The sequence below is a fragment of the Fructilactobacillus sp. X1R3C1 genome, assembly GCF_059901545.1.
In genome coordinates this window covers 1-57,671 of sequence record NZ_JBWXUT010000006.1, presented here as the reverse complement: position 1 = coordinate 57,671, position 57,671 = coordinate 1, and the positions used below count along the sequence as shown (strand labels likewise).

The window sequence follows — 57,671 nt, the reverse complement described above, 5'->3', positions numbered from 1 at the left end:
ATCACATCATCGTACTTTAACACGTTTTTACGTGAATCATAGTTATTACCTTCAACTCGTTTTTGAGCCGATTCAACCTGCTTCGTGATCATGTGACTCCGGATAACCGCATCATCGCCCTCAACCTTCATTGAGTCAAGAATACTTTTAACCTTATCAGACCCAAATCGACGCATCAAATCATCTTCAAGTGAAAGATAGAATTGGGAATAACCAGGATCACCCTGTCTTCCAGAACGTCCACGTAATTGATTATCAATTCTTCGTGACTCGTGTCGTTCGGTCCCGATAACCGCTAATCCACCTAATTTGACCACTCCAGGTCCAAGCTTAATATCAGTTCCACGACCGGCCATGTTGGTTGCAATGGTAACAGCTCCCTTTTGACCGGCGTTAGCAACAATGTCAGCTTCTTTGGCATGATTTTTCGCATTCAAAACTACGTGAGGAATTTTTTCTTCATCAAGTCGCTCTGAAAGATATTCAGAAGTTTCAACCGCAACCGTACCAATCAGGATTGGTTGTCCCCGTTTGTGTAAATCTTTAATTTTGGCAATAACAGCGTCAAATTTTGATTCCAAACTTGGATATAAAACATCTGGCTCATCAATTCTAACAACCGGTTTATTGGTTGGAACCGCAATGACATCCATGTTGTAAATTTCTCGAAACTCATCCTGTTCTGTCTTAGCGGTACCAGTCATTCCAGCTAACTTACTGTACTGTCTAAATAAGTTTTGATAGGTGATGTTAGCCATCGTCTTGCTTTCTTCTTGGATGGTAACACCCTCTTTAGCCTCAAGTGCTTGGTGAAGCCCATCTGAAAAACGACGACCTTCCATGATTCTTCCGGTAAAGGAATCAACGATTAAAACCTCGTCTTTTGAGACAACATAGTCTTTATCCTTTTCCATCACGTAATTGGCACGTAAAGCCTGATCCAAATGGTGGGTTAAAGCAGTGTTTTCCGTATCGTAAAGGTTATTTAAATTGAAGTACTTTTCAGCTTTTTCAATTCCAACATCCTTCAAAGAGACCGTTTTAGTCTCTAAATCAACTTTAAAATCCGTTTTAGGATTTAGTGTCTTGGCAAATTTATCTGCCTGCATGTAAAGCTTGTTTGACCCACGAGCTTCACCAGAAATGATCAATGGGGTTCTGGCTTCATCGATTAAGATCGAATCAACTTCGTCGACGATGGCAAAATTAAGTGGGCGTTGAACCCGATCTTCTTTATAAACCACCATGTTATCCCTTAAATAATCAAATCCAATCTCACTATTAGTTGAATAAGTGATGTCGCTATCATAGGCAGCTCGTTTTTCTTCCGGATTCTTATCAGCCGAGTTCACCCCGACCGTTAAGCCCAGCCAATTGTATAACTGTCCCATTTGAGTGGCATCACGTTGTGATAGGTATTCATTAACCGTAACGACATGAACACCTTTCCCTGATAAAGCATTCAGGTAGACGGGCATTGTAGCCGTTAACGTTTTCCCTTCACCAGTCTTCATCTCAGCAATATTACCCTCATGAAGGACAATTCCACCCATAATCTGGACTCGAAATGGATTTAGTCCGAGCACTCGTCTGGCACCTTCACGGGCAACCGCAAAAGCCTCAGGTAACATGTCATCTAGGCTTTCACCATTTTGATAACGCTTTTGAAATTCTGGAGTTTTAGCTTGTAATTCTTTATCACTTAATTTTCGATATTGTTCTGAGTATGAGCTGACCTTATCGGCGAGCTTTCCTAATCGTTTCAGTTCGCTTTTGTCGCTTTCAACCCATTTCTTTAAAAGGTTTGTTGCCATTGATTGATTTCTCCTCTAGTGTCTAAACCGTTTTTGTTTCTCGAATTCTCAGCCTATTTTCTTATTCTAACATTTTATCAAATCAATTAAAAATTCATCACAAAAAAACAGAAATATGATATTTCTGTTTTTTCTAACGATCGGTTTTAATTAACCCATAGTCTCCATCATGTCTTCGATAAACAATATCAGTGGTGCCATCGGTGACATCAACATAGACAAAAAAATCATGCCCAATCAAATTCATCTGAATAATGGCATCTTCCGAAGTCATCTTCTGTAAAGGAATCCGCTTTTTCCTAACGATCTTAGATTCGGCTAATCGTTTATCGGGATCATTAAAAACGTGAGATAACTTATGCTCAGTTAATTCTTCATTTACCTTTGAGCCATATTTATCGATCTGTTGCTGGATATCGTGAATCGCGATATCAATGCTTTTGTGAATATCATCAGAGTTGCCCTCACCTCGCAGTAAAAAGTTCGGTAGGATAATAGTGATTTCAGCTTTGATTCGTTCGTTAGAATAGTTCATAAGATCAACATGAGCAGTCCCTTTCACGTTTGCATCAAAACGTTTATCAATTGTTTTGACGTGATGATTAATGTAATCACGGAGATCACTGGTGATTTCAACATCATCACCTCTTAATTTAGTTTCAAGCATTATAATCTCTCCTATGCTTAGTATCATTGTCTTCAAACGAATCTCTTATAACTATTATAAATTCTAATCGATTAAATAACAATCAATACTAACGTGCAAGGGTAATACTTGAGACTTTCTTAACCCCATACGAATATAACAGTTTGGCCGCTAAGTGCAGGGTGGTTCCAGTCGTATACACATCATCAATCAAACAAACCTTTCTCCCACGTAGGTTGTTAGTCGACCACTCCGGCTCAACGTAAAATGGTTGTTTTAAATGCATCCTATCAAATTTATCTTTTTTAGACTGGGGTAAGCCCTTTTTTGACACCGCTCCTAAGACCTTTTGATATTTCACACCAGCTAACCACCCCTCAACCTGATTAAACTTTCGCACCTCAAACGTTTTCTTACTAATCGGGATGGGAACAATCATACCGCCGTCGTTATGGTCAAATATAAAAGACTGAAACTGACTTTGAAATAGTCGCCTTAACCGATAATCACCCTGAAACTTGTACCGAGTCATATAATCACTCACTTCATCATATGGAAACAACGCATGATTAATTAATTTGGGACCAGATTGATCTTCCCAAATTTTACAATCATCACACAACTCTAATTTCACTTGCTGCTTGCCACAATCTGGACACGCCGTTTTTAAATCAATGGGACAAAAAAGTTTTTGACATTCATCACACATAATTGGCGGGACAAAGGAACGAAAACTTAAAATAAAGGAAATGCTCACATCACTTCTAATAATTTGATTACACCATAAACATTTATTCATGACTTTTTAATTTCATCCCTCTGCGATTCATAGCCTTAATCTCATTTTGGGCGCTAGTAATTCGTCTTGAAAAACTTCCCACAAAAAAATCAACGTTACCGGTCGGTCTGGTCTTTTTTCGGCCCACTCTTCCTGCCATCTGAACTAATGACGACGTAGAAAAGACCTTATCGTCGGCCCCCAGTACCATTACATCAATATCCGGAAAAGTCACTCCTCGTTCTAAGATGGTCGTAGTCACTAAAAATAACACTTGCTGGTTACGCATGGCTTGAACCTTTTCCATTCGTTTCTTGTCCGCCGAATAAACACATTCCCATACCTTTGAACTATGGATTTGTTTACTTAAGATCCGATCAACCACCGGTAAATCTTTGATCTTAGGAACAAACAATAAAAATCTTCTTCCAATTGCAACGTTACGCTGACACATTTTAATTAATTGATGGGGTAACCTTCCCTTTGATAATTGCATCCGCCATTTTCTTGACAAGTGAACTTTAATCACAGGCAATAAATGACCATGAAACCGAATCGGTAAATAACTCATATCTCCATTTCCACGCGTGATTTGGGTTCTCAGTCGTTTACTTGGAGTGGCACTTAACATGATTCTTTGTCCCGTAGTCTTTAAGGCATGCTTTACGGCAAACTCCAGGTTAACGTTGTTAACGAATGGAAACGCATCAACTTCATCAATAATCAACAAATCAAAAGCATGAAAGAAACGCATGAGTTGGTGGGTCGTACAGACAGTCAGTTGACAATAATGGTACTTGTCTTTACTTTTACCATGCAATAAAACCATATCAAGGTTAGAAAAAGCCGCTTTAAGACGCGGATAAAGTTCCGAACACACGTCCACTCTGGGAGAAGCAATGGCAATTCGAAATTTACGTTTAATTGCCCATGTTAATACCGGAAAAAGCATCTCGGTCTTACCAGCCCCAGTAACCGCCCACAGTAGATGATCACGGTGATGTTTTACTGATTCAATCATCCTTAACGCACAGTCTTTTTGATTTACAGTTAGCGTCCCATCCCAAGTCAAAACATTACTTGGAACCACAAAACGATTTGTTTCTAGGACACTAACCAGTTTCATCGACGAATCAATTCGTCCCATTTCGATGCAATTGGAGCAGTAAAAAATATGATTGGGAAGTTCACATTTTGATTTTTCACAATTGAATCCACATCGGTTACAATGAATAGTAGTTTGATTAACCGTTACCGCTAATTCAAAATTAAGAAGTGAATTACTTAAAAGCATCGGGTCAATCAAAGTGCTTGGCGTAAGTCTTCCCATTAGTTCTTTTTGATCTTTGATCATTAACTATCCGCCTCCACTTTTAAATACGAAGAACAGGAATAATTTAATGCAAAATTCTTTTTTAACCATTAAACAAGCTGGTAAAAATGAAATTATTATCAAAAAATCAAAGTTTATTGCTTCCGTATCTCGTGTCACGGACGAAGCGAGTGCTCAAGCATTCATCGCCAGTATCAAAAGCCAAAATAAAAAAGCCAACCACAATTGTTTTGCCTATGTTATTGGCCCAAATGATGATGTCCAGCGAGAAAGTGACAACGGCGAACCTAGTGGGACTGCTGGAGTTCCAATCCTAGATGCCATTAAAAACATGGAGCTTCATGACACAGCCATTGTAGTAACAAGGTACTTTGGTGGAATCAAACTAGGTGCTGGTGGTCTCATTCGAGCATATAGTAACTCGGCATCGGATGTTATTGAAAGCGCTGGGATCAGCAAAATGACGCTTAAAACTGCGCTTACTATCTCAGTATCCTATAAGTTAAATGATAAGCTCCAATATTTTCTTAAACAAAATAATTTACCAATTACTAACGTTGAATATGGCACTAGTGTTCGAGTAAGTACCGCCATTTCAAATCATGTGATTGATAATTTCAAAACAAAAATCAACAATTTGCTTGCAGGAGACGTTCAATTCAAGATTGGTAAGGAAGCCTATTTTGAGAGTCCAATTTAGTCTAAAAAGAGTAGTTCAACTTCAATGAACTACTCTTTTTTGTTTGGTTTGGTTTTATGTTTTGCCTTGGTTTTAGTGATTTCGGTTTCGTGATTAGCCTTACTGGTTGTTCCAGTCACAACGCGTTTAATCAAATTAAGCAAGGGTTGCCGGTTCTTTCCGACTAATCCAATGGCTTCCACAAAAAGCTCAATCCCAATCAAAGTGGCAACCGTCAACAACACTGATCCCCAGAAACTGGACAACGGATAGAGTAAAGAGATGAAAGCAAAAATGAGCGCAATTCCATAAATTACTAAAACGGTTTGCCGGTGGGTCAAACCAATCTGCATCAACCGATGATGTAAATGGTGCTTATCAGCGTGAGAGATGGGCTGTTTGTTCAAAATCCGCCGTAAAATTGCATAAGCGGTGTCCGAGATTGGGACTCCCAAAATCACAACGGGAATAATGACCGATATGAAGGTGGCGTTTTTAAGACCTTGTAAGGAAAAGACCGAGATCATAAAGCCAATTAATAGGGATCCGGTATCACCTAGATAGATTCGAGCTGGGAAAAAATTATACGGTAAAAAACCCAAACAGGAAGCGGCAAAGGTGAAAATCATGATTGATACGTAAACGTTACCGACGTTTAAAAAGAATAACCCGATGATTCCCATGGTAGTCAGAGCAATAATGGCAATCCCCGTCGCTAGTCCATCCAGTCCATCGATTAAATTAATTGAGTTCGTAATCCCCAGAATCCATATCCAGGTAATTGGTAGACTTAACCATCCCAGACTAACATCACCAAAGAATGGGAGCGTAATGGAGCTCATCTGAATGCCCGCAAAAATGTACACCCATAGTGCTGCTAGTGAGATCCCAATCACCTTTTGTCGTGGCTTCAATTCAAAAATATCATCAATGACCCCCGTCATAATGATAATAATTTCTCCGCCCAGAATTCCCCACAACTTACTAGATGGAATTTGGTTTCGCAAAAAAACGCAAGTCGTAATGGTATAAGCAATAAAAATTGCCAGACCACCCAACGTTGGCATTGGAATTTTATTTACACGTCTTTTATTCGGTTTATCAATGGCGCCAATTTTGAATGCTAAAATTCTGATAAAAGGGGTTAAAACCGCCGACATTATCATCGTTGCAAACAAATAGACGAATATTTCAAATTTCAATTAAGTATGGCCTTCCACGATTAAGTTTATATTCAATTATACAAACGGAAAATAACAAACACAAGCTTCCCTTTATTTAATTTAGTGATAATTAAATCTAATGATAACAATTAAAATTTTGGTTTGTTTTTTAGTTCATTTCATATATTATATTAAATATAGAAATAGCTAAATCAATCACATACTTTTGAAAGGAGTCAAACATGCAAAATAAAGAAGAAAAATCTCAAAAAGATGCTCCATTGTTAACTCAACTCGGTATCTTTGGGGTCATTTTATTCGTCTCAAGTCTAATCTCAGCACTCTTTCCAGCCAACTTTCCAGTTCCAACCCCAGTAATTGGGTTGGTGATATTATATTTGTTATTGATCTTTAAAGTCATTAAACCAGAACAGGTCGAAAAGGTCGGATCATTTTTTATTGGAATCCTAGGATTCCTTTTTGTCCCTTCTGGAATTCAATTAGCGGCCTCTCTCGACATTATGAAACATTCTGGCGTCAAACTAGTGATTATGATCATTATTTCGACAGTCGTCATGTTGGTGTCGGTGGCTTTAGTTGCTACTTTTTTGATATGGACCCGCAATAAAATTTTTGGCAAAAAACAAGACATCGATAAGGAGTAACCAAATATGCAAACGGAACTATTAAAATTTTTAGGCAATCCAATGTTTGGAATTGCTCTATCATTGGTGGTCTATCTGATTGGATCATTTCTATTTAAAAAATTTAACGGCTTTTTTCTTTTTCAACCATTATTTGTTGGGATGGTGCTCGGAATTTTTGTTCTCTGGTTAATGAGCAAAGCAACGGGGATTAACATTACCTGGATTTACACCAACTTGTATAAGCCAGGTGGTGATATTATTTTTTGGTTCCTCTTCCCTACCACGATTGCTTTCGCAGTCCCACTCTTCAAGCGAAACGACATCGTGAAAAAGTACTGGTTTGAAATTTTGTTATCACTAATAATCGGTTTAACCATTTCGGTAATCATCATGTACTTTGTCTCCAAGTTAATTGGATTAAACAAGTCGGAAATTGCTTCCATGCTTCCGCAGGCTGCCACTACCGCAGTTGCAATGCCAATCGCCCAAGGCATTAACGGTGTGCCAGCAATTACCGCTATGGCATGTATTTTAAACGCTGTTATTATTTACGCACTTGGCGACTGGATCATTAAAATATTCAGATTGAAGAACCCCATCGGAATTGGATTGGGGCTTGGAACGGCAGGACACACCCTTGGATCAGCTAAAGCCCTTGAACTTGGTGAAGTTCAGGGCTCCATGGCTGCGATTGCGGTGGTCATTATTTCGGTGGTCGTTGATATCATCGTCCCACTATTTGCTCATATTGTGCACCTTTAAATCCAAATCAAAAAAGCTAGGCTATGTTTAACATAGCCTAGCTTTTTGTTCTATTATTCACTTAAATGATAGTTATACGTCGATACAATGATGTCCTGACGTGAATTCAAGGCACTTCTTAATCGAACAGCAGTCTGATTATGAAGGACTTGTTGCCAGTAGTGTTTTGGTACAAACTGAGGAACCAGAACCGTCGTAGTATAATTACGATCCTCATCCTGTTTCGCAATAACATCACAGAAACGAAGCACTGGATCGACAACCGAACGATACGAAGTATGAATATCGACAAATCGAATGTCTGGATACTCTTCCTTAAACTTCGTTGAAATTTTCTCTTCTTTTTGCGGATTATCGGCAAACGAAACGTGCATGGCAATGACATTGTCACCAATCGATCTCGCATAGTTAATTGCTTGTCTAGTAACTTGGGTAACATTTCCCACTAACACGATTACCGTTGAACCAGCATAGGTATGATTCTCATAATTCGGATCAGTTGAAATACGAAGTTGCTCAGCAATTCGCTGATAGTGAAGATGAATTTTGTAAAACATCAAAAGGAGCAACGGCATGATAATGAGATATGGCCAAACGTTTGCAAAATGAAGTGCAAACAGGAAGAAGACTAACATCACTGAGATGAACGCTCCAATAAAATTAATGACAGCCTTCACCGGCCACAAGCCATCTTTATTTCTGAACCAGTGAACAATCATTCCAGATTGAGACAACGTAAATGGAACAAACACACCAACAGCATAGAGTGGAATTAAGAGATTAGTTTTACCTTTAAAGAGGACAATTAAAACAATCGCACCTAAAGCTAACGAAATAATTCCATTTGAATAACCTAGTCGGTCACCCTTATCCAGGTAGGCATGTGGCAAATATTTATCTTTAGCCATGTTGTAGGCCAAAATTGGAAAGGCAGAGAAACCAGTGTTAGCAGCAACAGCTAAAATCAAGGCAGTTGCAAGCTGAAGTAAGTAGTACATGATTCCGTGACCAAAGACATTGGTACCAATCTGTGATAAGACGGTATCTTTAGCGTTAGGAATAACTCCCATGTAGTAACTTAGAAAGGTAATCCCAGCAAAGAAGATTCCTAAAATAATGGCCATGATACCTAATGTATTGGCAGCGTTCTTTCGTTTTGGTTGTTTAAAGTTTGGAACCGCATTACTAATGGCTTCAACTCCAGTTAACGATGCTGAACCAGATGAGAATGCCTTAAAGAATAATACCAAGGTCATTCCCTTAACTGAGGTATTCAGTGGAGCATACGCATGATAAGTAATTTTATTAGTTAAAATATTATAAGCACCAACAATGATTAAAATGATAATCATCACAATAAATAGATACACTGGAATAACCAGGAATGAAGCTGAATCATGCATTCCACGAAGATTCAAAATCATGATAAATATTACAATTAAGATTGCAATCGGAACCTGATAATTATATAGCGCAGGGATGGCAGAAGTAATCGCTTCAGTCCCAGAAGTCGTTGAAACGGCAACCGTTAACATATAATCAACTAATAGGGACCCACCAGCAACTAAACCAGCAGTGTCACCCCAATTGGTTCGGGCAACAACGTAGGCACCTCCACCAGATGGATAAGCATAAATAATCTGTCGATAAGATAATGTGATTGCGGCTAACAGAACCAACACTAGTAGTGCGACCCACATTTGATACATTAATGCCGCGGTCGATAAGGTAATCAAAACGGCAGTAATCTGTTCAGTACCATAAGCAACTGATGATAAGGCATCAGATGATAGCAATGCTAAACCTTTGAACTTAGTGAGAGATTGACCAGAGCCTTCCGTTGTCTTAAGCGGACGTCCAATAATTAATCTTTTTAAATACCGCCACATTTAATCCATACTCCTTTAATATGTCATATTTAACCTAGTAAAACCGTAATTTTAAAGTCAAATGCAATTGTACTACATTAAACTAGATAATTCATCATAATTGGAAATAAAAAAGAGTCCATTCGGACTCTTTTTTATTAAAACTTAAATTACATCATTCCACCCATTCCAGGTTGTTGTGGAGCAGCTGGTTGATCATTATCATTTTTTGGTTGTTCGGCAACAACAGCTTCAGTAGTTAATAGAAGAGCTGAAACAGATGCAGCGTTTTGAAGTGCTGAACGGCTTACCTTAGTTGGGTCAACGACACCAGCTTTGATCATGTCTTCGTACTTGCCAGTCAATGCATTGTAACCAATGCCTGGTTTTTCGTCTTTCAAATGATCAACAATAACTGAACCGTCAATCCCAGCATTTTCAGCAATTTGTCTTACTGGTGCTTCTAGGGCTTTAACAACAATGTTAATTCCAGTTGCTTCATCACCTTCAGCAGGGATTTTATCAACGTCATTCAAGATGTTGATAAAGGCTGTACCACCGCCGGGAACAAATCCCTCTTCAACAGCGGCTCTAGTAGCATTCAAAGCATCTTCAATTCGGTACTTACGTTCTTTAAGTTCAGTTTCAGTGGCTGCACCAACTTTGATAACAGCAACTCCACCAGCCAACTTAGCTAAACGTTCCTTCAACTTATCACGGTCAAAGTCAGAATCAGTGGCATCAATTTGTTGTTTGATTTCATCAATTCGTTTGTCGATAGCTTCTTTGCTACCCTTACCTTCAACGATAGTTGTGCTGTCTTTAGTAACGTTAACCTTATTAGCTTGACCTAATTGATCAATGGTAGTGTCTTTTAGATCTAATCCAAGATCAGAAGTAATTACAGTACCACCAGTCAACGTAGCAATGTCTTGGAGTTGTTCTTTACGACGATCACCAAAGCCAGGAGCCTTAACAGCTACAACATTAAAGGTTCCACGCATCTTGTTCAAAACTAAGGTTGGAAGAGCTTCTCCACCAATATCATCAGCAATGATCAAGAGTGAACGACCTTGTTGTACGACTGATTGAAGTAATGGCAAAATGTCTTGGATATTAGTGATTTTCTTGTCAGTAATTAAAATGTAGGGATTATCTAGGTTAGCTTCCATTTTTTCTTGGTCGGTAACCATGTATTGTGACATGTATCCACGATCAAATTCCATACCCTCAACAACGTCTAAACTAGTGTCAACACCACGTGATTCTTCAATCGTAATAACACCATCATTACCAACTTTTTCCATTGCATCGGCAATCAAATTACCAACCTTTTCGTTAGCTGATGAGATTGAAGCAATTTGAGCGATATCTTCCTTGCTAGTTACTTGGTGACTCATCTTGTGAAGACTATCAACGGCTGTTCTAGTAGCTTTTTCAATTCCTTGACGAACTCCAACGGGATTAGCACCGGCAGTAACGTTCTTCATACCCTCTTTAACAATTGCTTGGGCAAGAACAGTAGCGGTAGTAGTACCATCACCGGCAACGTCATTCGTTTTAGAAGCAACTTCAGATACTAACTTAGCACCCATATTTTCAAAGTGATCTGGAAGATCAATTGCTTTAGCAATGGTAACACCATCATTTGTGATTGTTGGATCTCCAGCTTTTTCTTCTAGAACAACGTTACGTCCCTTTGGACCCATAGTTGTTTTTACAGTGTCAGCTAACTTGTCAACACCATTTAACATCGAATTTCTAGCATTTTCAGAAAACTTAATTTCTTTAGCCATTATTATCACCTCATATTAATTAATTTATTTTTATTATTTAACGATTGCAAGTAAATCTTTTTCGTGCATTACAAGGTATGGAGTACCATCATATTCAACCTTTGTCCCTGCATACTTATCAAACATGACCATGTCGTCTTCTTTAACAGAAGGGGCAACTTTTTGTCCGTTATCAAGAACTCGACCCTCGCCTACAGCGACAACTTTACCCATCTGTGGTTTTTCTTTAGCGTTATTTGCTAAAACAATTCCACCGACGTTTTTTTCTTCTGGTTCTTGCACTTCGACAATTACGCGATCTCCTAATGGTTCTAACACGTTAATCCCTCCAATAAATATCTTTATTAAATTTTAGCACTTGCACTTATCAAGTGCTAACTTACATTCTTAATATATTATTTTTTCACAACTAATGCAAGAACTTTGCCCGATAAAAATAAAAAAGCATCCAAAATTGGATGCTTAATCTTTATCATAATGATCAATAAAATAGATCAATGTTTGCAGTTCATTAGTCAAATCAACATTATGAACTCTAATTTCCTTTGGAACCGATAATCGGACTGATGTGAAGTTTAAAATTCCTTTTACACCCGCTTTGGCAACTTGATCAGCAACTTGTTGAGCAACTTTACCAGGAACTGTGAGAATCACAACACTGATTTGTTGATCTTTAAGCTGTTTTACCAATTGATCCATTGGGTAAATTGGAACCCCACCTTGAATGGTATTAACATTTTTAGGATTAACGTCAAAAGCAGCGGAAATTCTAATATTACTATCCATGTGGAAGTTAAAATTCAAAAGGGCATGACCCAAGTTACCAACACCAATCAATGCTACATTGGTTAATTGATCTTGGTTCAAGATCTTCTTGAAAAATTCTAGTAAACTGTCTACGTCATATCCATAACCTCGCTTACCAAGGGCACCAAAATATGAAAAGTCACGACGAATTGTAGCAGAATCCACTTGAATTGCGTCGGCCAATTCATTTGATGATATTCGTTTCTTTCCACCGTCATGTAAAATATTTAAATAACGATAGTAAAGCGGCAATCGTTTCGCGGTTGCACGTGGAATTTTTGTCTCAGCCATTTTCAAATCTCCTATTATTATTGTCGAGATTAATAAGTCACAAAATTAATTCTAACATAAAGAAATTGTTTGTGAAATAATATAAAAATGAAATCAGCTGAAAAGCCCTACAGGGCAGGATAAATTAATTTAATAATTTGTTGTTAACGATTTATTTTTCATTTTGAGCCCACTCAAATTCTAATCCTGGATCAGCATTTAGTGAAGCTTTTCCTTTTTCCTGATGGTGCTGCATTGCCGCTGCAGCAGCTCCTATCATAGCTGCATTATCTCCACACAACTTAAGCGGAGCCTTGACAAATTCCACATTTTCCTTACTGGCAATCGCATCTAGTCGATTTCTAATGCCCTTATTCGCGGCAACTCCGCCAGCTAAAATAAACTCTTTTACAGGATAATTTTCAAGCGCACTTTGTGATTTTTTTGCCAAAACGTCCACTACGGCAGCTTCAAAACTAGCAGCTAAATCGTTCTTATTTAGAGTCTTTCCAATCTGATCGGCATGGTGAACGGTATTGATAAAAGCACTTTTAAGTCCACTAAAACTAAAATCATAATTACCATCTGATTCCATCGCGCGTGGAAAATTAAAAGTATCCCTTCCCTTTTGAGCCATTTTGTCAACAGTTGGACCAGCTGGATAATTAATTCCTAAAACTCTCCCAATTTTGTCAAACGCTTCACCTGCGGCATCGTCTCTAGTCTCACCGATGATTTCAAACCTACCTTCTGCAGGCATAAAAACAAGCTCCGTATGACCACCAGATACCACAAGTGCCATTGCCGGAAACTCAATTGGCTTAATAAAGTTAGTAGCATAAATATGTCCTGCAATGTGATTAATTGGAATGAGGGGTAGATGATGAGCCCAAGCTACCACTTTGGCAGCGGTGACTCCAATCAAAAGTGCCCCAACCAATCCTGGGCCATAGGTCACAGCTACCGCCGTTAAATCATCGTATGTGACGTTTGCACGTTTCAAAGCATCATTTATACAAATGGTAATCTCTTCAATATGATGACGACTAGCCACTTCTGGTACCACACCACCAAATCGCTGATGACTTTTAATCTGAGTTGCAACGACGTTTGATAAAATTTCTTTACCATCCTTGATAACAGCAACACTTGTTTCATCACAACTACTCTCAAACGCCAAGATCACACTATTATCTTGCATTAATCCTCACCCGTCTCTAACTATCTTCCAAAATTATTTGGTGCCACTTTTTGCTTGGATAAATCCAGTTTCATTACCACAGCATCTTCACCATCATTATAGTAATCTGGATCAATTCCAACCTGAACAAACCCAAGATCCCGATTCAAATCTTGAGCTTTAATATTTCCCAATCGAATTTCGATTGAAACACTTTTAAGTCTCATCAGTCGTGCTCTTCTGATAACCATGGTAAGCAAAAAATATCCCAATCCGCGATTTTGGAATTTGGGTAACACCGCAATATTTTCAACGTGACAATTCTTACTATCACGAGAAATCGAACAACCGACAAAAGCAATCAATTCGTCGGCTTTCCTAATTACCAAGTATAAACTGTTTTTGTGCTTTTTTAGATCATTTAGGAAACGTTCTCGATCCCAAGCTGCCTTTTTGTCGTAAACCTCTTCTTCAACATTCACAATGTCAGGGATGTCAGTAATAGAACCCTTGCCAAAATAGTAATCGACTCCATTCACATCAACAATGTGATTTTTAATCTGAAGTCCACGCTGAATCTTGGCTTCTTCCTTTTTTTTAACGTTCTTTTTTAACCATGCCTCAATTTTCTTCAACATAAGACTCGTTTTCCCTCCCCGGGTTTAACTTTTGCCAGTCTGCTTGTGCTTTGGTTAAACGAAGATAATTGGGATTAAAATTGTTAACATCAGCAACTGGTTCTTGCTTTTCCCCATAGATACCAATTTTAGCTGCCTGTGGCAGGTTATCAATTCCAGTCATATATTTGAAATCTTTCCCGAAATGTTGTTTTAAGCGCTCGGAAAAATGAGCAACATCACTTCCAACGAATACGATGGGCTCATCAAACTTGTCCAGTTCGGTCATCCACTTATCAAAATTAACGTGTTGATCTTTAATTACCGACTCGGGACCACGATCGGAAGTACGGTACAGACCAGTAAACAAATTATCGTTTCTACCATCAAATAATGGCACTACCAACTGGTCGTGTTTTTGCACGTTTAAAACAAGCGCCATGAGACTTGAAATGCCAACCAAATCAATATTCAATGTATCGGCCAAAACTTTTCCAACCGTGGTGGCAATTCTAATCCCAGTGTATGAACCAGGACCATTACTTACGACGACCCGATCCAGATCTTGTGGAGTTAAATTGGCATAATTAACCAACTCTTCAACCACCGGCATTAAGTATTCAGCATGTTTTCTATGCGTTGTCATCGTGGTTGTTGCTAGCACCTGTTCGTCTTTTAAAACTGCCACAGTTAATGGTTGATTAGAGGTATCAACTGCTAAAACGTGCATATTATTTGCTTCCTTCTTTATTCAGCTTCTCCCATTTAATTTCGGCAATCGATTTAGTATCATCATTGACCGAAATATCGTGGATCGATCGAATTTGATCACCGGTCTTAATGAGTTTGCTTCGACTTACGACCGGATCACCATATGTAACTTCATCTTCATACTTAATACTTACTTGCTTTGGAACGTGAGTTGCCAAAAAATCATAGGATAAATCATCAACCATCCATCCAATGTATTTGGCATTATTGACATGAGAATTCCAATCAATGTCAGTAAAACGAACATGATACTCAGTCTTCATAAGATTTTGTTCATCATGAATTTGAGGAATCTTTCTTAACCGTTGAATCCTTCTTACTCGATCACAATGATAGGGAGTAATCATATCTTCCTCTAATCGAACCATTTTTCTGGATTTAATGTCCATCATGACCCACAAACTGCCAACATGAACTAATTCATTCCCGTTAACGTCTCTAACCCAGAATTCACGGTACGCAAAGTACTTAGTGTATGAAGTTCCCCTCGTTTGAACCTGAATTTTTTCATGAACTTTAGGAAGACGCGTAATATCCATGTCGGTTTGAACAACAACCCAAGTTACGCCATGTTCAATCACATGTCTGGTACTTACACCGAGTGCTTTTGCTTGGTCCTGTGAAATCATAATGATCACGTCAATTAACATTGAAAGAGTAATGTTACCCAGTAAATTGGTTTCATAGTACTCAACTACATGGTCTTCAGAAAAAATATCTCCAGTCATCTTAATTCCTCTTATCTTATTCTATGTGGTGGTATTGATTATAAACATCCTGACGGACTAACCCATTTTGCTTAGCGACTTGCTTAATCGCGCCATTGGGCTTTTCACCGTTACTAATTAATTGATCAACCTGCTCGTAAACCGATAATTGAGCTTCATTTTGCTTCTCTTCATGAAGTTTAAACCCGTCTGGATTCCCAGAAACTAGAATGACAAACTCTCCTCTAATCTCATTTTGTTTGGACCATTCCACTAAATCGTCAAGACCACCACGAACGTATTCTTCAAACTTTTTAGTGAGCTCTCTTGCAAGCACTGCCTGCCGATTGCCAAAAACCTTTTGCATGTTTAAGAGCGTCTTTTTAAGTCGATGAGGAGCTTCATAAAAAATCAAGGTCGGATATTCTTGTGCTAAAATCTTTAGTTCATCAACCTGCTCTTTGGGTTTCCGTTTTAAAAATCCATAAAACAAAAACGGTTGAGGTTTAAGTCCTGAAGCAATTAAACTAGTAAGGCCAGCGTTTGGTCCCGGAATGCTTATCACGGAAATATCATGTTCAATGCATTGCTTTACTAACTCACGTCCAGGATCACTAATTGAAGGCATCCCTGCATCACTGACTTGTGCAATTGAAATCCCATTGATTAATTTTTCAACTAATTCAGGTGCTCGTTGTTCAGTATTATGCTCATGAAAACTAATTTGTTTGGTCGTAATATCAAAATGATTTAAAAGTTTCTGGGTATTCCTCGTATCTTCAGCAGCAATCAAATCAACATCTTTTAAAATATTGATGGCTCTAATCGTCATATCATCAAGATTACCAATTGGTGTAGGAACCAGATATAAACTGCCCTTGTTATGATCTGCAAAACTTTTTTGAACTGATAAATCCAATGGAATTACCTTTCTCCGTAAATGATATCGGTACAAAACATACAACTACTATTACTATTACGCCGTTTTCCATAAAACTGTGTGCAAACATGAAATCCTTCGTTATACAATTTTTCCAAGTTTTTCTTGGACATCGAAAGTTGCTGCTTCTTTTTGTTTTTCCCATCTTTTCCCGAAATTAACTCTCGAAGATGTTCATTTTCAATCTTCAGTTCTGAATTTTCCTCGATGACTTTATCAATTTCATCCCGAAGATCACCAATTTTTTCACTCATTAATTCCGATTGTGATTCCAAATTATTAAATTCTTCGTTAACATCTGATTCTTTCAATCGACTTTTGCTCCTCCTTCAATGACTGCTAAACATTTCAGGGTAATAACCTCCAAAATATTTTGGAAGCTAACGTTTAGATCTTGTTTTTTGGCACTGTTCAAGACCGTTGTGATGATTTCAATTAATTGATCATCTGATAACTGGTTAGCCATCTGTTTCAAAAGGGAATACTGATCACCAAACCCTAAACTATCAGGCTTTAATTCCCTAAACTTGATATCAAAGACATCCTTAAAAATTTGATAAATCATTTTTAAAGTCATCTGTTGTTCAAACCGACCCGTTATATTAGGCATAAAGCTAATTTGAACGCTCGTAAAAGCGCGATAGTCATCATTAACTAATTCATTAAACCAGTGCTCAACTATCTCTTTAACCTTGTTAAACCAACCGTCTTCAAGCATTTTATCAATTGAAGACAAGTCCTCAGTTAATTCTAAAATAAGATTACTAGACGTTTTCGATAACCCTCTATCAGTTACGTACTTAATCAAGTTATCTTCGTTAATTTTTGGAAATTCTACTAACTGCGTTCTAGATATGATGGTTGGTAATATCTTTCGATAGTCATTGGTAAGTAAAAAGGAATTAACTTGCCCATTTGGCTCTTCAATAAACTTCAAAAGACTATTAGCAGCACTAGTAGTCATCGTATCGGCCCCGTCAATAATGAAAACCTTCTTGTTTCCTTCAACCGCACTTTTAGAAAATTCATGTTTTAAATGTCGAATTGAATCAACTTTGATACTTCTGCCATCGGGTTTGATCATCACCACATCAGGATGTTCGTCTTCTGCGATCCGGACACACTCATTACAGATGCCACATGGCATGCCATTTTGAACGTTATTACAAAACAAACGCATTGCAATCGTCTTTGCAACCGCTAATTTTCCCAAACCATCCGAACCCGAAAAAAGATACGAGTGACTGAGATCTTGAGCCGAAATAACGCCCATAAAGTGTTGTGTTAAAGTAGCTTGTTTTTGGGTAGCCTGTTTAATTATGGTCTGAGCTAAAGTTTCTTCTACCATTATATTAACTAACTAGAAGCGATTTAATGATTCCATTGGCAAAATCATAACCGTTGCTCCTCCAACCTGAACTTCAACCGGATAAGACGTCTCACTAATGCTTCCAGCTAAACTAACCGGTGGCGTCATGTATTGTTTTCTAGTTTCACAGGTTGTTTTAATGATATCCAAAATCTCGTCGACCTTATCATCTTTAGCTCCAATCAAATAAGTGACGTTTTTAGCCTTCAAGAATCCACCCTTAGTGGATAATTGGGTTGCCTGGATCTTATGTTTGATGAATTCAGATTGTAATTTGGCTGCATCCTTATCTTGGATAATTGCAATAATTAACTTCATAACTGATCCTCCTATTTACTTTCATTAAAATATCTAGCTGCTCTCTTATACAACACGGAAATGACCTGATCTACTAATTGTTCAATTGGCTTAGTAGCATCAACCTTAATAACCCGCTTGGGGTTCTGTTTGGCAATTTCATCATAAGCTTCATGAACCCGAACGTAAAAATCGTGTTCTTGAAGATCCAAACGATTAACTTCCCCACTCCGATGTTCAGCAATGCGGTCTAATCCAACGTCGACTGGGACGTCAAAATAAATGGTGGTATCAGGCATTAAACCCTCAGTAGCAAACTGATTCATTGATAAAACGGCGTTTTCACCAAGTTCTCGGCCCGCTCCTTGATACGCAATTGAACTGTCAAGATAGCGGTCGCACAAAACTAACTGACCGGCCTTTAAAGCTGGCAAAATGGTCTTAACTAAATGCTCTCTTCTGGCCGCCGCAAACAAAAGCGCCTCACAACGGTCATCCATATCTGACTCGTTTTTATTCAAAATTATCTGACGAATTTGCTCGGAGACTTGGTTTCCACCTGGTTCACGAGTAGTTAGCAATTGGTCTTTAAGCATTGGTTTAATTTTATCAACCACCTGATTTAAAACGGTGGTTTTTCCAGCACCATCAGTGCCTTCAAATGTAATAAATTGTCCAGTCATATTAGATTCAGTCCCAGCATTTTTGCTATTTTCATTGTACTTTAAGTTATATTTATTGTCTATTTAAAAAGCCAGCTAGGATCTAGCTGGCTTACGTTTAGTTTTCATATACTGACGGTTGAATCCGATCATTTTTAATGTTTCGTTTTCGTGCTTGCCGATACATAAACATGTATTTTTGCTTTGTAAGCATCGTTTGTGCAAATAAGTGACTGTCCGTTTCGGAAACAGCTTGTTCAGTTTGCACAGCCTGATCCCAATCATTTTTTAAAAAATTGATGGTATCAAGCAATTGGTTATCATAATTTTGCTTCATAGAACTATATCTAAATAACGAAAACATCGTTCATCCCTCACATTTCGGTGCGTCCAGAAACTGCCTTTGAAAGGGTCATCTCATCTGCATACTCAATATCACTTCCGACTGACAGTCCATGAGACAATCTGGTAACTTTAATGCCTGCTGGCTTAATTAACTTTGCCAAATACATTGCCGTTGCTTCTCCCTCGGGAGTGGCATTAGTAGCAATGATGACTTCTTTAACTTCTTCGTTTTTTTGCAGTCGTTTGATTAAAGAGCTGATATTGATGTCTTCAGGACCCTTCCCCTCAATGGGGGAAAGCACTCCGTGTAAAACGTGATAAAGACCATTATAATCCTTCATTTTTTCCATCGTCATCACATCTTTAGACTGTTCCACTACCATAATCTTACTTTGATCACGACTTTCATCGGTACAGATCTCACAAGGATCGGTCTCGGTGATATTGCCGCAAATTGAACAAAAACGCAAATCATTCTTAGTTGAAGTTAAGGCATCCGCAAAGTTTTTTACATCGGTTTTATTCATATCAACCGTATAAAATGCCAATCTAGTGGCGGTCTTTCTGCCAATTCCTGGCAAATGCATGTAACTATCGATTAGCTTAGCAATTGGTTCTGGGTATTGCATTTAAATCCCTTCTTCTACATACCTGGAATATTCATTCCCTTGGTATACTTTCCCATCTTATCTTGAGTGGTCTTTTCAATCTGTGAAAGTGCATCGTTAACCGCACTGATCACTAGATCTGAGAGCATGTCTGGATCGTCTGGATCAATGGCTTCTGGTTTGACGTTCATGTCTTTCATCTTGCGATCACCAGTAAAGGTAACGGTCACCATATCCTCTGGTGCTTTTCCAGTGAACTCACTCTTCTCGATTTCTTCTTGTTCATTTTGCATTTGTTGTTGCATCTTACGAGCTTTTTGCATCATCTTTCCCATGTTCATTCCGTTCATAATTATTCTCCTTTTAATTAATCATCTTTAACATCAATTATATCATCACCAAACATCTGCTTGGCAGTATTAACCGAATCATTGTTATCTTTATCTTTGGTCGTTTCAGTTTGTTCTTGCTTTTCGTAAGCTTCGTTCGTATTAGAAGTCGCTTTTTCTGACTTGGGGGTTGACTTAGTCTTTTCATTATGAGACCGGTGATTTTTAAGGTAGTCACTTCTAAGTTGTGGCCATTCATCATTTGGTACAAACACAACCATTGGAACAAATCCTAAAATACGATCAAGGCCCTTTTGAAGTGCATCCATCAAATCACCATCGGTTCCAGCCTTCTGATACAAAAAACCATAATCAAAGGCAACAACAACTCCCTTATCACTCGCAGCAACGGGGTTTGAGACATGCATCACGGCTCGTTGCGTGACCGACAACGACTGAAGTAATTCCTGCCAGATATCCTGATAGGTAGTCAGATCTTTTCTAGTGGCCCTTTCTAGGATATCGTAAACTTTCGTCAAATTAACTCGGACCTGTTTGGTGGAATCATAATGAGGGGAATCAGCGATTGGTTTAGATTTAGTTGATTTAGGTTGCTTATCATCATCAGTTAACTGTTTTAAAGGCGAACCATTTCCCAGTTCCGACTTTAACTCACTAACTTGATTTTGCAGCTCAGACAGTTGCTTTTTTAAAACTTTCGTATCCTTATTATCATCACTTTTTGATTCGTTATCTGGGTCACTTTCTTTTTGATTTGCCAGTTTAACCGTTAAAATATCCAAATAAACATCGGGATGAGACGAATAACGCATCTGACTTTGAACGTCACTCATAATTTCAACGTAATGATATATTAGATTACTATCTACCTTATCAGCAATCGTCTTAAAATTGTCGCCTAAAAGTCCAAGTTCGCTCTTTTGGACCATTTCTGGATCCTGATGATATAACAAAATATTCTGACAATAATCAATTAAGTCCTCAATAAACTGATTAGCGTCTTTGCCGTCATCAAGAATTTCTTGAACCATTTTTAAACCCGTCGAAACGTCTGAATTAAAAACAGCCTCAAAGTACGACTGAATTCGATCCCTGGTGACACTGCCAGTGACTGACAAGGCACTTTCACATGTTACCTTATCATTACTGTAGGAAAGAGCTTGGTCAAGGATACTAAGTGCATCACGCATCCCACCCTCAGCACTTTTAGCGATTACCTTTAATGCCTTGTCATCGTACTCAATGCCCTTTTTTGAAAGGATGTATTCCATTCGTTGCAGGATATCACTAGCCTTGATTCGCTTAAAATCAAAACGTTGTGTTCGTGAAATGATGGTAGCAGGAATCTTTTGGGGTTCAGTGGTAGCCAATATGAAAATGACGTGCTCCGGCGGCTCTTCTAGTGTTTTAAGCAAGGCATTAAAGGCCCCCGTCGACAACATATGCACTTCATCAATGATATAAACTTTATATTTACCTTCCGTTGGGGAATACTTCGCCTTATCGCGAATATTTCTGATCTCTTCGACCCCATTATTAGAAGCAGCATCAATTTCAATGACATCATTAAACGCACCTTTATTAATTGCTAAGCACGTTTCACACTCATTACAGGGTTCTCCATCCTTTAAATTAGGACAGTTAACTGCCTTGGCCAAAATTTTAGCGGCGGAAGTCTTTCCCGTTCCACGCGGACCCGTAAATAAATACGCATGACTAATTTGGTTAGTTATCAATGCGTTTTTTAAAGTCTTAGTAATGACTGGCTGCCCAACAATTTCATCAAATCTTTGTGGACGCCAGGTCCGATATAGTGCTTGATAACTCATGAAATGCTTCCTTTCACTGAAAATTGATACCATTAATTATTATATCTTGAAAATTGACGAAATGCTAATAACTTTAAACAACATTTTGTCCAAAAAAAATCTCCCAGTCAAACGACTAGGAGTTTAATTTCTAAAAACGAGAAGCACAAGGCAAAAGATACTTAGTGCTGCTTCCTTCCGGACCTGACACGGTTCGTAAGTCTGCCCTTGCTTCAGGGCCTTACGGCATTAATTATCATAACCGAAAAATCCACAAATGTCTAGGAATATTCACGTTATTTGCGTTTATCTTTAAAGAATTTCTTCATCATATTACCAGATTGGCTGGCTTTCAATCCACTTGTCACTTTAACCTGATGGTTTTGTCTTGAATCATTTAGGGTGTGGTAAAGACTTTTAACGGCTCCAGCTTTTTCATTTTTTGCTCCATATACTAATCTTTTAATCCTGGTATTAATAATCGCACCAGCACACATTAAACAAGGCTCAACCGTCACGTACATCTCACAATCATTTAAACGCCAACTCTTTAAATTGATACACGCTTCTTCAATCGCAACGATTTCAGCATGCTCGGTTCCAATCTCCGTGTGTTCACGCAGATTATGTCCCTTCCCAACAATTTGACCGTCCTTAACGATTAATGCTCCAATCGGTACTTCACCAATGACGTAAGCATGGTTAGCTTCATTTAAAGCTTGGTCCATAAAATACGCATCATTTTCATTCATTTATGACTTCCTTTCTACTCTTTAAAATGTAATATCCCTTATCACGTTTAACGATTTGTACGTTACCAAAAACCTTATTCATTAATTTTTTAGCCGAGGGTGCTCCCTGCTTCTTTTGTAAAACCACCGTCAACGTTCCATCATTAACCAGGTGGTCATAAGAACCCGTAATCATTTCATCGACAACTTTTTTCCCGGCACGAACGGGCGGGTTAGTTATAATGCCCGCATACTTTTGGGAAATATTATGGTACCCATCAGAAGCAAAGATATCTACGTTATCAATCTGATTGAGATCCGCATTCTGTTTAGCCAGTTTTAACGCTAAATTATTGACGTCTACCATAGTAAAATGCCGTTCTGGATTTGTCTTGGCCAAAAACAGACCAATCGGGCCGTAACCACATCCCATGTCTAAGATTGCTCCCTGAGGCATTTCATTAACATCGACATTATTAATCAAAACCCGCGAACCATAATCCACGGTATTTTTAGAAAACACACCGTTGTCTGTCACAAAACTTAGCGTGGTTTTAAGTAAAGAAAAGTTCCAATGTTTTTCCTCATGTTTAACATCAGGATTTGCGGTATAATAAAAGTCGTTCAAAATTAATCACATCCTAAAAAAATAATATTTAAACCATAAACACTATATATAGCGTCTAATTCTTATCAATTTCACTATATATGGTGTTTTTTTCTGTTGAAAATTTCACTTTTTGAGAGTAAACTCATCAAGTGAAAGATATCAAGGAGATGAAACAAAATGAAAAAAATCACTGTATTTACCAAGAACAATTGTATCCAATGCAAGATGACAAAACGTTTCCTTAGCGAACACAACGTTGACTTCGTTGAAAAAAACACATCCGAAAATCCGGAATACGTCGATTACCTAAAGGGTGAAGGCTTTCAAGCTGTTCCAGTTGTTGAGAGTCAAGCACTTGAAGCATTTAGTGGGTTTCAACCTGACCAATTAAAGAAACTAGTTGGTTAAATTTTTCATATTTATAGTATAGTACAAAGCCAACGTTTCAGATATTTCGTATGACACGATTAAGGGAGAGCAATCCAATATGTCTTTAAAAGATTTGCACGATGTTACGTATTACGAACTAAATAATGAAATTAATATCCCTGTCGATGGCAGAATCCAATTGGAAAAAGATCAGGAAGCTTTAAAAGCCTTTTTCAAAGAAAACGTTAATCCAAATACCGTTAAGTTTGATTCTTTAAAAGATCGTTTTGATTATCTAATTAAGCATAATTACATTGAAGAGGATTTTGTAAATAAATATCCCTTTTCATTCATTGAAAAATTATACAAGTATTTGGAAAAACAAGATTTTCACTTCAAATCATTTATGGCTGCATACAAGTTTTATGCTCAATACGCCATGAAAACTGATGACAATTCCATGTACTTAGAAAGCTACATAGACAGAACCGCAATGAACGCCCTGTTTCTTGCTGATGGCGATCAAAAGCTTGCCATGGATCTTGCTGATGAATTAATTCATCAACGCTTTCAACCAGCCACTCCAACTTTTTTAAATGCTGGAAAGAAACGTCGGGGTGAGTTGATTTCGTGTTTTCTACTTCAAACCACCGATAACATGAATACCATCGGTCGTACCATTAATTCGGCCCTTCAATTATCCAAAATTGGTGGTGGAGTTGGGATCAACCTTTCTAACCTTAGAGCGGCCGGCGACCCCATTAAACACATTCAAGGAGCAGCTAGCGGCGTTCTTCCAGTAATGAAGTTACTAGAGGATAGTTTTACCTATTCTAATCAATTAGGCCAAAGAAACGGTGCTGGGGTTGTTTATTTAAGTGTCTTCCATCCCGACATCATCGAGTTCTTAGGGGTTAAAAAGGAAAATGCCGACGAAAAAATTCGGGTTAACACTCTTTCCCTGGGTGTAGTTGTCCCAGATAAATTCTATGAACTAGCTAAAAACAATGAAGATATGTACTTATTTAGTCCGTACGACGTTGAACGTGAGTATGGTGTTCCCTTTTCTTACGTCGATATTACTAAAGAATACGACAACATGGTCAACAACAAGAATATTCGCAAAAAGAAGATCAGGGCCCGTGAACTAGAAACAGAAATTGGTAAGTTACAACAAGAGTCCGGCTACCCATACATTATCAATATCGACACCGCCAATCGCGACAATCCAGTTGATGGCAAAATCGTCATGAGTAACTTATGTACTGAAATTATGCAAGTCCAAACCCCATCAATTGTTGATGATGAACAAAATTACGAACAGCTTGGAACCGATGTTTCTTGTAATTTAGGGTCAACGAACGTTGTCAATTTGATGGCTTCTCCCGACTTCGGTAAATCAGTCGAAGCCATGGTCAAAGCTCTCACTTTTGTGACCGATCATTCATCAATTAACGTTGTTCCATCAGTCAGACGTGGCAATGAATTAAGTCACTCAATTGGTTTAGGAGCTATGGGTCTTCACTCTTATTTTGCTAAAAATCATATGTATTATGGTTCAAAGGAATCCATTGAATTTACCAGCACCTATTTCATGTTATTAAATTACTGGACCTTAAAGGCCTCAAATCAAATGGCAAAGGATCGCGGGAAGGTCTTTCATAACTTCGACAAGAGTAAGTACGCTGACGGTTCTTATTTTGATCAATACGTAAATAAAAGTTGGACGCCAACTTCCAAAAAAGTCAAGTCATTGTTTGATGGTGTCTTTATTCCAACTGAAAAAGATTGGGAAGATTTAAAGAAGTCAATCATGGAATATGGTTTGTACCACCAAAACCGAATGGCAGTTGCTCCAAACGGTTCCACTGCTTACATCGGTGATGCTACCGCTAGTCTGCATCCGATTGTTCAAAAAATTGAAGCCAGACAAGAGTCCAAAATCGGGACAATTTACTATCCGGCCCCCTACCTTTCTAATGACACCATTCCTTACTACGAGTCAGCTTACGACACGGACATGCGAAAGGTGATTGACGTTTACGCCGCCGCTCAAAAACACGTCGATCAGGGAATGAGTTTGACTCTCTTCATGCGCTCAACCATTCCTGAAGGGCTATACGAATGGAAAGACGGTCGAAGTAATAAAATGTCCACCAGAGATTTAACGATCCTTCGTAATTACGCCTACAAAAAGGGAATTAAATCGCTCTATTATGTTCGGACATTTACCGACGACAACACTGAAGTTGGTGCTAACGAGTGTGAAAGCTGTGTAATTTAATCTTTAGGAGGGAATTTATGGACATTAATAAAGTTTTAACCGGAAAGTTACAGGGAAACTACAAGGCCATTAATTGGAATTCCATTGGCGACGAGATTGATAAAGCCACCTGGGAAAAACTAACCGAACAGTTCTGGCTTGATACCAGAATTCCTTTGTCAAATGATTTAAAGGATTGGCGTTCGCTTGACGATGATCATAAATGGATTGTTGGTCACGTTTTTGGTGGCTTAACTTTACTGGATACCTTACAGTCTCAAGACGGAATGGCCGCCCTTAGAAATGATGCTATTACCCAACATGAAATTGCGGTTTTAAATAACATTCAATTTATGGAATCCGTTCACGCCAAAAGCTATTCATCCATTTTTTCAACTTTAAACACCCCTGATGAAATTGATGAAATCTTTCATTGGAGTGATACAGAAGAATTCCTCCAAAACAAAACGAAAAAGATCTATTCGTTATACCATGACGATGGTCATCCATTAAAAAAGAAAATTTCTAGCGTGTTCCTTGAAACTTTTCTTTTTTACTCTGGATTCTATACTCCCATCTGGTACCTCGGTCATAACGAGCTTCCAAACGTTGCTGAAATCATTAAATTAATTATTCGTGACGAATCGGTACACGGAACATACATTGGCTATAAATTCCAAGTTCAGTTCAACCAATTAGGTGAAAATGAACAAAATGATTTAAAGGATTGGATGTATAACTTCTTGTACGACCTTTATCAAAACGAGGAAAAGTACACCCATTTGCTTTACGACCAAGTGGGATGGTCTGAAGATGTTTTAACTTTCATTAGATATAACGCCAATAAGGCCCTCATGAATCTAGGACAAGATCCAATGTTCCCTGATACTGAAGCAGACGTTAACCCAATCGTTATGAACGGAATCTCCACTGCTACGGTCAATCATGACTTCTTCTCCCAAGTCGGTAACGGTTATCGACTTGGTAACGTTGAAGCAATGAGCGATTCCGACTACGATATTGGTAATAAAAAGAACCCAAAATAATTGTTCAACTAAAAAGAGGTTTCAGAATTAATTCTGAAACCTCTTTTTTATGGCATATTTTCTTCAACATTTTCAATCGTGGGACGTTCACTAACCACCGATAAGAGCTGTAGCATCGTGAATACCAATGAATTATCCTTACGGTATACGAAGTACTTAGACACCCAGTTATCGACGTATTTCTGCTTATAAGACCGCAATCCTTGAAAGCTATAGAACGCATCACCATACTGATAAATTAAGTGAGCAATTTTTTCGTTAATAAAACTAAATTTTGATTCACCCACATTAGCTAGGGGTGCCATTCCTAAGTTAAACCACTTGTAACCCTCATCCTTTGAATACCTGAAGAGATGAATGAAGATTCCATCCATAATTCCAGACGGAGCATCATTTCCCGACCGCATTAAGTCAACCGAAGTCATCACTCGATCACCCGTTGGCATGATGTTAGCAAAAGCTACAATCGCATCATTTTTATCGCGAATGACCGCAATTGGAGCCTGGTTTAAGTAATATGGATCAAAGAAGCCCAGAGAGAAGCCCTTTTCATCACGTCCATTGAGCCACTCATCAGAAATTCGTTTAAATTCACCCATCTGTTCTTTAGAAAATGGTGGATCTAAAACCTCAAAATGATAGCCTTCCCGATCGAACTTGTGCATTAACGCCCGTTCACCTCGATGTCGCTTACCGGTAAGCGAAAAATCCGTTAAATCAACGTGACCTTCCTCTCCAGCTTTAATAAAGTCAAAGCCTTTTTCGTGAAGTAGCATTGTTAGTGATTCTCCAACTTCGTAAAATACCAGGGAGAAATCGGCTTTATCAGCATCACTCATGAACTGGTCAATCGCTGGATCTAATTTATCCTGATTTCCAATTGGTTCACCCATCACAATTAACTTATTCGCCTTCTGTTTATACATGAAAATGACTTCGTCTTCACTATCTTCAGCATAGAAGTAAACCTTTTTATCACGCAAGAAGACTAAGTGACTAACTTCGTTTCCACCAAATTTGCGAATAACATTGCGAATTCTAACTTCATCAAAGGGTTGATTCAACCATGGGATGCGAGCGTACGTTAAGTACTTGTACAACATAAACAGGATAATAAAGGCAATGATAATGCCCACAAATCCGGTTAACCAGACCTGTTCAGATGGTAAAAGATACACATTCATCATTTTGATGGGAGCGTGTCTACTAGACAAGTTATGATTACTCATGTAGATTCCGATGATGGAATACATTAAGAAAGTTCCAATAAAAATGATGCCGTCAAAAATTGCATTTCCCCACGAGTACGTGAGTTTTTGCCGATACATGCCCTTTCTTGATAACCACAAACAAATAATGATAAATCCTAACAGTAACGTTAGTTTTAGTGGAAAGTCCTCTTTCCACAGGGTGTTAGCAATGGCAAACAACAAAATGATAACGGTCGGCCAGAAAGCTTTGTGGACTCTTGATCCTACCCCACGTGCTAATCCAATTAGTAAAATTCCAATAATCACGTTCGACAACTGTCCTAAAAAGAACAGCGTGTATGGCGCTAGTGATAAATAGAGTGGATTAACAAGAGCCAAATTAGGAATAGTCGCATACAAAATCATCATGATTCCCGAAAAGTACATAAAAATCGTAATGATCAGCTGGGCCGACCTATGAACAATCGTTTTCGGAATATCATCCAGAAAATTGTTAATTCGTGCTCCCATTTCGTGGAAAAAGAGAAAGGCCCCCACGAAAAACGGGAGAAAATAGTAGAAAATTCGGTACAATAGCACCCACACGGCAGCAATTGTCGGTGACACCCCAAGTAAACTCAGGCTACCAATCATCATCGTATCAAATGACCCAAGACCACCTGGCAACATTGAGACAACCCCAATTACGTTGGCAATAATAAAAATGGGAAAAACGTCCCAAAGATTAACATTAATCTTCATGAAGTATCCAATAATTAAAAACAACATGGCACAGCTCCCCCATTCGAGGCAGGAACCGAGGATCAGTTGAAACTCCCGTTTTAAGGTCAAATCACTAAAAAAATCAGAATTACTGAATCTAGTAAATAGGAAAATCACTGGAAAATAAACTCCCCCACCTACTAACCAAATCCAATCCTTTGCGTACTGAGACCCAATTCCGAATCCAAAAATCAAAACTAACGAAACCAAACAATAGGTGGAAAGTCCTGCCAGTAAGAACAAGGCAATCTTAGAAATAGCATATAATACCTGCTTCTTACTAGCATTTTTACTATAAAACATCGCTCTCAAACTGGCCCCAAGAAAGCCACCAAACCCAGCAATATTGGTAAATGTGTTAACAATCCACCCGCTCTTGACGATGTAGGACGGTTTAAACTTGCCAGGAAGAAACTCCGTAATGGTAAAATCATATATTAACATTGGTAACACAGCCACAAATCCTAAGATCGTTAAAATAATTAACGTCGTTGGTGACTGTGATGCAAGGCTCGCTCGCATTTCCTTTCCATTAATCTCAGAAAGCACGTGGGTCGCCTCGTAAACAACAAACACAAGGACCAGGGTGACAAAAATCCCCTTAATCCAAGCAGAATATTTGTTATAGAAATCCATAACTTTATTAAATGCTTTTTTCAATTGTTAACCCCCAAAAAATCGGCTAACTTCATTCTCTCAATTTTTATGACATAAAACAACTTTATTTAAACAATATTAAGGCAAAAAAAAGAACGTGCAAAAGCACGTTCTTTTTAGTCATCGCCTACTTAAGAGTTACAGTAGCACCAACGGCTTCAAGCTTGTCCTTGATGTCGTTAGCATCTGATTCTGAAGCGCCTTCTTTAATAGCTTTAGGAGCGCCATCAACTAAGTCCTTAGCGTCTTTCAAACCAAGACCAGTGATATCTCTAACTGCCTTGATAACCTTAATCTTTTCTTGACCTGCTTCAGTAAGTTCAACGTCGTATGAATCCTTAGCAGCACCTTCACCACCAGCAGCACCGGCAGCTGCAACTGGAGCAGCAGCAGAAACATCAAATTCATCTTCGATTGACTTAACCAAGTCGTTTAAATCAGTGATTGAAGCTTCTTTTAATTGAGCAATAATATTATCTTTATCAAAAGCCATTTTAATTTCCTCCTATTAGGACATTTAATCTATTTTTATTAAGCTGCATCACTATCGTCACCATTGTCATCTTTATCAACAACGGCATTAACAGCATAAGCAACCTTACGGATAGGATCTTTCAAGATGTTAGCAAGCGTTGAAAGCAATTCTTCACGGCTTGGTAGAACAGCAAATTCATTGATTTCATCAAGTGAAGCGATCTTCCCTTCGATAATTCCACCCTTGATTTCAAGTTCAGGATTATCATCAGCGAAGTTCTTCAAAATCTTGGCTGGAGCAACTGGGTCTTCATCAGAAAATGCAATAGCAGTAGGTCCAACAAAAGTATCTTTCAAATCCTTAACGTCTGCTTTATCAGCAGCACGCTCTAAAATTTTATTTTTAATAACACTCATTGAGACATCATTATCACGCAATTGTTTACGTAAATCAGTATCTTGAGCAACACTTAAACCTCGGTAATCAACAACAATTGCTGATACAGCTTTTTGAAATTGGTCAGCAACTTCATCAACCTTTTTGGCTTTAGTATCAATAACTTCTTTTTTTGGCATATTATTTCACCTCCCAATGTATTTTGGGACTTAATAAAAAATCCCTATGTTCGCCAAAACATAGAGAAAGAGTGTATTACTCCTCGGCAGGCATCATTAAGGTCAAAAACCACCTGAGTCTTAGGCGAATCATATTCAACTAATAATCTATCATAATGATAAAAATTAGTCAATTAGGGATTATTTAATTAGTTAGTAACTAAAATGATTCAGGATCAACTGAAACACCAGGTCCCATTGTTGATGAAACTGAAATGTTACTAATGTAAGTTCCACGAACAGATGCTGGACGATTCTTAACAATCACATCGTTGATGGTGTTAAGGTTTTCGGCCAACTTGTCTGCGTCAAATGAATCTTTACCGATTGAAACTGCGACATTTCCATCACGATCAGTTCTGTAAGTAACCTTACCGGCCTTAGCATCAGAAACTGCTTTTGAAACATCCATGGTAACAGTTCCAGTCTTAGGGTTTGGCATTAATCCCTTAGGTCCAAGAACACGACCTAAACGACCAACTTGAGCCATCATGTCAGGAGTAGCAATTGCGACATCAAAGTCGAGCCATCCGTCTTGAATTTTTTGAGCTAAGTCGTCATCACCGACAAAATCGGCACCTGCGTTCTTAGCATCTTGAGCCTTTTCACCCTTTGCAAATACTACAACTGTTTGATCTTTACCAGTACCATTAGGTAAAACCACGGCACCACGTAATTGTTGATCAGCTTGTTTAGTATCAACGTTTAATTTATAAACAACTCTGATAGTGTCATCAAAGTTTACTGAATCTAATTTTTGAACTAATTCTACAGCATCTTGAGCAGCGTATTTTTTACTCTTGTCAATTTGCTTTGAAGCATCTTCGTACTTCTTACCTCTCTTACGAGCCATTGTGTCTTCCTCCTTGCAATTGTGGTTATAACGGAATTTCCTCCCACTAGCACATTATCTTTCGACATTGTGCTGTCCGGGCATAGTGAAATTAACCTTCAACAGTGAATCCCATACTACGTGCCGTACCTTCAACCATGCGCATAGCTGCTTCTACATCAGCTGCGTTTAGATCTTGCATTTTAGTTTCGGCAATTTGCTTAACTTGGTCTTTGGTAACTTTTGCGACCTTGTTAGTGTTAGGTTCACCGGAACCGTGTTCAACACCAGCGGCTTTCTTTAATAGGACAGCAGCTGGAGGGGTCTTGGTTACAAAGTCAAATGAACGATCTTCGTAAACAGTAATCACAACTGGAATCAGCATTCCTGCTTGATCAGCAGTACGTGCATTAAATTCCTTAGTGAATCCCATAATATTAATTCCAGCTTGACCTAAAGCAGGTCCAACTGGAGGAGCGGGTGTTGCTTTACCCGCAGGTATTTGTAGTTTAACTACATTAGCTACTTTTTTAGCCACGAGACATACCTCCTTAAGTCCGTGTGTGGTAAATGAAGATCAAAATTTCTTCTCCCACGTTAATTTATGCAATACGCATACTAGTTAAATATACCACGTTTATTGAAACGTGACAATGAATATTTTACTCAGAATCGGCTTCTAGGGGCTTAACTTGGTTAAATTCCAGTTCAGTACTAGTCTCTCTACCAAACATGTCAATATTAACCTTGAGTTTACCCTTAGTGTTGTCAATCTCAGTGATCTTACCAGAAAGTCCCTTAAAGGCCCCTTCAACGATGGTGACCGTATCACCAACGCGGCTATCCAATGGCTTAACTCGCTTCTTTACCCCAATTGTTGACATAACGTTTTCAACCTCTTCGGGCAACAATGGGTTGGGCTTTGAACCTTGACCGTGAGAACCAATAAATCCGGTCACTCCAGGGGTATTTCGAACGACATACCAGGCTCTATCGGTCATTACCATTTGAACCAATACGTATCCTGGAAAAGTCTTGTTCATAACCACTTTTTCTTTACCGTTTTTAACTTCGTGTTCTTCAGTTTCTGGAACAACGATGTCAAAAATATAGTCTTCCATTCCCATGGATTCTTTTCTAGATTCAAGATTCATTTTAACTTTGTTTTCATAGCCAGAGTATGTATGTAATACATACCATTGCTTTTCTGCAGTCTCTACCACAATGATTATCTCCTTTAACTTAAAGCAAAATAAAAAAACCTCGCGTAAACGAAGTTCTTATCATCAAACTAACTATAACAGAAATTATCACACTAATCTAGTTTAGGCTAGTAACTTCAAAATGGTTTGAATTGCCCAATCAATTACACCAAGAAAGATTGCAAAAAAGATGGTAGTCCAGATAACGATTGAAGTATCTGTTCTCGTTTGCTTAGCGTTCGGCCAAACAACCACCTTCATCTCTGCAATAACGCTCTTAAAAAAGTTCCATAATCGTTTCATGTAAAATTCCCCTCTTAACGAGTTTCTCGGTGCAACGTATATTTTCCACAATGCTTACAAAATTTCTTTACTTCCAATCGTTTGACGCGATTCGGATTGCTGGAAATGGTGTAGTTTCTTGAACCACATACAGAACAAGCTAATGCTACCTTTTTCTGTGCCATAAGCTGCACCTCCTTAATAACTAACTAATCGTATCATCAATTTCAACGTTAGTCAATTTTATTAAATCTATAGTACTTCTGCCGACAACGTGCGATCGCATTTTTCAATTTCATCACATTCACATCAGAAACCTGAGCCATCTTTTCAAACGAATAATTCTCAAGTGAACGAATAATCACCATTCTCTCAACTACCGAACTCCTTTTCATCAAGCCTTGTAAGTTCTCATACATTGAAAGAACTCGTTCTGGACTGGCAGCATGAATATCGGCAATGGTATCAGAATAAAATTGAAAATACGCACTAAGAGAAGCTTTTTTAGAATCGGGCACGCGCTTTTGAGCTCGCTTTTTTCTTAAAATATCATATAAGCGGTTTTTTAAGTTAACTTTATAGTAACTGCCAAAGGTAACCTTACGACTGGCATCATACCTAATAATTGTTCGACTAAGCACAATGGCCGCTTCCTGTTTCCAATCTGAGAGTTCCATACCTGATAAGTAGAAATCGTTCCACAACTTTAGATAAATTGGCGCATATTTTTTAAACAATTTGATGAAACCGACGTCGTTCTTTTTTGCATCCTCAACCATTTCTAATTCTTTAGCCCGTTTCTCTTCTTTATTCATCAATTGGCCCTCCTCTTAATCAATTAATTAACACTTAGTATCGTATCGAAACGAGTTGAGCTCAAACAAGCGAACAAACGTTCGATATGTGATATTATCTGCTAACCAATTTTTAATATCGAATTTACGATATTAAACGGCCCAATAAAAAAGAACAATGTGCTGGCATTGTTCTTTAGTTCAGTCATTTCATTATAAAGGATGGCGCGAGTTAAAACCTTGATACATAACTAATCCGGCAGCAACCGACGCATTCAAGCTCTGAATATCCCCCACCATTGGAATGGTAAGTGTTTCATCAACCTGTTTTTTAAGTAAAGGCGAAATCCCCTTGCCTTCACTGCCAACGATAAGAGCACTCGGACTTTTAGCATCCCAGCGCCGATAATCAGTTCCTTTCATATCAGTACCAAAGACCCACAACCCACGTTCTTTTAATTCTTTAACGGTGTTGACCAAGTTAGTTACTCTGGCGACCGGAACACGTTCAATTGCCCCCGCAGAGGTTTTCGCTACCGTTGATGTTAATCCAACAGCACGACGCTTGGGAATGATCACCCCATGAACGCCGGCAGCATCTGCGGTTCTAATAATTGACCCCAAATTATGAGGATCGGCAATGTTATCCAGAACAATGAAGTATGGTGGTTCACCCTTTGATTCAGCATTTTTAAATAAATCATCAATCGATGCATAATTAAAGGATGCAATTGATAACATGACTCCCTGATGATTCTGGTGGTCTGACATCAAGTCTAACTTTTGCTTTGGCACCTTAGAAATTACTAAATGACGACCCTTGGCCAAACGAATAACCGCCTTAATGGTGCCATCTTCTTGACTGACTCCATTTTGTAAAAACACCTTGTTAATTTCTTGATTTTCATTGCGCAGTGCTGAGACTGCCGGGTGTCTCCCAATAATAAAATCTTCATTATCTCTCATACTCAACCCTCCCAGAATCAACTTGATCAATGCACCACTGCGCCAGTTCATCGAGTCTTTTATCTTGGCCACTAAGGGAAAGGAAACCAAAGAGGGCTTCAAAGCCAGTGGAAATCCGATAGGTAACAACACTCGTATTCTTGGCGTGAGTATAGCTCTTGGCGTTACGTCCCCGTTTAAAAAAGTACTCTTCTTCATCACTTAAGATTGCATCCTGACTCATCAAAGCGATCAATCCGGCCTGAGCCTTGGCTGACACATATTTAGTAGCAAAATGCTGCAATTGATTTGGCCTAGCGATGCCCTCGTCAATCAAATGCCGTCTCACGTATACCTCATAAACCGCATCACCTAAATAAGCTAGTACAATACCATTTAACTGTCGATATTGAATATTATCGTCCGCTTCACTCATTAAACTAATTTTCCCTTCTGAATCGGGTCCCCTGTGGTGTGTCTTCTAAAATAATACCCTTATTTTTTAATTCATCCCGAATTTCATCACTTCTAGCAAACTGCTTGTTAGCTCGCGCATCGTTTCTTTGCTTAATTAATTTCTTAACTTTGTCGTCATTTAACTCACTACTTTGTAGTTTAATCCCAAAGATAGCGGACAACTGTTCTAACCGTTTCATAAGTAACTTGATCGAATCCTTAAAGACCACTGGTCGTTCCGCATAAACGTTTCCAAGCTTAGCCAACTCGTAGACCTTGGCAATTCCATTTTGAACGTTAAAGTCATCATCCATGGCATCCTGAAAATCAGCCTGAATTTGACGAATCTCTTGGTCTAATTTCGGATCGTTATAAGGATCAGCGTCTTTTAACCGATAGTTCAAATTATCGTAAGCCGTCTGTATTTTTTGCAGATTGGTGGCAGCTTCATCAACTCCCTGCTGGCTAAAACGAATTGGCCGGCGATATTGGGTCGTTGAGATCAAAAACCGCAGTGCTTGAGGATTATCCTTTTTAAGTAACTCATGGACCGTAACAAAGTTCCCTTTTGATTTGCTCATCTTCTCGTCTTCATCACCGACGGTCACAAAACCATTGTGAAGCCAGTAATTAACAAACTTTTGACCCGTTTTGGCCTCGCTCTGTGCCCGTTCATTTTCATGATGAGGGAACTCTAAATCAATCCCACCACCGTGAATGTCAAAGGTGTTACCAAGGTACTTAGTTGACATTACCGAGCACTCAATGTGCCAACCGGGACGGCCTTTTCCCCACGGAGAATCCCAGGAAATTTCGTCTGGTTTAGCTTTTTTCCAAAGTGCAAAATCAATTGGGTCTTCTTTTTGGGCTAATTCTTCACTTGAAACGTGCTCACTTGCACCACTCTCAAGGTCATCGATGTTTTCGTGTCCTAGTAAACCATAAGATTTAAACTTACGAGCCCGATAGTAAACCGTCCCGTCAACGTTATAAGCATATCCCTTTTTAATTAAGTCAGAAACAAAGGTAATAATGTCCTTAATATTATCCGTGGCACGCGGATTCACGGTTGCAGGTTGCACGTTTAACGCTTTCGTATCTTCCATAAAAGCCTCAATGTATTTATTGGCTAATTTGGAAACCGTGGTTCCCTCTTTTTTGGCTTCGTTAATCATTTTATCATCAACATCGGTAAAATTAGACACATAATTCACCTTATAACCACAATATTCAAGATAACGACGAATGGTATCAAATGCCACTACACTTCGCGCATTGCCAATGTGAATATAGTTATAAACAGTTGGACCACAGACATACATGTTAACCACACCGGGTGTGATTGGTTCAAACTTTTCTTTTTCATTTGTAAGTGAATTATAAACTTTTAACATGTCCAACCTCCTAATAATTGTTCAATATTAACATCATAATTAACCCTTCAGTTCATTATGAACTAGACCAATTGAAATGAAAATATTTTACTTTTTTAATGCTGTTTTGAGAGCTTCGGTAATGGTTGAAACTCCTATGACCTGAATATTTTTAGGTGGAGTCCATCCCTTTAGATTATATTTAGGAACCAATACGCGCTTAAAGCCTAGTTTCTGGGCCTCAATAACGCGTTGCTCAATTCGATTGACCCTTCTAATCTCACCAGTCAAACCAAGTTCACCAATGTAACACTCTTTTGGATCGGTTCCAATATTCTCATAACTTGACGCAATGCTAATTGCCATTGCCAAATCAATGGCTGGTTCATTAAGTTTGACCCCACCAGCAGCTTTTAAATAAGCATCCTGGTTTTGTAACATCAATCCAGCCCGTTTCTCAAGAACCGCCATAATCAGTGAAACACGATTTCGATCCAGTCCAGACGCAGTTCTTTGCGCATTCCCAAAAACCGAGGGAACAATTAAGGCTTGAAGTTCAACCAGAATCGGACGAGTTCCTTCCATTGCTACCACAATTGCTGATCCGGTAGCGTTCTTCAAACGCTCCTCTAAAAAAATCTCAGATGGATTCTTGACTTCTTTTAGCCCATCTTCATCCATTTGAAAAATTCCGAGCTCATTCGTAGATCCAAATCGGTTTTTAACGGCGCGTAGTAACCGATAAGAATGATGCTTGTCTCCCTCAAAATAAAGAACGGTGTCAACCATATGCTCTAAAGTCTTCGGGCCGGCAAGCGTACCACCCTTAGTAACGTGTCCCACCAAGAAAATGGTGATACCGTTGGTTTTTGCGATGTTCATTAAATCCGAGGTAACACCTCGAACCTGCGTAACGGAACCAATCGCAGACGGGATCTCATCTTCTTGCATGGTTTGAACGGAGTCAATGATAACGGTGTCCGGCTTCACTTCTTCAATTGCCTTCCTGATTGAAGTCATATCCGTTTCTGGATAAAGGTATAAGTTCCCTTTTTCAGAAACATTGAGGCGATCCGCTCTCATCTTAATTTGATCGGCACTCTCTTCTCCTGAGACATACAGTACCTTTTGTCCTGAGGCTGCTAATTGACCGGAGACTTGGAGAAGTAACGTTGACTTACCAATCCCCGGATCACCACCGATTAGGACCAGTGAACCTGGAACTACGCCTCCGCCAAGGACCCGATTCAATTCATTTGAATCAACCTGAATCCTCGGAGCACTTTCAGCGCTAACTTGTCTAATTAGCTGGGGTTGCGACTTAGTCCCGCTCAGTGAAACCCGACTCACGTTCGCCTTTTTGGTATCATTTTTTTGGACCGTTTGTTCAACCATCGTGTTCCATTCACCACAGTTAGGACAACGACCTAGATATCGTGGTGATATATATCCACAGTTGGAACAAACATATTGCGTTTTTGCTTTAGCCATTAAATCATTTCCTAACTATTTGCCAGAAGAACCAAATCCCCCATTTCGAGTCAGCTTTGGTCCCTCATCTTGATCCGCAAGTAAATAAGGCATAAAGATTCCTTGTCCAATTCGATCACCTTTTTTAATCTTACGGTCGACGATTCCAAAGTTTAGAATCTGGACAAAAATTTCACCCTCATTACTTTCATTATTGTAATAATCAGCGTCAATAACACCGATCCCATTCGGAATTACTAAGTTTCGTTTCAAAGGATTACTTGAGCGATTCGCGATTATCAACACTTCATTTGGCTGCATGTAAGCCTTAATTCCCGTTGGAACCAAAAAGGGCTTTAAAGCATTCTCTGAATCCATGATGTCTTGTTGATCTAACTTTCTTCTAGCCTTAATGATACCAAATGACCGAATTAAACCAGTTTTCCAGATTGACGGAATAACCATGTCAACGGCACTGGCAAAGTCATATCCGGCAGCCTTTTCAGTTGCTCGTTTTGGCAAAGTCAAGCCGTCATTCTGATATTTTGAAACAATCTCAAAGCCTCTTTGCATCTTCTAATACCTCTTTATTCTCAAAAATTCCTACTATTATTTTACCAGTATTTCTTAAATTTTGACATTGCTTGACAAAATCATAAAGACCATTGAAAATTAATAATAGTGGTCAAGTTACTAAAAGTAACGACTTAATTTGAAGGGGAACAATCAAATGAATTCAGCAGATCAGCGAGAATTAAAGAAACACGTTGGAAAAGAAGCTGTTAAGCACGTTAAGGATGGGATGGTCTTAGGTCTTGGGTCTGGTACCACCATCAAGTACATGGTAGACGCACTGGGAGAGCGCATCAAAAATGAACATCTAAATATTATGGGTGTGCCAACCTCCAGTAAAACTAAGCGTCACGCGGAAAGCTTAGGCATCACTACTAAGGATGTTGACGAAGTCGATCACATTGATTTAACCATTGATGGGGCCGATCAAATTGACAAAAATTTTCAGGGAATTAAAGGCGGTGGAGCCGCTCACCTGATGGAAAAAATCGTTGCCATTAATTCTGATCGCAACATGTGGATTGTTGACGAAAGTAAGATGGTTAAAAAACTCAATTTTCCACTTCCGCTTGAAGTAATCCCTTATGGCAGTGGCCAACTCTATCGTCGGCTTAATCGGATGGGACTTCATCCGAAATTTCGTCAAAGCACGAATGGAGGAAAATTAACAACCGATTCTGGTGACTACATTATTGACTTAGGCTTACCTGAAATCACGACTCCCGTTCAACTGGGCAAAAAACTTGATAGTATGACAGGAATTGTGGAACATGGGCTGTTCTTGAACATCGTAAATACCATTATCGTAGAACATCCCGACGGACCGGAAACAATTGAAGCTCGCTAATGATTTAACCGACCCAAAAATAACTACGCAAATATCATCAAAATCTAAATAACAAAAGGACGAAAACTTTGATTGAGTTTTCGTCCTTTTGTTATTTAAGGTAGGTCTTATCTAAAATATCTAAATCTGGGTCAAAGGTATAAATGATCGGCTTCCCGTTTTTAACTTCCACGCCATCAATTCCTTTATCACTGATATTTTCTAAATATTTAATTAAAGCTCGCAGTGTGCTTCCGTGAGCAACTATCAATTGATTTTTACCATCCAACAATTTGGGGGCAATCGAATCCTGCCAGTACGGAATCATCCGGTCATAAGCCATTTTAAGGCTCTCTGCTGGTGGCTCAATTACACCTAAGCGCCGATATTTTCGAATCGGGAACACCTGATCTAATTTAGGGGGAACAGCGTAAAAACTCCTGCGCCACTTCATAAACTGTTCGTCTCCGACCCGCTTTCTAACTTCCTCTTTATTTTGACCCCTAAGAGCACCATAGTGTCGCTCATTTAAGCGCCACGTCTTATGTTCAGGAATAAAATCCTGGTTGATCACGTCCAAAACAATGTCAGCGGTGACAATCGCCCGTTTTAAGACTGATGTATGAACATCACCAAACTGAATCCCGGTCTGACCTAAGCGTTTGCCGGCCTTAATTGCCTCTTCTACGCCCTTCTTAGTCAGTGGAACATCACTCCATCCAGTAAAGGTATTAGTGTGATTTGCGACACTTTCACCATGTCTCATAATTACTAACTTACTCATACAACCGCCTCAATAAACTAAATTTATTTACCTTCTTCAATCGTCTGATCGTCTAACATGGTTGAATCGGTCTCTTTATAACGCTCACCTACAAACGTAACCACCGAACCAATCAGGATAATCACAATTCCTACAATGGTAGGCAGATTAATCTTTTCACCCACAAAAATCATTGCTAAGACTGGAGCTAAACCAGGTTTAATAAAGAATACCAGGGACGCAATTGAGACCCCTGATTCTTGCATTGCTAAAAAATAAAACGCAAAACCGCCGCCGGTTACACAGACTCCGATAAAGAATAAAATCCAGAAATTTTGTAAATTAACGTCCTTTAAGATCGGAATGGATGCAAATTGACTCAACCATCCTACCGATTTCATCCCACTTGAAACAAACGGGATATTGGTAATCAATGATAAAACAAATAACTCCAAAGAACCAGCAATAAAAGTGAAACAAGTGATGGTCACTCCATCTAATTCTCTTTTGACCGAGCAATACTGCGACAAAATACTGTAAAAGCCAAAAGTAACAGCCGATAAGAGTGACAAAATAATTCCAACTGGATTAGTTAAGTTAAATGGATTAACAATCACAATTAAGCCAATGACCGAAATGATTAATGAGATTAAGTTGGCCCGTCCAATTCGCTCATGCAAAATGAAATATGCAAAGATTACGGCAAAGACCGGATTACAACTAAACAGGACGGCCACAATAGCTGGCTTATCGTACACAATCGCTAACTGGTACAGGGTCATACTAATTACCACGCACGCAAAACCGGTAAACGCAAACGTCTTCCAATCCTTTAAGTTGATTTTGCGTCGTCGTTTATGTAATTCATACCACGCAAAGGGTAACAAGACAATCCCACCAATGAAGAAACGAAGTAAATTCAACTGAATTGGATTAAACTCACTCCCAGCCACCTTTAGGGCAATCTCCATTGAACTAAACATTAACGTCGAAATTAACACATAAATCACTGATTTTTTCACTTTAAGCTACTACTCCCATTCTTTACTTGTCTATTTTTCAATTGACTCGTCTTAACGGATTTGTTGCACAATCACCATTAAAATGGGCAAAACAATTAAACTGATGATCGTGGTTTCAGCGACCATCAGTGAAGCATAATCTGCATCCGCACCATACTTCCTGGCTACCACCGGTGCGTTAGTCATAACCGGCATGGCAGCCTGCATAATGAAGACTTGTTTCATCAAAACTGGCATCCCGGTTGGAATAACCAACAGTGCCATTAAAATTGGTGAAATCACGAATCGACCCAGTAAAATTCCCCAGTTAGAGGAACTAAAGTCAAATTTGTTAAAGTTGATATTTGCCATCGAAATCCCAATGAACATCATTGAAAGTGGGATGGTTAACCCACCAATATATTGGAAATCACTCATTAAAAAATCAGGAATTTTAATTCGCAGTAAAACCAAAATCACCCCAAAGATAAATCCCAGCAGTGGTGGTGACAAAATTTTACTCACGGTCTTTTTCCAGTCAAACTTGGAATTAGCGTCCCCATCACGTTGGATTAAGTAAACACCAATGGTCCAAAAAAAGGTCGTATTAGCCATGTAGTAAACTAACACGTACGGTAAACTTTTGGCCCCAAACAGAGCCATATTAACCGGCAATCCGACAAAAACAGTGTTTGAATTTAAAAACATTGATTCAAACACCCCCCGATGATACTTTTTAATTCGAATTACCCGCGCAATTGCCACCGAAATCCCAAACATGATTAACATACTAACGACCGGAAATCTTAAGTCTGGCAACGTTGAAAGTAACGTGTCAGTCGTAAAATCGCGACCAATCGTATAGATCATGTAACACGGCAAGGCTACGTCAATAACCAGTTTAACAATTAAGTTAGTTGAATCATCATTAAACCAGTGCCGTTTAGCCAAAACAAAACCGAGCACGATCATGATCAGTACAATTAATATCCCTGATATACTCTTAAAAAAAATACCCATTTGATCATCCTATTCTTGTAAGTTTTACTTAAGTTATTGTACCACACGATTTTACACCACTAGAAATTGCCCCAATAAGAATAATACGGTTATATTAAAATCTACTAAAAAGTTGAGAAATAACTAGCGTTAGCTGCCATAACTGCTATATAATTTGGGGCAGTATTAATAAATAAGCGGGGAATAATAATGTCAAAATACGATAATAATAATGACGACAATCGCGAATATAGCCGGCGAGCTGGTAATCCACATTTTTCCGAACCAAAGTCAGAGCCAGCCGTTGACTATGATAACGAGCCGCACCATCCAGTTGCCTGGACTTTTATGGTTATCATCTTATTGATTGTCATCATTGCCCTTGCTTTTGGTTTCCGTGCTTACACCCAGGCTCGTCATTCCTTTGGAGGAACGTTTCAAGACGATGGGATTGGAAAATCAAGAAACGTCTCAAATCTTCTAAAGAAACGAAAGCCGTTTTCAATCTTACTAATGGGAACCGACACGGGCGCCCTTGGTAGACACGACGTTGGCCGCACCGACACCATTATCGTTGCTACCGTTAACCCGCAAAAGCAGACCACTTACTTAACCAGTATCCCCCGCGATACCAAGGTCGTGGTCGACGGTGACTCACAGCCATACGAAAAAATCAACGCTGCTTACACCATCGGTGGTCCAAAGACTGCCATTTCAACTGTCCAGCATCTCTTAAACGTTCCCATCGACTACTTTGCGATCGTTAACATGGGTGGTTTAAAACAGATGGTTGATTCCGTTGGGGGTGTCGAAGTGAAGCCACCATTGACGTTTAAGTATGGGAATGCCAATGTAGTTAAGGGCAAAATGACCCATCTAGATGGTGATCAAGCCCTTGATTATTCTCGAATGAGGGATGATGACCCGAAAGGTGACTACGGTCGCCAACAGCGACAACGGCAAGTCTTAGAAAAATTAGTGATGAAAGGAATGGGAATTTCTTCCATTCCCAGGTACCAACAAATTCTTGAATCATTAAATGGAAACCTCAAAACCGATTTATCCTTTGATGACATGATTGCCATTAGATCTAAGTATGGTCCAGCCACTCATCACATCAAGTCTGAGACCCTTCAGGGGAATGAAGCAATGATTAACGGAGTCAGTTATCAAGTCGCCCAACCAGACGAATTGATGAACGTCTCAAACCATATTCGAACCACCTTGAATTTACCGCAAGCTAAGGGTTTAACTCCGAAACAACAAGAAACCAATTCCCCTAGTAATGGTGATCCATCCAACAACAATACTGCTACCAATGATTCATCAGGGAGTACCACCGATCCAAACTCAACGGCACCAACATATTAAAATAGACTTGTAAGAATAGGGATAATAACCTATCTTGCAAGTCTATTTTTATTTATGGGATCTTTTATCTAATTTCATTTAAATCAAGGCCAAGAGCCCTTGCTACTCGAGTCCCATACTCTGGGTCAGCCTTATAAAATTGTCTGGTTTCTAGGATTTGGATCTCATGATTATCAACGGAACCAAGCGTTTCTTTGATCGTATTAATCAGGCGATCACGTTCCTCTGGTTTCATTACATGATACAACTTTCCGGCGGCACTATAGTAGTCAGTGTCATAGGGTTTAAAGGCTCCGGTTTCACCTTCCACTTTATCGGGACTGATTGAAGCACTCAAATCTTCAACTGGACCACCTTTACCGTTTGGTTCATAGTTGACCGATCCGTCTTGTCCTTGTGCCATTTGACCATCACGTTCGTAATTTTCAACCTTGTCTAATGGACGGTTGACCTTTAATTGTTCATAATTAGCGCCTAAACGATATCTTTCAGCGTCCTTATACGCAAACAACCGTCCTTGAAGTAACTTATCAGGACTTGCTTCAATCCCAGGAACCAGGTTAGCGGGTGAGAAAGCTAATTCTTCCACATCGTCAAAATAGTTAGTTGGATTTTGGTTTAAGGTAAATTCCCCAACTTCTTGTAGTGGGTAATCCTTATGAGAAACCACCTTAGTTACATCAAAAATATCTGGTTTGTAATCAATTCCTGCTTGATAAGGGATAATCTGAACATAAACTTTCCATGTTGGATAGTTCTTTTGTTCAATTGCATCGTATAAATCATGAATTAAATAATCGGTATCTTCAGTTGCTGCTTTTGAAGCTTGTTCATTAGTCATGTTCTTAACCCCTTGTTGGCTAATGAAGTGATACTTAACCCAAAATGGAGTCCCTTCTTTATTAACCCACTTATACGTGTGACTTCCATAACCATTCATTGTTCGATAACTAGCCGGATTACCACGATCACCCATCAGGTAGGTGACCTGGTGAACTGATTCTGGTGAACGAGACCAGAAATCCCACTGCATCTCTTGTGAACGTAAATGAGTCTTAGGATCACGCTTCTGGGAATGAATAAAGTCAGGAAACTTAAGCGGATCGTTAACAAAGAACACCGGAGTATTATTACCAACAATGTCGTAATTGCCTTCTTGCGTGTAGAATTTCAACGCAAATCCACGAACATCACGAACGGTGTCAGGATAACCAGCTTCACCCGCAACCTGCGAGATTCTAATGGTCATTGGGGTTTCTTTGCCCACACCATTGAATAAATCAGCTTTAGTGTACTTACTCATGTCATGTGTAAGTTTAAAAACGCCCTTGGCACCAGCACCTTTAGCATGAACGACTCGCTCTGGAATCCTCTCACGATTAAAATGAGCTAACTTTTCTAGTAATTGATAATCCTGCATCAAAACAGGACCACGAACACCAGCTGTTTGAGAATGTTCGTTATTAGCCCACGGTTGACCAGCTTCGGTTGTTAATTTATCTGACATAATTATCACACCATCCTTGTTAATTAATCGTTCACTTCTTAGATTAATCGTGCACAACTTAATGTCAACAAAAGAGACTTAGAATTAAAAAGAACACCATATCTTAAAATGATATGGTGTTCTTGAATTAAATGATGCGGCCAAGAAGACTCGAACTTCCACCGGGATAAATCCCGACAAGATCCTTAATCTTGCGCGTCTGCCAATTCCGCCATGGCCGCATTGCTACAATAAACATCATAGCAAATTTAACGAGATAGCGCAATGAATTTTTTAATTATTCTTCACCACGAATCGTGGCACCATCCCTATCAAGGTCAACTAACTTACATACTCCATCCAATTGATCGTTACTTTCAATCTTCTGTTGTAACTTGGTGAGTTGGTCATAATCTCCTAGCGTGACAATCGATGAACCCACTCCACTAATGTAAGTTCCGTAGATTCCTAGTTCATGAGCAGTCTGTTTAATTACTTTGAAGTCTTTAAAATCATTCCCCTGTCCAGTGCGAACCAAACTATCAGCTTCAATCATTCGAGCCGCTTTATTCCAATCATTTTGCATTAATGCAGCGACAAAAACGTTCGAAGCGCTACTAGTCTGTACCTCTTGACCAAACGTAATTTCCTTTGGGAAACGTTCCATTCCCCTCTGTTGGGTAATTTTCTCATTTCGAATGAAAACCAAGGCTTGCATTTCATCGGGCATATGAGCTTTGACAACGTCAGTCTTTCCATCCTCATAGTGAGAAATTGTTATATCTCCCAGAATGGCTGAGGCAATGTTGTCAGGATGTCCTTCCATTCGACTACCAATGTTAATTTGGTCATTAACTGATAAGTTCATATTTTCAAGCTTGTTAGCAATTTTAATTCCCGCAGCAATCGCCGTGGTACTAGACCCAAGCCCCTTTTCCAGTGGAACATCTGACATTACCGTTAGTTGATGGGGCATGATTTTAGGGTTAACCTTTAAAATCGTTTGAACCACCAAATTTTTGTCATCGTGAGGAACTGAATCGCCAAACGCATGATTGACCCGCCACTTCTCAGTTTCTTCTTCAACGATCACCGTGTAATACATATGAAGAGCGAGCCCAACCGAATTATAGCCATTACCAACATTACCAGAAGTTGCTGGAACTCTCACAATAATTTTTTCCATGATATTTCACTCCTTCTTAACTAGTTTTAGCTTACCACGACACTTACTACATACAAAACGTGAGATATTAACCCGTCGCTTTCGCCGATATAATTGGCCACACTTAGTACACTCATAAAGGTAATAATAAGCTGATTGTGCTTTTAAAATTGGAGCATAACGACTACCACCCACAGCTCTTAATAACTGCTTAAATTCTTTTGAACGATGATTAGCGGAATACCCTGCTAAATGAAGATGATAATGAACAAGTTCGTGTTTAATGATTCCCACAAGTTCTTCTCTAGAGATCCCCTTCGCCATCGTTTGATTAATATCAATATCATGATCTTTAAGGTGGTACCGACCACCCGTGGTTTTCAATCGACCATTAAAATATGCGCAGTGCTTAAATGGTTTCCCAAATGACTCCAATGAAATTTGTTCGACCAGTTTCTGTAATTCATCGTCATGCAAATAAGTTCGCTCCTATTCTGGACCAACCATGGAAAGTTTAATTCGTTTTCGATTTAAATCAACACTTAACACCCACACGTCGACAATGTCACCAACAGAAACAAGCTTTGCTGGATCCGATATAAATCGATCACTCATTTTGGAAATATGAACGAGACCATCCTGTTTTACCCCAATGTCAACAAACGCACCAAAATCAGTGACATTGCGAACGGTTCCTTGTAATTTCATTCCTGATTTCAAATTTTCAATCTTCATAATATCCGATTTAAGTAACGGCTTCGGCATCGTATCACGTTGGTCACGTCCGGGATTTTTCAAACTAGCTAAAATATCTTTGACCAACTGCTGATCAATTGATAGTGATTGTGATAAATCAACTTCATTTGCTTTTTCAAGCTTTTTTCGACCTTCATCAGAACTAAAATTATCAATTGTAAGTCCCATTGCTGACAAGATTTGTTTAGCTTGCCGATAACTTTCTGGGTGAATATCAGTATTGTCCAATGGATTCTTGCCATTAATGATACGTAAAAATCCAACTGATTGTTCAAAAGCCTTTGGTCCTAATCGTTTAACTTTTTTTAATTGATTACGGTTAGAAAAAGCACCGTTTTCATCTCGATATTCAACAATATTTTGTGAAGTGGATTTAGTTAATCCCGAGATGTGTTCAAGTAGATTTGGACTAGCGGTGTTCAAGTTGACCCCGACTTGGTTAACGGCGGTCTCAATCACCCGATCCAACTGTGCATCAAGGTTACTTTCAGAGACATCATGCTGGTACTGACCAACCCCAACCGCTTTGGGGTCAATCTTAATCAACTCAGAAAGTGGATCCTGTAGTCGTCTTCCAATACTAATGGCTGAACGTTCCTCAACATGAAGGTTAGGAAACTCTTTTCGCGCATTGTTACTAGCAGAATATACTGATGCTCCAGCTTCACTAACAATTACGTAGTGAACCGGATAATCAATGGATTTAATTGCATCAGCTACAAATTGTTCCGATTCGCGTGACGCGGTTCCGTTACCAATCGCAATCATTTGAACGTGATACTTCTTAATCAGGTCAATCAATTGTTCTTTAGCTCGCGCTTGCTGTGCTTCTGTCGCTGGTTTAGTGGCTTTAATAATTTCCTTTGCCAAGAATTTACCGTTTGCATCAATGACCGCTAGTTTGCATCCCGTTCGGTACGCTGGGTCAAAACCAAGAACCACCTCACCCTTGATTGGCGCCTGCATTAACAGGTGATACAGATTTCTTCCAAACACTTCAATGGCATGATTTTCTGCGGCTTCAGTCATAGTGGAACGAATTTCACGTTCGATGGCAGGACCGATGAAGCGCTTATAAGCATCTTTTGAAGCGTCTTTAACAAAGTCAACTGCGGGACCATTATGATTACTAACCACATGAAAATCAATGTAATGCATAATGGCATTAACATCAACATCTAGTTTCACGGTCAATACCTTTGCTTTTTCACCACGATTGATTGCTAAAACCCGATAACTCGGAACCGTTTTGGCTCGCTCACTAAAATCGTAGTAATCACCATAAACGCCACCTTCGTCATTGACCTTTCCTTTAGGTTTAACCTTTGCCGCCAGCATAGCGTTTTTTAAGGTATAGTTTCGAATCCATTCCCGAAACTTAGCGTTGTTTCCAATGGCATCCGTAATGATTTCACGGGCTCCATCTAAAGCGTCATTAACGGAACTAACGTCGTGATCATCATCTATAAAGGACTTTGCCAGTTGTTTTAATGGCTCATTTTGAAACTTTAAAATTGCAGTTGCAAGTGGCTCTAATCCCTGTTCCCTTGCAACCATCGCCTTTGTTTTTCGTTTTTGCTTATATGGCAAATACAAGTCTTCCACAATCTGAATACTGTCAGCATTTAAGATGTCTTGTTTTAACTGCTTGGTTAATTGGCCTTCTTCGTCAATCTTTTTTACCACTTCTTCCTTTCGGTGGCTCAGCTTTGCTAGACGCTGGTAAGTATCCTCAAGTTCCCGAATGGAAACCTCATCCAAATTACCGGTTCTCTCTTTGCGGTATCGTGCAATAAACGGAACGGTATTACCATCCTCAAGCATTTCTAAGGTTTGTTGAATTTGTCGTTTCGAAATGTGTGGTAACGCTTTTGCAGTTTGATCAATTAAAGTTTTTTCCATTTTTTCACCATAATCTTTCAAATAAAAACTCCATTAAATAATTAACGGAGTTATTGTAATCAAATTTATTTCCAAAACGTATCATAAACATTAATGGGAAGGTGTCGCTTATGTTGAGTTTTCAAATACCAATTTTCAATCACATTAGCTGCACTAGAACTAATGTCCTGGCCTTCTAAAAAGTCATCAATATTTTTATAACTAACCCCAAGTGCTTTTTCATCTGGAAGAGCTGGACGATCATCTTCAAGATCCGCCGTTGGGGTTTTCTCGTAAAGGTTTTTAGGTGCGTCAAGGTACTTAAGAAGCGCACGACCTTGTCGTTTATCCAGTCGCCAAATTGGAACAATATCAGAGGCACCGTCACCAAATTTAGTGTAAAAACCAGTCACCGCCTCGGCGGCATGATCAGTGCCAAGTACAATCCCTTGATTGGCACCAGCAATGGTGAACTGTGCGATCATCCGCGTCCGAGCTTTAACGTTGCCCTTATTAAAATCAGAGACAGCATCACCGTTAGCTTCAACTGCTTTTACCATCGCATCGACTGAATCCTTGATATTGACGCGTTCAACCCGATCAGCATCCATAAAATCAATGGCTTCCATAGCATCCGATTCATCAGCTTGTTCACCATAAGGAAGGCGAACCGCAATAAACTGATATTCAGTATCACCCGTTTCTTCCCTTAATTCATTCATTGCCATCGATGCCAATTTTCCCGTCAAAGTGGAATCTTGACCACCAGAAATTCCCAGTACTACTGATTTAATGAACGAATTCTTTTTAACGTAATCCTTAATAAAATCAACACTACGTCTAATTTCTGTTTCAGGATCGATCTTTGGCTGAACCCTTAAAGCATTAATAATCTGTTTTTGCAGTCGTTTTTGTTTCTCATCCATTACTATCACCTACTCTAATTTTTGCTCAACCCCATTATGAATTTCATTAATCAAACTCATCTTGTGGTCCCATAATTTCTTAGAAAGATCAACTGGGTAATCTTGTGGATTTAACTGACGCTTGTACTCTGGCCAGAGTGCCTTCAAAGAGTCAGTCGCATGCTGCTTAGTAACCTCTAACGTCGGCATTTGATATACCTGCTTTCCATCTTTAAAGATATCTTGTAAGAGCGGTTGAGCATTAAAGTTGGTAATAGTCTTGTTAATGTACGTGAAATGCGGATGGAACATGTACACGGAAGACTGTTCACGTGGATCTTCACCATCAAGTGTGATGTAATCTCCCTCAGACTTACCGTCGTCTTTTTCAGTAATCCGCCAAACTTGCTTCTTACCTGGAGTGGAAACCTTCTCAGCATTATTGGAAAGTTTAATGGTATCGACCATGTGCCCCTGTTCATCTTCAACTGAGACCAACTTGTAAACCGCACCAAGTGCGGGTTGGTCAAAAGCCGTAATTAGCTTGGTCCCAACTCCCCAAGAGTCGATTTTGGCATTTTGCATCTTCAAACTACTAATGGTGTATTCATCAAGGTCGTTGGAAGCCACAATTTGAACATCCTTAAAGCCAGCTTCATCCAGCATTTCTCTAACTCTTTTTGATAAGTACGCCATATCACCGGAATCAATTCTGACACCTTGAAAGTTAATCTTGTCGCCCATTTCTTTTGCAACTCGAATTGCATTTGGGACCCCACTTTTAATGGTATCAAAGGTATCTAACAGAAAAGTACAGTTCTTATGGGTTTGGGCATACGCCATAAATGCATCATAGTCATTTCCAAATGATTCAATCAAAGAGTGCGCCATCGTTCCGCTGACAGGAATGCCAAATTCCTTACCAGCTAACACATTGGAAGTCGCGTTAAACCCACCAATGTATGCCGCTCTGGTTCCCCACAGTGCTGCATCAACTTCTTGGGCTCGACGACTACCAAACTCCATTAAAGGATTATTTCCAGCTACCATTCGAATTCGAGCCGCTTTAGTAGCGATTAAAGTCTGATAGTTCACCATGTTCAAAATAGCGGTCTCAACTAATTGACATTCCGCAATCGTTCCTTCAACTTGAACAATGGGCTCGTTGTTATAAACTAAATCACCCTCAACAGCAGAACGAATTGTTCCAGTAAACTTGAAGTTACGAAGATAATCTAAAAATTCATCGGAATAATCGCTAATTGACTTTAAATACTTAATGTCCTCATCAGTGAAGTGAAGGTTGTTGATATATTCAATAATGTGTTTTAATCCTGCAAAGACGGCATATCCATTTCCAAAGGGCATGTCTCTAAAAAAAACTTCAAATACAGCATGACGATTTTGCATATGTTTTTCAAAATAAGTTGCCATCATATTGATTTCATAATAGTCAGTGTGTAAAGTTAAATTATCAGGACTTTGTAATGTTGACATCTTTAATCTCCTCTAGCCCTTTCAGGCTAAACTATTGTTGTTACTCGTTGCACATTATATCACATAATAACCAAAAAGAAGGCTAACAAATGACGCACAAATTTCCGACCACCGACATCGCTTCCATCCCCTTTGTTAACACGACTTTCACCGAATTTATGCAGGTGATTGAATCCCAAATAGACGACCACCAAAACACGTTTGTGGTAACCGCCAATCCAGAAATCGTCGTTTATGCTGATCGTCATCCTCACTACCAAAAAGTTTTAAAAGACGCCACTTACGTCGTGCCAGATGGGATTGGCATTATCAAGGGTGCCAAAATGCTAAATGACCCAATGCCAGAACGAATCACCGGTTATGACATTTTTAAAGCACTGTTAACTTGGGGAAACCAAAATAACAAGTCAGCTTATTTTCTGGGAGCCAAACCCGATGTCGTATTTGATTTACGAAAAGTCTTAACCGTTAACTATCCACATTTAAAAATTGTGGGGATGCAGGACGGTTATTTTAAAAACGATACTCCCATCATTAACAACATTGAAAACAACGACATTGACATGATTTTTGTTGCGACCGGTTTCCCTATGCAAGAAGAATTTATCGCAAAATATCGCAATAAAAATAACGGGCTGTGGATTGGGGTTGGAGGCAGCTTTGACGTTTTAGCTGGACACGTCAAGAGAGCTCCTAAGTTCTGGATTAATCATCACATCGAATGGCTCTATCGCCTTTTTAAAGAACCCACCCGTTTTAAACGAATGCTAGCCATTCCTGAATTTTTAAATTTAGTTAGAAAACAAAAAAAGGATGAGAAGTGATCTCATCCAACTTTACGAGCCCTCGTTAGTAGGGCTCTTTTTTATTTATTTAGGTAAAACTCAAATCGCTCAGCAGCGTACTGAGCCTGAACAAACTCAAATGGTTGCTGATTTTGAAGATAAGATATCTGTTTTAGCTTAAGAATGGGTGCCTTAACCTCAATATCCAGTAAATCAGCAATCCGATCAGTCGCTAAAATCGCCGAAATAAATTGCTTCGCGCTTCTTGGACGAAGTCCCTTCTTGTCCTCTAAAGAACGATACAGGGAGCTAGAAACGTCTTCTTCACTTAACCCTTCGACCATCGATGCATTAACAGCTGCCACTTCATAGCAAATTGGAATGTCGTCCCCATAGCGAATCCGATTCATCCGCAAAACCCGATCATCCTGACTCAGCCCCAAGACGGAGGCTTCCTTAAAGGTGGGCTCAACAATCTTATATGACAAGGTTTTGGTGGATGGCTTTTTTCCTTGAGCCAGCATAATGTTAGTAAAGCTGGTTACTCCGGACATCTTTTCTTGAACCTTTTGGTTAGTAACGTACGTTCCTGAGCCGGCAATCCGTTTTAATATTCCATCCTCAACGAGCGCTTGAACAGCTTGCCTGAACGTCATCCGACTTACTCCGTACTGTTCGGATAGTTTTCTTTCAGATGGAATCCGGGTTCCCACTTTCCAGCTTCCGTCTTCGATCTTACTCTTAATATCATCATGAATTTTAATATAAACAGGTACTGTCATAATTACTCCTACCTTGGCATAAAAAAATCGACTAACATTTGTTAGTCGATTTTACACCAATAATTAGTATTGGGCTAGCTGGGTTCGAACCAGCGCATCACAGGATCAAAACCTGTTGCCTTACCACTTGGCTATAGCCCAAGAATCAATGGAGGGGAGTGGATTCGAACCACCGAACCCGAAGGAGCGGATTTACAGTCCGCCGCGTTTAGCCAGACTTCGCTACCCCTCCATAATAAATGAGTAATTCGTAATAACGAATCAACGTTTATTATATTACACGGGATCATGATGTTAGTCAATACTTTTTTTCAAAAAATAAAAGGCGCTAACTTTACAGCGCCTTTCATTATAGTGATTTTAATTTACTCCATCCATCAGTTTTTTCACTGGTTTGATCATCAATAATAAGACAATTCCAAACAAGATGGCTACAAGTCCAACGATTCCAAAGTACGCGATTTCGTGTCCCGGAGTGTAGAACTTAACGATTTGTGAGTTAACCGCCTGACCAGCAGCATCCGCTAAGAACCACATACTCATCATCTGTGATTCAAATGCTTTCGGAGCAAGTTTGGTGGTAACGGAAAGCCCAATTGGTGAAATCAACATTTCGGCAATTTCAACAATGGCCCAACTACCAATTAGCCATAATGGGCTAACTTTAGCTGATGAACCAAATAGGAAAATTGGAATCATCATAAATAAGTACGAAAATCCAGCGAAAAACATTCCCCACGTAAACTTAACTGGGGAGCTGGGCTCTTCTTTTCTTTTAGCCAGATATGTCCATAAGAATGCGAACAGTGGTGTGTACAGCATAATGAACAATGGGTTAAGTGACTGATACCAAGTAGCATTAATGTGCAAAAATCCAAGGTTATTGTTAGTTTGATTTTCAGCAAACAAAGCCAAAACAACGGATCCTTGTTCCTCAATGGCCCAGAATACCGCAGCAGCGATAAATAATGGAATATAGGCAAGAACCCGTGAATGTTCTGTCTTAGTAACCTTCTTACTTCTCAAAATAACAACGAAGTAAATAATTGGGGTTAAAATTGCGATGATACTCAATAACAAAACAAAGTTATCAATACTCAAAACTTTAAAGTACCACATCCCCGCGATAATAACGGCAAATACAGCTAAGCCACCAATAATTTCAAGAACTAAACGATTCAAATCATCTGGTTCTAAGGGATCACTTGGATAGAGACCATCGATACTCAAAGTCTTTTTACCACTAAAGTAGTAGTAAATTAAAGCAAAGAACATTCCGATCGCAGCTAGTGAGAATCCAGCATGGAAATTAAAGTCCATTCCGACGGTCCCAACTAAGATTGGTGCGATGAACGAACCTAAGTTAATCCCAAAAACAAAAATGGTAAATCCAGTATCACGTCTTGGATCATTTTCACCATATAAGGCACCAACCATTTCTGAAACATTTGGCTTCAACAGTCCAGTACCAACAGTGATTAAGACAATGGAAATAAACAACGCTCCGGCACCAAATGGTAATGAAAGTACCACGTGCCCAAACATAATTAAAATTCCACCATACAGAACGGTCTTTCGACTCCCCCAAACTCGGTCACTTAAATAACCACCTAACACTGAAGTTAGAAATACCAGTGAACCGTAAATTGCCATAACTGAAGCTGCTGTGGTTGGAGAAAATCCTAATCCACCCTTGGCGACTGAGAAATACATGTAGTATAAAAGAATTGCACGCATCCCGTAGTAACTGAATCGTTCCCACATTTCAGTGAAGAACAGTGTTTGCAACCCTTTTGGCTGCCCAAAGAACGCATGGTCGAGACTCTTCTCGCCTTGTCCGTTCATAAAATCTCCTCCTGTCAATCTTTTAACAATTATCAGAAATAATACCATTCTTGATTTTCATTTACAATCATATCTCGACAAAAAATTTGTTAGAATAGTGATTATCAAGGAAAAGGAAGTGAATAATACATTGTTCAAGGAATTTAAAGAATTTATATCACGAGGGAATGTGGTTGACATGGCCGTTGGAATTATCATCGGGTCTGCATTCACTTCGATCGTGACTTCATTGGTTAATAACATTTTCAACCCGTTTATTGGACTGTTTTTAGGAAAAATCGATCTTTCATCACTTGCCATCACCGTTGGAAAAGCAAAGATAAAATATGGCTTATTTCTAAACTCAGTCATCAATTTCCTGCTGATTGCTTTCATCGTCTTTTTATTGGTCAAATTTATCAACAAATTAACTAATAAAAATCAAAAAAAGCAAGAAAAGAAGGCTCAAGAACCGAGCCTTACTGATCAATATCTAGCTGAAATTGTTAAACTGCTTAAAAAGTAATTCCTTAATCACACTAACGCTCTGTTGGTGTTTTTTTATAGCATATCTAGGTATCTGTCGCGTTCCCATTGAGAAACGTTTTGTCTGTAAGCATTCCATTCCATGTTCTTTGCATCCAAGTAATTTTGATACATGTGAGGTCCCATGGCTTTCTTCATAAGTGGATCAGCTTCATATGCTTTAAGCGCATTATGAAGAGTGGAAGGTAAGTTTTCAATATGATCTAATTTTCGTTCCTTGCCATCCATATGATAGATATTACGGTCAATTGGTTCACCTGGTTCGATTTTGTTTTTAATACCATCTAAACCAGCTTCAAGAATTGATGCAATTGCTAAGTATGGGTTAGCTGAAGGATCAACACTTCGAAGTTCAAGGCGGGTGCTAAGACCACGACTAGCTGGAACTCTAACTAATGGTGAACGGTTCGATGCCGACCATGCCACATAGACCGGTGCTTCAAAGCCAGGAACTAGTCGCTTGTAGGAGTTAACGATTGGGTTACATACGGCAGTTAATGCTTTAGCGTGCTTCAAAAGTCCACCTAAGAAGTAGTATGCCGTTTGTGATAATTCCAGGTCACCATCTTTATCATAAAAGACGTTGTCACCATCTTTATCAAACAATGACATGTTGATGTGCATCCCAGATCCATTGATACCATTCAGTGGCTTTGGCATGAAAGTGGCGTATAATCCGTACTTTCTAGCAACTGTTTTTACAACTAACTTAAAGGTTTGAATATGATCTGCCGTAACCACGGCGTTGTCGTACTGAAAATCAATTTCATGTTGTCCAGATGCTACTTCATGGTGAGAAGCCTCAACTCGAAAGCCCATATTTTCTAATTCAAGAACCATATCACGACGAATATTGGCTGCCAAATCCATTGGTGCCAAATCAAAGTAACTTCCGTGATCATTCAATTCAGTGGTTGGATTACCCTTATCGTCCATTTTGAACAAGAAGAATTCAGGTTCTGGGCCAATGTTAAAGTTAGAAAAGCCCATTTCTTTCATTTCATCCAGAACACGCATTAAATTATTTCTTGGATCACCAACGAACACCTCGCCATCTGATGTATGAACACTACATGTCAGACGAGCAACCTTACCGTGTTCGTCACCCCATGGGAAGACCATCCACGTTGAAAGATCAGGGATCAGGTACATATCACTTTCCTCAATGCGTACGAAACCATCAATTGAAGATCCATCAAACATAATCTTACCATCTAAAACCTTGTTTAGTTGGTTAACGGGTACCTCAACATTTTTGATGCTGCCCATCAAGTCAGTAAACATTAGTCGAATAAATCGGACGTCTTCATCTTTTACCATTTGGCGAATGTCGTCTTTTGTATAATCATGTACCATAAGTAGTCTCCTTATTTTAAATACTTACCCTGTTGCTTTAAATCAGAATCATCATACAAGCGTCCAGCTTTTAAAATATCGTCTTTCAAGTATTCGCGGACATCTTCATCACTAAGTGATTTATCACCACTATGTAAAAGTTTTCGACGACGTTGTTTCTCAAATACTCTTTTAACCTGAGCAATTGTCATTCCTTCAATAAGATAGTTGTGAATCTCAAGAATTTGGTCCACATTATCTAATGAATACAAACGTCGGTTTCCTGATGTTCGTTTAGAATGAACAAGACCATGATCATCGTAATACCTTATTTGTCTGGATGATAAGGAAGTAAGCTTCATAACCGTTCCCATTGGCAGAACCGCTAAAGATTTCCTCAGTACTTTTTCACTCATACGCATATCTCCTTGATATGACACCATTCTATTCGTTATTGATATAAGCGTCAATAACCTATGTTATGAAATGTAACACTGATCCAAGTTTAACATAAAACTTGCAATATAAAAAAAGACACAAGAAATAAATTCTTGTGTCTTCATGTATGTATGTGCATATTCAAGCACACCATTAGATTCTATTCACCCGTTATTTGCTATGCCAAAAATTTAATCATCATTAAGAATGAATAAAAAATTTATGCCGGCTGCAGGACTTGAACCTGTGACCCTCGGTTTACGATACCGATGCTCTACCAGCTGAGCTAAGCCGGCAAAATGACGATAAATTAAAAGTGCTAACGGCAATTGTTGTTAGCACTCAGACATAGCTCCGGCAGGCGGGCTCGAACCGTCGACAACCTGATTAACAGTCAGGTGCTCTACCAACTGAGCTATGCCGGAATAA

General features: G+C 39.0%; 61 protein-coding genes, 5 tRNA genes, 1 other RNA gene and 1 other annotated feature (1 of these 68 running past the window's edge). Of the genes, 10 read left to right on the top strand and 57 right to left on the bottom strand.

Features of this window, described 5'->3' with window-relative positions:
• The 4 genes from secA to AC6UD8_RS06770 form a co-directional block, all read right to left on the bottom strand.
• Positions 1–1,814 carry the 5' portion of a preprotein translocase subunit SecA gene (gene secA, locus AC6UD8_RS06785; protein WP_500694444.1) on the bottom strand. 553 nt of this gene lie to the left of the window's left edge, so only the first 1,814 of its 2,367 coding nucleotides appear in the window; it begins with the start codon at positions 1,812–1,814; its stop codon lies beyond the left edge, outside the window.
• A gap of 133 nt (positions 1,815–1,947) precedes the next feature.
• Positions 1,948–2,481 carry a ribosome hibernation-promoting factor, HPF/YfiA family gene (hpf, locus tag AC6UD8_RS06780; RefSeq protein ID WP_500696123.1) on the bottom strand — a complete coding sequence of 178 codons (534 nt, stop codon included), beginning with the start codon at positions 2,479–2,481 and terminating at the stop codon, positions 1,948–1,950.
• A gap of 88 nt (positions 2,482–2,569) precedes the next feature.
• Positions 2,570–3,169, bottom strand: a complete 600-nt coding sequence (locus AC6UD8_RS06775; RefSeq protein ID WP_500723592.1) for a ComF family protein — start codon at positions 3,167–3,169, stop codon at positions 2,570–2,572.
• 82 nt (positions 3,170–3,251) lie between these two features.
• Complete coding sequence (locus AC6UD8_RS06770; RefSeq protein ID WP_500699855.1) at positions 3,252–4,592, bottom strand: ATP-dependent helicase ComFA; 1,341 nt, start codon at positions 4,590–4,592, stop codon at positions 3,252–3,254.
• A 46-nt stretch (positions 4,593–4,638) separates the two neighbouring features.
• Between AC6UD8_RS06770 and AC6UD8_RS06765 the strand changes: the two genes are divergently transcribed.
• Positions 4,639–5,271 (top strand): YigZ family protein, encoded by a 633-nt coding sequence (locus tag AC6UD8_RS06765; protein WP_500699856.1) that lies wholly within the window; start codon positions 4,639–4,641, stop codon positions 5,269–5,271.
• A 29-nt stretch (positions 5,272–5,300) separates the two neighbouring features.
• Here the strand turns inward: AC6UD8_RS06765 and AC6UD8_RS06760 are convergent, their stop codons facing one another.
• The gene (locus AC6UD8_RS06760) at positions 5,301–6,452 is read right to left on the bottom strand and encodes a glycosyltransferase family 4 protein (RefSeq protein ID WP_500696813.1); all 1,152 of its coding nucleotides are present in this window, start codon (positions 6,450–6,452) and stop codon (positions 5,301–5,303) included.
• Between the two features lie 203 nt (positions 6,453–6,655).
• On the opposite strand from AC6UD8_RS06760, the gene AC6UD8_RS06755 reads away from it, so the two are divergent.
• Both AC6UD8_RS06755 and lrgB read left to right on the top strand, forming a co-directional pair.
• A complete protein-coding gene (locus AC6UD8_RS06755; protein ID WP_500699857.1) occupies positions 6,656–7,078 on the top strand; it encodes a CidA/LrgA family protein in 423 nt (140 codons plus the stop codon).
• 6 nt (positions 7,079–7,084) lie between these two features.
• Complete coding sequence (gene lrgB / locus AC6UD8_RS06750) at positions 7,085–7,822, top strand: antiholin-like protein LrgB (RefSeq protein WP_500696128.1); 738 nt, start codon at positions 7,085–7,087, stop codon at positions 7,820–7,822.
• A gap of 53 nt (positions 7,823–7,875) precedes the next feature.
• On the opposite strand, the gene kimA is transcribed toward lrgB, so the two are convergent.
• The 20 genes from kimA to AC6UD8_RS06650 all read right to left on the bottom strand — a co-directional run bounded on the left by kimA (position 7,876) and on the right by AC6UD8_RS06650 (position 23,576).
• Positions 7,876–9,711: a potassium transporter KimA gene (gene kimA / locus AC6UD8_RS06745; protein ID WP_500696129.1), complete on the bottom strand. Its 1,836-nt coding sequence runs from the start codon at positions 9,709–9,711 to the stop codon at positions 7,876–7,878.
• 149 nt (positions 9,712–9,860) lie between these two features.
• Positions 9,861–11,486, bottom strand: a complete 1,626-nt coding sequence (gene groL, locus AC6UD8_RS06740) for a chaperonin GroEL (protein WP_500699858.1) — start codon at positions 11,484–11,486, stop codon at positions 9,861–9,863.
• A 33-nt stretch (positions 11,487–11,519) separates the two neighbouring features.
• Positions 11,520–11,804 carry a co-chaperone GroES gene (groES, locus tag AC6UD8_RS06735; RefSeq protein ID WP_500694454.1) on the bottom strand — a complete coding sequence of 95 codons (285 nt, stop codon included), beginning with the start codon at positions 11,802–11,804 and terminating at the stop codon, positions 11,520–11,522.
• A gap of 144 nt (positions 11,805–11,948) precedes the next feature.
• On the bottom strand, positions 11,949–12,584 hold the full coding sequence (locus tag AC6UD8_RS06730; RefSeq protein ID WP_010021811.1) for a redox-sensing transcriptional repressor Rex: 636 nt from the start codon (positions 12,582–12,584) through the stop codon (positions 11,949–11,951).
• 151 nt (positions 12,585–12,735) lie between these two features.
• Positions 12,736–13,764 carry a tRNA (adenosine(37)-N6)-threonylcarbamoyltransferase complex transferase subunit TsaD gene (gene tsaD, locus AC6UD8_RS06725; protein WP_500699859.1) on the bottom strand — a complete coding sequence of 343 codons (1,029 nt, stop codon included), beginning with the start codon at positions 13,762–13,764 and terminating at the stop codon, positions 12,736–12,738.
• A 20-nt stretch (positions 13,765–13,784) separates the two neighbouring features.
• Positions 13,785–14,381, bottom strand: coding sequence for a ribosomal protein S18-alanine N-acetyltransferase (gene rimI / locus AC6UD8_RS06720; protein ID WP_500696132.1), 597 nt, complete (start codon positions 14,379–14,381; stop codon positions 13,785–13,787).
• Positions 14,365–15,090 (bottom strand): tRNA (adenosine(37)-N6)-threonylcarbamoyltransferase complex dimerization subunit type 1 TsaB, encoded by a 726-nt coding sequence (gene tsaB / locus AC6UD8_RS06715; RefSeq protein ID WP_500699860.1) that lies wholly within the window; start codon positions 15,088–15,090, stop codon positions 14,365–14,367. The genes rimI and tsaB overlap by 17 nt, the downstream gene beginning before the upstream one ends.
• 1 nt (position 15,091) lies before the next feature.
• Complete coding sequence (locus tag AC6UD8_RS06710; RefSeq protein WP_500699861.1) at positions 15,092–15,859, bottom strand: acyl-[acyl-carrier-protein] thioesterase; 768 nt, start codon at positions 15,857–15,859, stop codon at positions 15,092–15,094.
• Between the two features lie 16 nt (positions 15,860–15,875).
• Positions 15,876–16,757, bottom strand: coding sequence for a 16S rRNA (cytidine(1402)-2'-O)-methyltransferase (gene rsmI, locus AC6UD8_RS06705; RefSeq protein ID WP_500694459.1), 882 nt, complete (start codon positions 16,755–16,757; stop codon positions 15,876–15,878).
• Positions 16,758–16,762: 5 nt separating this feature from the next.
• On the bottom strand, positions 16,763–17,089 hold the full coding sequence (locus AC6UD8_RS06700) for a DNA replication initiation control protein YabA (protein ID WP_500694460.1): 327 nt from the start codon (positions 17,087–17,089) through the stop codon (positions 16,763–16,765).
• Complete coding sequence (gene holB / locus AC6UD8_RS06695) at positions 17,086–18,126, bottom strand: DNA polymerase III subunit delta' (RefSeq protein ID WP_500699862.1); 1,041 nt, start codon at positions 18,124–18,126, stop codon at positions 17,086–17,088. Before holB ends, AC6UD8_RS06700 begins: the two co-directional genes overlap by 4 nt.
• Positions 18,127–18,138: 12 nt before the next feature.
• Positions 18,139–18,465, bottom strand: coding sequence for a cyclic di-AMP receptor DarA (gene darA, locus AC6UD8_RS06690; RefSeq protein ID WP_500696137.1), 327 nt, complete (start codon positions 18,463–18,465; stop codon positions 18,139–18,141).
• 11 nt (positions 18,466–18,476) lie between these two features.
• Entirely contained in the window at positions 18,477–19,127 is a 651-nt protein-coding gene (gene tmk / locus AC6UD8_RS06685) for a dTMP kinase (protein WP_500699863.1), read from the bottom strand.
• 97 nt (positions 19,128–19,224) lie between these two features.
• Positions 19,225–19,443 (bottom strand): YaaL family protein, encoded by a 219-nt coding sequence (locus AC6UD8_RS06680; protein WP_500723590.1) that lies wholly within the window; start codon positions 19,441–19,443, stop codon positions 19,225–19,227.
• Between the two features lie 37 nt (positions 19,444–19,480).
• Positions 19,481–20,080 (bottom strand): recombination mediator RecR, encoded by a 600-nt coding sequence (recR, locus tag AC6UD8_RS06675; protein WP_500694465.1) that lies wholly within the window; start codon positions 20,078–20,080, stop codon positions 19,481–19,483.
• Positions 20,081–20,094: 14 nt separating this feature from the next.
• Complete coding sequence (locus tag AC6UD8_RS06670) at positions 20,095–20,412, bottom strand: YbaB/EbfC family nucleoid-associated protein (protein WP_500696169.1); 318 nt, start codon at positions 20,410–20,412, stop codon at positions 20,095–20,097.
• 14 nt (positions 20,413–20,426) lie between these two features.
• Positions 20,427–22,238 (bottom strand): DNA polymerase III subunit gamma/tau, encoded by a 1,812-nt coding sequence (dnaX, locus tag AC6UD8_RS06665; protein WP_500699865.1) that lies wholly within the window; start codon positions 22,236–22,238, stop codon positions 20,427–20,429.
• Positions 22,239–22,370: 132 nt separating this feature from the next.
• Positions 22,371–22,457, bottom strand: an RNA gene (gene ffs / locus AC6UD8_RS06660) — signal recognition particle sRNA small type.
• A 56-nt stretch (positions 22,458–22,513) separates the two neighbouring features.
• Positions 22,514–22,969 (bottom strand): nucleoside deaminase, encoded by a 456-nt coding sequence (locus AC6UD8_RS06655; protein WP_500699866.1) that lies wholly within the window; start codon positions 22,967–22,969, stop codon positions 22,514–22,516.
• Positions 22,962–23,576: a class I SAM-dependent methyltransferase gene (locus AC6UD8_RS06650; RefSeq protein WP_500699867.1), complete on the bottom strand. Its 615-nt coding sequence runs from the start codon at positions 23,574–23,576 to the stop codon at positions 22,962–22,964. Before AC6UD8_RS06650 ends, AC6UD8_RS06655 begins: the two co-directional genes overlap by 8 nt.
• A gap of 159 nt (positions 23,577–23,735) precedes the next feature.
• On the opposite strand from AC6UD8_RS06650, the gene nrdH reads away from it, so the two are divergent.
• From nrdH to nrdF, 3 genes are all read left to right on the top strand, one after another.
• A complete protein-coding gene (nrdH, locus tag AC6UD8_RS06645; RefSeq protein ID WP_500699868.1) occupies positions 23,736–23,966 on the top strand; it encodes a glutaredoxin-like protein NrdH in 231 nt (76 codons plus the stop codon).
• A gap of 79 nt (positions 23,967–24,045) precedes the next feature.
• Positions 24,046–26,211 (top strand): class 1b ribonucleoside-diphosphate reductase subunit alpha, encoded by a 2,166-nt coding sequence (nrdE, locus tag AC6UD8_RS06640; protein ID WP_500699869.1) that lies wholly within the window; start codon positions 24,046–24,048, stop codon positions 26,209–26,211.
• Between the two features lie 17 nt (positions 26,212–26,228).
• Positions 26,229–27,236, top strand: coding sequence for a class 1b ribonucleoside-diphosphate reductase subunit beta (gene nrdF, locus AC6UD8_RS06635; RefSeq protein WP_500699870.1), 1,008 nt, complete (start codon positions 26,229–26,231; stop codon positions 27,234–27,236).
• Between the two features lie 47 nt (positions 27,237–27,283).
• On the opposite strand, the gene mprF is transcribed toward nrdF, so the two are convergent.
• The 14 genes from mprF to AC6UD8_RS06565 all read right to left on the bottom strand — a co-directional run bounded on the left by mprF (position 27,284) and on the right by AC6UD8_RS06565 (position 38,882).
• Positions 27,284–29,869 (bottom strand): bifunctional lysylphosphatidylglycerol flippase/synthetase MprF, encoded by a 2,586-nt coding sequence (gene mprF / locus AC6UD8_RS06630; RefSeq protein ID WP_500699871.1) that lies wholly within the window; start codon positions 29,867–29,869, stop codon positions 27,284–27,286.
• 124 nt (positions 29,870–29,993) lie between these two features.
• Positions 29,994–30,359 carry a 50S ribosomal protein L7/L12 gene (gene rplL / locus AC6UD8_RS06625; protein ID WP_500694473.1) on the bottom strand — a complete coding sequence of 122 codons (366 nt, stop codon included), beginning with the start codon at positions 30,357–30,359 and terminating at the stop codon, positions 29,994–29,996.
• A 38-nt stretch (positions 30,360–30,397) separates the two neighbouring features.
• The gene (gene rplJ, locus AC6UD8_RS06620) at positions 30,398–30,916 is read right to left on the bottom strand and encodes a 50S ribosomal protein L10 (protein ID WP_500699872.1); all 519 of its coding nucleotides are present in this window, start codon (positions 30,914–30,916) and stop codon (positions 30,398–30,400) included.
• 26 nt (positions 30,917–30,942) lie between these two features.
• Positions 30,943–31,059: a sequence feature (ribosomal protein L10 leader region), on the bottom strand.
• 56 nt (positions 31,060–31,115) lie between these two features.
• Positions 31,116–31,808, bottom strand: coding sequence for a 50S ribosomal protein L1 (gene rplA / locus AC6UD8_RS06615; protein ID WP_500696148.1), 693 nt, complete (start codon positions 31,806–31,808; stop codon positions 31,116–31,118).
• A 91-nt stretch (positions 31,809–31,899) separates the two neighbouring features.
• On the bottom strand, positions 31,900–32,325 hold the full coding sequence (rplK, locus tag AC6UD8_RS06610) for a 50S ribosomal protein L11 (protein WP_010021774.1): 426 nt from the start codon (positions 32,323–32,325) through the stop codon (positions 31,900–31,902).
• A gap of 124 nt (positions 32,326–32,449) precedes the next feature.
• Positions 32,450–33,010 carry a transcription termination/antitermination protein NusG gene (gene nusG / locus AC6UD8_RS06605; protein WP_500699873.1) on the bottom strand — a complete coding sequence of 187 codons (561 nt, stop codon included), beginning with the start codon at positions 33,008–33,010 and terminating at the stop codon, positions 32,450–32,452.
• A gap of 102 nt (positions 33,011–33,112) precedes the next feature.
• A complete protein-coding gene (gene secE / locus AC6UD8_RS06600; protein ID WP_500694477.1) occupies positions 33,113–33,292 on the bottom strand; it encodes a preprotein translocase subunit SecE in 180 nt (59 codons plus the stop codon).
• 14 nt (positions 33,293–33,306) lie between these two features.
• Positions 33,307–33,456 carry a 50S ribosomal protein L33 gene (rpmG, locus tag AC6UD8_RS06595; RefSeq protein ID WP_500694478.1) on the bottom strand — a complete coding sequence of 50 codons (150 nt, stop codon included), beginning with the start codon at positions 33,454–33,456 and terminating at the stop codon, positions 33,307–33,309.
• 48 nt (positions 33,457–33,504) lie between these two features.
• Entirely contained in the window at positions 33,505–34,086 is a 582-nt protein-coding gene (locus tag AC6UD8_RS06590) for a sigma-70 family RNA polymerase sigma factor (protein ID WP_500699874.1), read from the bottom strand.
• A 192-nt stretch (positions 34,087–34,278) separates the two neighbouring features.
• The gene (gene rlmB / locus AC6UD8_RS06585; protein ID WP_500699875.1) at positions 34,279–35,031 is read right to left on the bottom strand and encodes a 23S rRNA (guanosine(2251)-2'-O)-methyltransferase RlmB; all 753 of its coding nucleotides are present in this window, start codon (positions 35,029–35,031) and stop codon (positions 34,279–34,281) included.
• Positions 35,021–35,446, bottom strand: coding sequence for a Mini-ribonuclease 3 (locus tag AC6UD8_RS06580; protein ID WP_500699876.1), 426 nt, complete (start codon positions 35,444–35,446; stop codon positions 35,021–35,023). Before AC6UD8_RS06580 ends, rlmB begins: the two co-directional genes overlap by 11 nt.
• A 4-nt stretch (positions 35,447–35,450) precedes the next feature.
• On the bottom strand, positions 35,451–36,860 hold the full coding sequence (gene cysS, locus AC6UD8_RS06575) for a cysteine--tRNA ligase (RefSeq protein WP_500699877.1): 1,410 nt from the start codon (positions 36,858–36,860) through the stop codon (positions 35,451–35,453).
• Between the two features lie 87 nt (positions 36,861–36,947).
• Complete coding sequence (gene radA / locus AC6UD8_RS06570) at positions 36,948–38,330, bottom strand: DNA repair protein RadA (RefSeq protein WP_500699878.1); 1,383 nt, start codon at positions 38,328–38,330, stop codon at positions 36,948–36,950.
• A gap of 15 nt (positions 38,331–38,345) precedes the next feature.
• Entirely contained in the window at positions 38,346–38,882 is a 537-nt protein-coding gene (locus tag AC6UD8_RS06565; protein ID WP_500699879.1) for a dCTP deaminase/dUTPase family protein, read from the bottom strand.
• A gap of 157 nt (positions 38,883–39,039) precedes the next feature.
• Between AC6UD8_RS06565 and rpiA the strand changes: the two genes are divergently transcribed.
• Positions 39,040–39,729, top strand: coding sequence for a ribose-5-phosphate isomerase RpiA (gene rpiA / locus AC6UD8_RS06560; protein ID WP_500699880.1), 690 nt, complete (start codon positions 39,040–39,042; stop codon positions 39,727–39,729).
• Between the two features lie 91 nt (positions 39,730–39,820).
• On the opposite strand, the gene AC6UD8_RS06555 is transcribed toward rpiA, so the two are convergent.
• The 3 genes from AC6UD8_RS06555 to AC6UD8_RS06545 are packed head-to-tail and all read right to left on the bottom strand — an operon-like array spanning position 39,821 to position 42,492.
• Positions 39,821–40,492, bottom strand: a complete 672-nt coding sequence (locus AC6UD8_RS06555) for a 2,3-bisphosphoglycerate-dependent phosphoglycerate mutase (protein WP_500696157.1) — start codon at positions 40,490–40,492, stop codon at positions 39,821–39,823.
• A gap of 23 nt (positions 40,493–40,515) precedes the next feature.
• On the bottom strand, positions 40,516–41,493 hold the full coding sequence (locus tag AC6UD8_RS06550; RefSeq protein ID WP_500699881.1) for a DMT family transporter: 978 nt from the start codon (positions 41,491–41,493) through the stop codon (positions 40,516–40,518).
• Between the two features lie 51 nt (positions 41,494–41,544).
• Positions 41,545–42,492: an AEC family transporter gene (locus tag AC6UD8_RS06545; RefSeq protein ID WP_500699882.1), complete on the bottom strand. Its 948-nt coding sequence runs from the start codon at positions 42,490–42,492 to the stop codon at positions 41,545–41,547.
• Between the two features lie 189 nt (positions 42,493–42,681).
• Here AC6UD8_RS06545 and AC6UD8_RS06540 point away from each other — a divergent pair, with 189 nt between their 5' ends.
• Complete coding sequence (locus tag AC6UD8_RS06540; RefSeq protein ID WP_500699883.1) at positions 42,682–43,842, top strand: LCP family protein; 1,161 nt, start codon at positions 42,682–42,684, stop codon at positions 43,840–43,842.
• A gap of 64 nt (positions 43,843–43,906) precedes the next feature.
• Here the strand turns inward: AC6UD8_RS06540 and AC6UD8_RS06535 are convergent, their stop codons facing one another.
• From AC6UD8_RS06535 to AC6UD8_RS06505, 7 genes are all read right to left on the bottom strand, one after another.
• The gene (locus AC6UD8_RS06535) at positions 43,907–45,349 is read right to left on the bottom strand and encodes a catalase (RefSeq protein ID WP_500699884.1); all 1,443 of its coding nucleotides are present in this window, start codon (positions 45,347–45,349) and stop codon (positions 43,907–43,909) included.
• A gap of 135 nt (positions 45,350–45,484) precedes the next feature.
• Positions 45,485–45,570: transfer RNA gene (locus tag AC6UD8_RS06530), tRNA-Leu, on the bottom strand.
• 56 nt (positions 45,571–45,626) lie between these two features.
• On the bottom strand, positions 45,627–46,514 hold the full coding sequence (thrB, locus tag AC6UD8_RS06525) for a homoserine kinase (RefSeq protein WP_500694491.1): 888 nt from the start codon (positions 46,512–46,514) through the stop codon (positions 45,627–45,629).
• Positions 46,515–46,520: 6 nt separating this feature from the next.
• The gene (locus AC6UD8_RS06520) at positions 46,521–46,970 is read right to left on the bottom strand and encodes a SprT family protein (RefSeq protein WP_500699885.1); all 450 of its coding nucleotides are present in this window, start codon (positions 46,968–46,970) and stop codon (positions 46,521–46,523) included.
• 12 nt (positions 46,971–46,982) lie between these two features.
• On the bottom strand, positions 46,983–49,151 hold the full coding sequence (locus AC6UD8_RS06515) for a Tex family protein (protein WP_500699888.1): 2,169 nt from the start codon (positions 49,149–49,151) through the stop codon (positions 46,983–46,985).
• A 65-nt stretch (positions 49,152–49,216) separates the two neighbouring features.
• Positions 49,217–50,056, bottom strand: a complete 840-nt coding sequence (gene nadE, locus AC6UD8_RS06510) for an NAD(+) synthase (RefSeq protein WP_500699886.1) — start codon at positions 50,054–50,056, stop codon at positions 49,217–49,219.
• A gap of 9 nt (positions 50,057–50,065) precedes the next feature.
• Positions 50,066–51,532 (bottom strand): nicotinate phosphoribosyltransferase, encoded by a 1,467-nt coding sequence (locus tag AC6UD8_RS06505; protein ID WP_500699887.1) that lies wholly within the window; start codon positions 51,530–51,532, stop codon positions 50,066–50,068.
• An 89-nt stretch (positions 51,533–51,621) separates the two neighbouring features.
• On the opposite strand from AC6UD8_RS06505, the gene AC6UD8_RS06500 reads away from it, so the two are divergent.
• Positions 51,622–52,356, top strand: coding sequence for a WecB/TagA/CpsF family glycosyltransferase (locus AC6UD8_RS06500; RefSeq protein ID WP_500694495.1), 735 nt, complete (start codon positions 51,622–51,624; stop codon positions 52,354–52,356).
• A gap of 41 nt (positions 52,357–52,397) precedes the next feature.
• On the opposite strand, the gene AC6UD8_RS06495 is transcribed toward AC6UD8_RS06500, so the two are convergent.
• The 4 genes from AC6UD8_RS06495 to AC6UD8_RS06480 all read right to left on the bottom strand — a co-directional run bounded on the left by AC6UD8_RS06495 (position 52,398) and on the right by AC6UD8_RS06480 (position 54,944).
• Positions 52,398–53,099 (bottom strand): GntR family transcriptional regulator, encoded by a 702-nt coding sequence (locus AC6UD8_RS06495; RefSeq protein ID WP_500694496.1) that lies wholly within the window; start codon positions 53,097–53,099, stop codon positions 52,398–52,400.
• Between the two features lie 69 nt (positions 53,100–53,168).
• Positions 53,169–53,240, bottom strand: a tRNA-Gln gene (locus AC6UD8_RS06490).
• Between the two features lie 8 nt (positions 53,241–53,248).
• A tRNA-Tyr gene (locus AC6UD8_RS06485) sits at positions 53,249–53,331 on the bottom strand.
• Between the two features lie 128 nt (positions 53,332–53,459).
• Entirely contained in the window at positions 53,460–54,944 is a 1,485-nt protein-coding gene (locus AC6UD8_RS06480; RefSeq protein WP_500694497.1) for a peptide MFS transporter, read from the bottom strand.
• Positions 54,945–55,074: 130 nt separating this feature from the next.
• Here AC6UD8_RS06480 and mscL point away from each other — a divergent pair, with 130 nt between their 5' ends.
• Complete coding sequence (gene mscL, locus AC6UD8_RS06475) at positions 55,075–55,449, top strand: large-conductance mechanosensitive channel protein MscL (RefSeq protein ID WP_500694498.1); 375 nt, start codon at positions 55,075–55,077, stop codon at positions 55,447–55,449.
• A 35-nt stretch (positions 55,450–55,484) separates the two neighbouring features.
• Here the strand turns inward: mscL and glnA are convergent, their stop codons facing one another.
• The 4 genes from glnA to AC6UD8_RS06455 form a co-directional block, all read right to left on the bottom strand.
• Positions 55,485–56,825 carry a type I glutamate--ammonia ligase gene (gene glnA, locus AC6UD8_RS06470; RefSeq protein WP_500694499.1) on the bottom strand — a complete coding sequence of 447 codons (1,341 nt, stop codon included), beginning with the start codon at positions 56,823–56,825 and terminating at the stop codon, positions 55,485–55,487.
• A gap of 11 nt (positions 56,826–56,836) precedes the next feature.
• On the bottom strand, positions 56,837–57,220 hold the full coding sequence (locus AC6UD8_RS06465) for a MerR family transcriptional regulator (RefSeq protein WP_500694500.1): 384 nt from the start codon (positions 57,218–57,220) through the stop codon (positions 56,837–56,839).
• 245 nt (positions 57,221–57,465) lie between these two features.
• Positions 57,466–57,538, bottom strand: a tRNA-Thr gene (locus tag AC6UD8_RS06460).
• Positions 57,539–57,594: 56 nt separating this feature from the next.
• Positions 57,595–57,667: transfer RNA gene (locus AC6UD8_RS06455), tRNA-Asn, on the bottom strand.
• Positions 57,668–57,671: the final 4 nt, after the last annotated feature.

Coding starts and splice junctions, on each gene's coding strand:
- hpf (WP_500696123.1), bottom strand. CDS start 2,481: ATGCTTGAAACTAAATTAAGAGGTGATGATGTTGAAATCACCAGTGAT.
- AC6UD8_RS06775 (WP_500723592.1), bottom strand. CDS start 3,169: ATGTGTGATGAATGTCAAAAACTTTTTTGTCCCATTGATTTAAAAACG.
- AC6UD8_RS06770 (WP_500699855.1), bottom strand. CDS start 4,592: ATGATCAAAGATCAAAAAGAACTAATGGGAAGACTTACGCCAAGCACT.
- AC6UD8_RS06765 (WP_500699856.1), top strand. CDS start 4,639: ATGCAAAATTCTTTTTTAACCATTAAACAAGCTGGTAAAAATGAAATT.
- AC6UD8_RS06755 (WP_500699857.1), top strand. CDS start 6,656: ATGCAAAATAAAGAAGAAAAATCTCAAAAAGATGCTCCATTGTTAACT.
- lrgB (WP_500696128.1), top strand. CDS start 7,085: ATGCAAACGGAACTATTAAAATTTTTAGGCAATCCAATGTTTGGAATT.
- kimA (WP_500696129.1), bottom strand. CDS start 9,711: ATGTGGCGGTATTTAAAAAGATTAATTATTGGACGTCCGCTTAAGACA.
- groL (WP_500699858.1), bottom strand. CDS start 11,486: ATGGCTAAAGAAATTAAGTTTTCTGAAAATGCTAGAAATTCGATGTTA.
- AC6UD8_RS06730 (WP_010021811.1), bottom strand. CDS start 12,584: ATGGCTGAGACAAAAATTCCACGTGCAACCGCGAAACGATTGCCGCTT.
- tsaD (WP_500699859.1), bottom strand. CDS start 13,764: ATGCAAGATAATAGTGTGATCTTGGCGTTTGAGAGTAGTTGTGATGAA.
- rimI (WP_500696132.1), bottom strand. CDS start 14,381: ATGTTGAAGAAAATTGAGGCATGGTTAAAAAAGAACGTTAAAAAAAAG.
- tsaB (WP_500699860.1), bottom strand. CDS start 15,090: ATGCACGTTTTAGCAGTTGATACCTCTAATCAACCATTAACTGTGGCA.
- AC6UD8_RS06710 (WP_500699861.1), bottom strand. CDS start 15,859: ATGACTGGAGATATTTTTTCTGAAGACCATGTAGTTGAGTACTATGAA.
- holB (WP_500699862.1), bottom strand. CDS start 18,126: ATGGTAGAAGAAACTTTAGCTCAGACCATAATTAAACAGGCTACCCAA.
- darA (WP_500696137.1), bottom strand. CDS start 18,465: ATGAAGTTAATTATTGCAATTATCCAAGATAAGGATGCAGCCAAATTA.
- tmk (WP_500699863.1), bottom strand. CDS start 19,127: ATGACTGGACAATTTATTACATTTGAAGGCACTGATGGTGCTGGAAAA.
- AC6UD8_RS06680 (WP_500723590.1), bottom strand. CDS start 19,443: ATGAAGCAAAATTATGATAACCAATTGCTTGATACCATCAATTTTTTA.
- recR (WP_500694465.1), bottom strand. CDS start 20,080: ATGCAATACCCAGAACCAATTGCTAAGCTAATCGATAGTTACATGCAT.
- dnaX (WP_500699865.1), bottom strand. CDS start 22,238: ATGAGTTATCAAGCACTATATCGGACCTGGCGTCCACAAAGATTTGAT.
- AC6UD8_RS06655 (WP_500699866.1), bottom strand. CDS start 22,969: ATGAATGAAAATGATGCGTATTTTATGGACCAAGCTTTAAATGAAGCT.
- nrdH (WP_500699868.1), top strand. CDS start 23,736: ATGAAAAAAATCACTGTATTTACCAAGAACAATTGTATCCAATGCAAG.
- nrdE (WP_500699869.1), top strand. CDS start 24,046: ATGTCTTTAAAAGATTTGCACGATGTTACGTATTACGAACTAAATAAT.
- nrdF (WP_500699870.1), top strand. CDS start 26,229: ATGGACATTAATAAAGTTTTAACCGGAAAGTTACAGGGAAACTACAAG.
- rplL (WP_500694473.1), bottom strand. CDS start 30,359: ATGGCTTTTGATAAAGATAATATTATTGCTCAATTAAAAGAAGCTTCA.
- rplJ (WP_500699872.1), bottom strand. CDS start 30,916: ATGCCAAAAAAAGAAGTTATTGATACTAAAGCCAAAAAGGTTGATGAA.
- rplA (WP_500696148.1), bottom strand. CDS start 31,808: ATGGCTCGTAAGAGAGGTAAGAAGTACGAAGATGCTTCAAAGCAAATT.
- secE (WP_500694477.1), bottom strand. CDS start 33,292: ATGAAACGATTATGGAACTTTTTTAAGAGCGTTATTGCAGAGATGAAG.
- rpmG (WP_500694478.1), bottom strand. CDS start 33,456: ATGGCACAGAAAAAGGTAGCATTAGCTTGTTCTGTATGTGGTTCAAGA.
- AC6UD8_RS06590 (WP_500699874.1), bottom strand. CDS start 34,086: ATGAATAAAGAAGAGAAACGGGCTAAAGAATTAGAAATGGTTGAGGAT.
- rlmB (WP_500699875.1), bottom strand. CDS start 35,031: ATGAGAGATAATGAAGATTTTATTATTGGGAGACACCCGGCAGTCTCA.
- AC6UD8_RS06580 (WP_500699876.1), bottom strand. CDS start 35,446: ATGAGTGAAGCGGACGATAATATTCAATATCGACAGTTAAATGGTATT.
- cysS (WP_500699877.1), bottom strand. CDS start 36,860: ATGTTAAAAGTTTATAATTCACTTACAAATGAAAAAGAAAAGTTTGAA.
- radA (WP_500699878.1), bottom strand. CDS start 38,330: ATGGCTAAAGCAAAAACGCAATATGTTTGTTCCAACTGTGGATATATA.
- AC6UD8_RS06565 (WP_500699879.1), bottom strand. CDS start 38,882: ATGCAAAGAGGCTTTGAGATTGTTTCAAAATATCAGAATGACGGCTTG.
- rpiA (WP_500699880.1), top strand. CDS start 39,040: ATGAATTCAGCAGATCAGCGAGAATTAAAGAAACACGTTGGAAAAGAA.
- AC6UD8_RS06555 (WP_500696157.1), bottom strand. CDS start 40,492: ATGAGTAAGTTAGTAATTATGAGACATGGTGAAAGTGTCGCAAATCAC.
- AC6UD8_RS06545 (WP_500699882.1), bottom strand. CDS start 42,492: ATGGGTATTTTTTTTAAGAGTATATCAGGGATATTAATTGTACTGATC.
- AC6UD8_RS06540 (WP_500699883.1), top strand. CDS start 42,682: ATGTCAAAATACGATAATAATAATGACGACAATCGCGAATATAGCCGG.
- AC6UD8_RS06535 (WP_500699884.1), bottom strand. CDS start 45,349: ATGTCAGATAAATTAACAACCGAAGCTGGTCAACCGTGGGCTAATAAC.
- thrB (WP_500694491.1), bottom strand. CDS start 46,514: ATGGAAAAAATTATTGTGAGAGTTCCAGCAACTTCTGGTAATGTTGGT.
- AC6UD8_RS06515 (WP_500699888.1), bottom strand. CDS start 49,151: ATGGAAAAAACTTTAATTGATCAAACTGCAAAAGCGTTACCACACATT.
- nadE (WP_500699886.1), bottom strand. CDS start 50,056: ATGGATGAGAAACAAAAACGACTGCAAAAACAGATTATTAATGCTTTA.
- AC6UD8_RS06505 (WP_500699887.1), bottom strand. CDS start 51,532: ATGTCAACATTACAAAGTCCTGATAATTTAACTTTACACACTGACTAT.
- AC6UD8_RS06500 (WP_500694495.1), top strand. CDS start 51,622: ATGACGCACAAATTTCCGACCACCGACATCGCTTCCATCCCCTTTGTT.
- AC6UD8_RS06495 (WP_500694496.1), bottom strand. CDS start 53,099: ATGACAGTACCTGTTTATATTAAAATTCATGATGATATTAAGAGTAAG.
- AC6UD8_RS06480 (WP_500694497.1), bottom strand. CDS start 54,944: ATGAACGGACAAGGCGAGAAGAGTCTCGACCATGCGTTCTTTGGGCAG.
- glnA (WP_500694499.1), bottom strand. CDS start 56,825: ATGGTACATGATTATACAAAAGACGACATTCGCCAAATGGTAAAAGAT.
- AC6UD8_RS06465 (WP_500694500.1), bottom strand. CDS start 57,220: ATGAGTGAAAAAGTACTGAGGAAATCTTTAGCGGTTCTGCCAATGGGA.